This window comes from Shewanella sp. SM20 (assembly GCF_025654545.1).
Lineage (GTDB): Bacteria > Pseudomonadota > Gammaproteobacteria > Enterobacterales > Shewanellaceae > Shewanella > Shewanella oncorhynchi.
In genome coordinates this window covers 115,343-173,013 of record NZ_JAKKRK010000003.1, presented here as the reverse complement: position 1 = coordinate 173,013, position 57,671 = coordinate 115,343, and the positions used below count along the sequence as shown (strand labels likewise).

At 44.6% G+C, this 57,671-nt stretch carries 44 protein-coding genes and 1 riboswitch (2 of these 45 running past the window's edge); of the genes, 22 read left to right on the top strand and 22 right to left on the bottom strand.

Going from position 1 to position 57,671, the window contains the following annotated elements:
- Window positions 1-1,670 carry the beginning of a formate dehydrogenase subunit alpha gene (gene fdhF / locus L5M18_RS02655; protein WP_263195881.1) on the bottom strand. Its footprint begins 2,596 nt before the window's first position, so the window shows 1,670 of its 4,266 coding nt (coding positions 1-1,670); it begins with the start codon at window positions 1,668-1,670; the stop codon falls past the left edge of the window.
- Between the two features lie 549 nt (window positions 1,671-2,219).
- On the opposite strand from fdhF, the gene prfB reads away from it, so the two are divergent.
- The 6 genes from prfB to L5M18_RS02625 all read left to right on the top strand — a co-directional run bounded on the left by prfB (window position 2,220) and on the right by L5M18_RS02625 (window position 12,157).
- Window positions 2,220-3,318 (top strand): peptide chain release factor 2 gene (gene prfB, locus L5M18_RS02650; protein ID WP_168824900.1). Its coding sequence is split into 2 segments (ribosomal slippage): window positions 2,220-2,294 and window positions 2,296-3,318, totalling 1,098 coding nucleotides; the frame shifts between segments, so codons are not numbered across the junction.
- 28 nt (window positions 3,319-3,346) lie between these two features.
- Entirely contained in the window at window positions 3,347-4,849 is a 1,503-nt protein-coding gene (gene lysS / locus L5M18_RS02645; protein WP_168824901.1) for a lysine--tRNA ligase, read from the top strand.
- A gap of 693 nt (window positions 4,850-5,542) precedes the next feature.
- Entirely contained in the window at window positions 5,543-7,015 is a 1,473-nt protein-coding gene (locus L5M18_RS02640) for a carbon starvation protein A (protein ID WP_105250058.1), read from the top strand.
- 313 nt (window positions 7,016-7,328) lie between these two features.
- Complete coding sequence (katG, locus tag L5M18_RS02635) at window positions 7,329-9,494, top strand: catalase/peroxidase HPI (RefSeq protein WP_263195880.1); 2,166 nt, start codon at window positions 7,329-7,331, stop codon at window positions 9,492-9,494.
- Window positions 9,495-9,664: 170 nt separating this feature from the next.
- Complete coding sequence (locus L5M18_RS02630; protein WP_028761608.1) at window positions 9,665-10,099, top strand: PaaI family thioesterase; 435 nt, start codon at window positions 9,665-9,667, stop codon at window positions 10,097-10,099.
- A 369-nt stretch (window positions 10,100-10,468) separates the two neighbouring features.
- Window positions 10,469-12,157, top strand: coding sequence for a glucan biosynthesis protein (locus L5M18_RS02625; RefSeq protein WP_131524680.1), 1,689 nt, complete (start codon window positions 10,469-10,471; stop codon window positions 12,155-12,157).
- A 77-nt stretch (window positions 12,158-12,234) separates the two neighbouring features.
- Here L5M18_RS02625 and L5M18_RS02620 read toward each other — a convergent pair whose 3' ends face one another.
- Complete coding sequence (locus L5M18_RS02620; protein ID WP_263176837.1) at window positions 12,235-12,951, bottom strand: type 1 glutamine amidotransferase; 717 nt, start codon at window positions 12,949-12,951, stop codon at window positions 12,235-12,237.
- 84 nt (window positions 12,952-13,035) lie between these two features.
- On the opposite strand from L5M18_RS02620, the gene L5M18_RS02615 reads away from it, so the two are divergent.
- The 3 genes from L5M18_RS02615 to L5M18_RS02605 all read left to right on the top strand — a co-directional run bounded on the left by L5M18_RS02615 (window position 13,036) and on the right by L5M18_RS02605 (window position 16,552).
- On the top strand, window positions 13,036-13,851 hold the full coding sequence (locus tag L5M18_RS02615) for an AraC family transcriptional regulator (RefSeq protein WP_263195879.1): 816 nt from the start codon (window positions 13,036-13,038) through the stop codon (window positions 13,849-13,851).
- 248 nt (window positions 13,852-14,099) lie between these two features.
- Window positions 14,100-15,569, top strand: a complete 1,470-nt coding sequence (locus tag L5M18_RS02610; RefSeq protein WP_105252986.1) for an inorganic phosphate transporter — start codon at window positions 14,100-14,102, stop codon at window positions 15,567-15,569.
- A gap of 134 nt (window positions 15,570-15,703) precedes the next feature.
- The gene (locus L5M18_RS02605) at window positions 15,704-16,552 is read left to right on the top strand and encodes an isocitrate lyase/phosphoenolpyruvate mutase family protein (RefSeq protein WP_219250329.1); all 849 of its coding nucleotides are present in this window, start codon (window positions 15,704-15,706) and stop codon (window positions 16,550-16,552) included.
- Between the two features lie 337 nt (window positions 16,553-16,889).
- Here the strand turns inward: L5M18_RS02605 and L5M18_RS02600 are convergent, their stop codons facing one another.
- The gene (locus L5M18_RS02600; RefSeq protein WP_263195878.1) at window positions 16,890-17,843 is read right to left on the bottom strand and encodes a DUF72 domain-containing protein; all 954 of its coding nucleotides are present in this window, start codon (window positions 17,841-17,843) and stop codon (window positions 16,890-16,892) included.
- A 291-nt stretch (window positions 17,844-18,134) separates the two neighbouring features.
- Between L5M18_RS02600 and L5M18_RS02595 the strand changes: the two genes are divergently transcribed.
- On the top strand, window positions 18,135-19,562 hold the full coding sequence (locus L5M18_RS02595; protein WP_263195877.1) for a GGDEF domain-containing protein: 1,428 nt from the start codon (window positions 18,135-18,137) through the stop codon (window positions 19,560-19,562).
- Between the two features lie 134 nt (window positions 19,563-19,696).
- On the opposite strand, the gene L5M18_RS02590 is transcribed toward L5M18_RS02595, so the two are convergent.
- From L5M18_RS02590 to L5M18_RS02560, 7 genes are all read right to left on the bottom strand, one after another.
- Window positions 19,697-21,589, bottom strand: coding sequence for a methyl-accepting chemotaxis protein (locus L5M18_RS02590; protein ID WP_263195876.1), 1,893 nt, complete (start codon window positions 21,587-21,589; stop codon window positions 19,697-19,699).
- A 497-nt stretch (window positions 21,590-22,086) separates the two neighbouring features.
- The gene (gene pepN, locus L5M18_RS02585; protein WP_263195875.1) at window positions 22,087-24,720 is read right to left on the bottom strand and encodes an aminopeptidase N; all 2,634 of its coding nucleotides are present in this window, start codon (window positions 24,718-24,720) and stop codon (window positions 22,087-22,089) included.
- 256 nt (window positions 24,721-24,976) lie between these two features.
- Window positions 24,977-25,570, bottom strand: a complete 594-nt coding sequence (gene lpoB / locus L5M18_RS02580) for a penicillin-binding protein activator LpoB (RefSeq protein WP_173246506.1) — start codon at window positions 25,568-25,570, stop codon at window positions 24,977-24,979.
- A gap of 69 nt (window positions 25,571-25,639) precedes the next feature.
- A complete protein-coding gene (locus L5M18_RS02575) occupies window positions 25,640-27,043 on the bottom strand; it encodes a COG3014 family protein (RefSeq protein WP_263195874.1) in 1,404 nt (467 codons plus the stop codon).
- Window positions 27,043-27,600: a peptide deformylase gene (def, locus tag L5M18_RS02570; RefSeq protein WP_263195873.1), complete on the bottom strand. Its 558-nt coding sequence runs from the start codon at window positions 27,598-27,600 to the stop codon at window positions 27,043-27,045. Before def ends, L5M18_RS02575 begins: the two co-directional genes overlap by 1 nt.
- A gap of 65 nt (window positions 27,601-27,665) precedes the next feature.
- A complete protein-coding gene (locus L5M18_RS02565) occupies window positions 27,666-27,878 on the bottom strand; it encodes a SlyX family protein (RefSeq protein ID WP_006080410.1) in 213 nt (70 codons plus the stop codon).
- 9 nt (window positions 27,879-27,887) lie between these two features.
- A complete protein-coding gene (locus tag L5M18_RS02560) occupies window positions 27,888-28,838 on the bottom strand; it encodes a WD40 repeat domain-containing protein (protein WP_173246498.1) in 951 nt (316 codons plus the stop codon).
- 154 nt (window positions 28,839-28,992) lie between these two features.
- On the opposite strand from L5M18_RS02560, the gene fkpA reads away from it, so the two are divergent.
- The 6 genes from fkpA (at window position 28,993) to katB (ending at window position 36,228) form a co-directional block, all read left to right on the top strand.
- Window positions 28,993-29,760: an FKBP-type peptidyl-prolyl cis-trans isomerase gene (gene fkpA / locus L5M18_RS02555; protein WP_105250047.1), complete on the top strand. Its 768-nt coding sequence runs from the start codon at window positions 28,993-28,995 to the stop codon at window positions 29,758-29,760.
- 618 nt (window positions 29,761-30,378) lie between these two features.
- Window positions 30,379-32,991 (top strand): extracellular exonuclease ExeM, encoded by a 2,613-nt coding sequence (gene exeM, locus L5M18_RS02550; RefSeq protein ID WP_263195872.1) that lies wholly within the window; start codon window positions 30,379-30,381, stop codon window positions 32,989-32,991.
- Between the two features lie 110 nt (window positions 32,992-33,101).
- Complete coding sequence (locus tag L5M18_RS02545) at window positions 33,102-33,557, top strand: hypothetical protein (RefSeq protein ID WP_113939851.1); 456 nt, start codon at window positions 33,102-33,104, stop codon at window positions 33,555-33,557.
- Window positions 33,558-33,662: 105 nt separating this feature from the next.
- Window positions 33,663-34,100, top strand: coding sequence for a PaaI family thioesterase (locus L5M18_RS02540; RefSeq protein WP_028761594.1), 438 nt, complete (start codon window positions 33,663-33,665; stop codon window positions 34,098-34,100).
- An 82-nt stretch (window positions 34,101-34,182) separates the two neighbouring features.
- Entirely contained in the window at window positions 34,183-34,425 is a 243-nt protein-coding gene (locus tag L5M18_RS02535) for a YgjV family protein (protein WP_263195871.1), read from the top strand.
- Window positions 34,426-34,752: 327 nt separating this feature from the next.
- Entirely contained in the window at window positions 34,753-36,228 is a 1,476-nt protein-coding gene (gene katB, locus L5M18_RS02530) for a catalase KatB (protein WP_263195870.1), read from the top strand.
- A gap of 167 nt (window positions 36,229-36,395) precedes the next feature.
- Here katB and L5M18_RS02525 read toward each other — a convergent pair whose 3' ends face one another.
- Entirely contained in the window at window positions 36,396-36,950 is a 555-nt protein-coding gene (locus tag L5M18_RS02525) for a TMEM165/GDT1 family protein (RefSeq protein WP_106651452.1), read from the bottom strand.
- A 410-nt stretch (window positions 36,951-37,360) separates the two neighbouring features.
- Window positions 37,361-37,460: riboswitch (cyclic di-GMP riboswitch) on the top strand.
- A gap of 123 nt (window positions 37,461-37,583) precedes the next feature.
- Between L5M18_RS02525 and gbpA the strand changes: the two genes are divergently transcribed.
- The 3 genes from gbpA (at window position 37,584) to L5M18_RS02510 (ending at window position 43,192) form a co-directional block, all read left to right on the top strand.
- The gene (gene gbpA, locus L5M18_RS02520; protein WP_263195868.1) at window positions 37,584-39,029 is read left to right on the top strand and encodes an N-acetylglucosamine-binding protein GbpA; all 1,446 of its coding nucleotides are present in this window, start codon (window positions 37,584-37,586) and stop codon (window positions 39,027-39,029) included.
- A 561-nt stretch (window positions 39,030-39,590) separates the two neighbouring features.
- The gene (locus tag L5M18_RS02515; RefSeq protein ID WP_173248682.1) at window positions 39,591-40,766 is read left to right on the top strand and encodes an aromatic amino acid transport family protein; all 1,176 of its coding nucleotides are present in this window, start codon (window positions 39,591-39,593) and stop codon (window positions 40,764-40,766) included.
- Window positions 40,767-41,035: 269 nt separating this feature from the next.
- A complete protein-coding gene (locus L5M18_RS02510; protein ID WP_263195867.1) occupies window positions 41,036-43,192 on the top strand; it encodes a S46 family peptidase in 2,157 nt (718 codons plus the stop codon).
- Window positions 43,193-43,559: 367 nt separating this feature from the next.
- On the opposite strand, the gene L5M18_RS02505 is transcribed toward L5M18_RS02510, so the two are convergent.
- From L5M18_RS02505 to L5M18_RS02490, 4 genes are all read right to left on the bottom strand, one after another.
- Window positions 43,560-43,799 carry a hypothetical protein gene (locus tag L5M18_RS02505; RefSeq protein ID WP_263195866.1) on the bottom strand — a complete coding sequence of 80 codons (240 nt, stop codon included), beginning with the start codon at window positions 43,797-43,799 and terminating at the stop codon, window positions 43,560-43,562.
- Window positions 43,780-44,037 carry a hypothetical protein gene (locus L5M18_RS02500; protein WP_263195865.1) on the bottom strand — a complete coding sequence of 86 codons (258 nt, stop codon included), beginning with the start codon at window positions 44,035-44,037 and terminating at the stop codon, window positions 43,780-43,782. The genes L5M18_RS02505 and L5M18_RS02500 overlap by 20 nt, the downstream gene beginning before the upstream one ends.
- Window positions 44,038-44,051: 14 nt before the next feature.
- Window positions 44,052-44,933 carry an Imm49 family immunity protein gene (locus L5M18_RS02495; RefSeq protein ID WP_012588422.1) on the bottom strand — a complete coding sequence of 294 codons (882 nt, stop codon included), beginning with the start codon at window positions 44,931-44,933 and terminating at the stop codon, window positions 44,052-44,054.
- 108 nt (window positions 44,934-45,041) lie between these two features.
- Entirely contained in the window at window positions 45,042-45,770 is a 729-nt protein-coding gene (locus tag L5M18_RS02490) for a 23S rRNA pseudouridine(2604) synthase RluF (protein ID WP_263195864.1), read from the bottom strand.
- A gap of 705 nt (window positions 45,771-46,475) precedes the next feature.
- On the opposite strand from L5M18_RS02490, the gene L5M18_RS02485 reads away from it, so the two are divergent.
- Entirely contained in the window at window positions 46,476-46,607 is a 132-nt protein-coding gene (locus L5M18_RS02485; protein WP_263195863.1) for a hypothetical protein, read from the top strand.
- Window positions 46,608-46,658: 51 nt separating this feature from the next.
- On the opposite strand, the gene L5M18_RS02480 is transcribed toward L5M18_RS02485, so the two are convergent.
- Entirely contained in the window at window positions 46,659-47,990 is a 1,332-nt protein-coding gene (locus L5M18_RS02480; RefSeq protein ID WP_105250033.1) for a Na+/H+ antiporter NhaC family protein, read from the bottom strand.
- Window positions 47,991-48,713: 723 nt separating this feature from the next.
- Between L5M18_RS02480 and L5M18_RS02475 the strand changes: the two genes are divergently transcribed.
- A complete protein-coding gene (locus tag L5M18_RS02475) occupies window positions 48,714-49,559 on the top strand; it encodes an FAD:protein FMN transferase (protein ID WP_263195862.1) in 846 nt (281 codons plus the stop codon).
- Between the two features lie 281 nt (window positions 49,560-49,840).
- On the opposite strand, the gene L5M18_RS02470 is transcribed toward L5M18_RS02475, so the two are convergent.
- Both L5M18_RS02470 and L5M18_RS02465 read right to left on the bottom strand, forming a co-directional pair.
- The gene (locus tag L5M18_RS02470) at window positions 49,841-51,472 is read right to left on the bottom strand and encodes a methyl-accepting chemotaxis protein (RefSeq protein ID WP_263195861.1); all 1,632 of its coding nucleotides are present in this window, start codon (window positions 51,470-51,472) and stop codon (window positions 49,841-49,843) included.
- A gap of 153 nt (window positions 51,473-51,625) precedes the next feature.
- On the bottom strand, window positions 51,626-52,516 hold the full coding sequence (locus L5M18_RS02465; protein ID WP_263195860.1) for a DMT family transporter: 891 nt from the start codon (window positions 52,514-52,516) through the stop codon (window positions 51,626-51,628).
- A 212-nt stretch (window positions 52,517-52,728) separates the two neighbouring features.
- Between L5M18_RS02465 and L5M18_RS02460 the strand changes: the two genes are divergently transcribed.
- A complete protein-coding gene (locus L5M18_RS02460; RefSeq protein WP_263195859.1) occupies window positions 52,729-53,505 on the top strand; it encodes an AraC family transcriptional regulator in 777 nt (258 codons plus the stop codon).
- A 777-nt stretch (window positions 53,506-54,282) separates the two neighbouring features.
- On the opposite strand, the gene L5M18_RS02455 is transcribed toward L5M18_RS02460, so the two are convergent.
- The 4 genes from L5M18_RS02455 to L5M18_RS02440 all read right to left on the bottom strand — a co-directional run.
- The gene (locus L5M18_RS02455) at window positions 54,283-54,687 is read right to left on the bottom strand and encodes a GreA/GreB family elongation factor (RefSeq protein WP_028759523.1); all 405 of its coding nucleotides are present in this window, start codon (window positions 54,685-54,687) and stop codon (window positions 54,283-54,285) included.
- A gap of 623 nt (window positions 54,688-55,310) precedes the next feature.
- Window positions 55,311-55,445, bottom strand: coding sequence for a DUF2474 domain-containing protein (locus L5M18_RS02450; protein ID WP_105250029.1), 135 nt, complete (start codon window positions 55,443-55,445; stop codon window positions 55,311-55,313).
- A 104-nt stretch (window positions 55,446-55,549) separates the two neighbouring features.
- Window positions 55,550-56,557 (bottom strand): cytochrome d ubiquinol oxidase subunit II, encoded by a 1,008-nt coding sequence (gene cydB, locus L5M18_RS02445; RefSeq protein ID WP_263195858.1) that lies wholly within the window; start codon window positions 56,555-56,557, stop codon window positions 55,550-55,552.
- Between the two features lie 60 nt (window positions 56,558-56,617).
- A protein-coding gene (locus tag L5M18_RS02440) for a cytochrome ubiquinol oxidase subunit I (RefSeq protein ID WP_263195857.1) crosses the window boundary here: on the bottom strand, window positions 56,618-57,671 show its 3' portion. It continues 281 nt past the right edge of the window; the window shows 1,054 of its 1,335 coding nt (coding positions 282-1,335); its start codon lies off the right edge, out of view — the gene reads right to left on this strand; the stop codon is at window positions 56,618-56,620.

The window sequence follows — 57,671 nt, the reverse complement described above, 5'->3', positions numbered from 1 at the left end:
ACAGAGGGGTAGAGTTCGGTAGTTGGCAAGCCTTGTTTTATTGTGTTACCGACTGCTTTTGATGAATTAAATTCAGTGGCATGCAGCTCGCAACTTAGGCCTTGTTTGAGCAATTTATCTATGGCAATTGCGGCTTTATTGCCGTCGCCTATCGCGGCGACTGCGGTAGCAGGGCCTCGGCGTGCATCCCCCACCACAAAGAGTTTTTCAACCCCGGACGACATAGTGTGCTCGCAGCCAATAAAGGTATTCCAGCGGCTGAGAGCGAGTTCACCATTGCTTAAGTGGCTCGCGGGATCTTGCATAAAACTCATATCGGGAGTTTGTGATACTGCGGCTATCACAGTGTCGAAATCTTGAGTAAAGGTTTCACCAGTATCAACGGGAGCGCGTCTGCCAGAGGCATCGGCTTCGCCGAGTGCCATCTTAGCGAAGGTGACTGCATGGACTCTACCTTGCACATCGCTATGGTTTTCAAGCGGATTGGTTAAAAAATGAAACTTCACCCCTTCGACTTCGGCCTCATGTACCTCGTAAGCTTCGGCGGGCATTTCGGCGCGGGTGCGACGGTAAATTAGGGTGACATCGCAACCTTCACGCACCGCTGTGCGGGCGCAATCAATAGCGGTATTGCCACCACCAATGACCGCGACTTTCTTACCTAAAACAAGTGTCTTTTCGAGACAATGATCTTTTAAGTAATCGACACCTAAGTAGCAACCCGCGAGTGTGCTGCCGGGATAATCCATAGGCACAGCTTTTTGGGCGCCAATGGCGAGACAGACGGCATCAAAATCTTCAACTAATTGATTTAAATGTATCTCGTGACCGAGACGTGTTTCTGTGTGTATGGTTACCCCGTTATGGCACAAGAGTTCGATTTCTTTATCGAGTATCGCCTTAGGTAAACGATACTCAGGAATACCATAACGTAGCCAACCACCCGCCTGTGGCATAGATTCGAATACCTCTACGCTATGGCCTTGGTTTGATAAGTAATATCCGGCACTTAACCCAGCTGGACCCGCACCGATAATGGCAACTTTTTTGCCCGTGTCGGTTTGGCGTGGCGGCACATAACTCGTGCCGCCCTTTTCGCCATCGGCGAGATCGAGATCAGCGGCGTGGCGTTTTAATTGACGAATAGCGATGGGCTCATCGACTAGCCCACGGCGACATTGTGCCTCACAAAAAGCGGGGCAAACTCGGCCAATAGATAGCGGCAGTGGCAAGGTTTGTTTAATGACTTTAACGGCTTCAGTATGGTTGCCTTGGGCTATGTGATACAGGTAACTCTGCACATCGACGCCCGCGGGGCATGCTTGTTGGCAGGGGGCTTCGCAATCAGCAAAATGATCGCTCAAGATCTCAGTCAGCGCTTGTTTGCGTTTTTGACTTAAGAATTCAGACTGAGTTATGACTCGCATGCCGACTGTGGCGGACGTTTCACAGGCGCGTACGCAGCGCAAACTGGCGTCGGAATTCTCAATCTGGACGACACACAAATTGCAGGCTTGCTTGTCTGCATATTCGTGAATGCCTAATTGCTGCGAGGCTGCGCTGGGATCACATAAGCTGGGTATTGCTATGCCAGCAGCATGCGCCACTTGCAGTAGGTTATCGGTCGGATTAACCGACAACACTTGGTCATCAATTCGAAGTTCTATCATCCCATGGCCTTTTTATATGTAGGGTGCTTAGCTGCTATAGCGCGGGGCTGCAGGCTTAGGTTGTTTCGAGTATACCTAGACAGCTTTAGAAGACGCTTATGGGCGAGTGAAGTTTGCTGCAAAATTGCAGCTTGAATCACAAACACGCCCAGACTGTGCGCTGGTGAATGTTTGTTCTAATTTAGTCGTGATGGGGTTGGTGTTATCAGGCCTTTTTAGTTGTGTTTCCTTTGATATTATGGGGATTTTTTAGGCAGGAGAGCGCTTGTGTGTCAGCCATTGGCCTCGCGCATAGCATCATCTTGGCTAAATTCTTGGCTAAATTTAAGTAAGATCACAGTCTTAACTCATTGCTTTTTGTTAGTCTCGGCTTTAGTGCTGTGGTCTTTTAGCTTGGAAAATAATCCTTGTTATCCCATTTAATGAACAGTGCACCCCTAGGTTTACCAGTCTGGTTAGGTTAAAATGCGCGGTTGCAAATACTGTTAATCATCGCCCCTTTTAGTGGAAGATCAATTAAAGCGGCCAAATAAAGAAAGTTGAAAACTCATGTTTGAAGTTAATCCAGTAAAATTCAAAATTAAGGAGCTTGCCGAGCGCACGGAGCTTCTTAGGGGGTATCTTTGACTACGATGCCAAAAATGAGCGTCTAGAAGAAGTTACCCGTGAGCTTGAAAGTTCAGAAGTGTGGAACGACCCAGAGCGCGCCCAAGCCTTAGGCAAAGAGCGCGCCAGCCTAGAAGCTGTGGTCAAAACCATAGACGATATGGACTCAGGTCTTGAAGATGTTGAAGGCTTACTCGAGCTGGCTATTGAAGAGGAAGACGAAGATACCTTCAATGAAACCAGTAAAGAGCTGGATTATCTCGAAAGCCGCCTTGCCGATCTTGAATTCCGTCGTATGTTCTCCGGCCCGCAAGATGCGTCAAACTGTTATTTAGACATTCAGTCTGGTAGTGGTGGTACCGAAGCCCAAGATTGGGCCAACATGGTGCTGCGTATGTACCTACGTTGGGGCGAAGCCCATGGCTTTAGCCCTGAGTTGATGGAAGTGACCGATGGTGACGTGGCCGGTATTAAAGGTGCGACCATTAAGTTTACTGGCGAATATGCGTTCGGTTGGTTACGCACTGAGACTGGCGTGCACCGTTTAGTTCGTAAGTCGCCATTCGATTCATCGGGTCGTCGTCATACGTCATTCTGCTCTGTGTTCGTTTATCCAGAAATCGATGACGATATCACGATTGATATCAACCCATCGGATCTACGTATTGACACTTATCGCGCATCGGGCGCGGGTGGTCAGCACGTTAACAAAACGGAATCGGCGATTCGTATTACCCACTTACCGACGAATACCGTTGTGCAGTGCCAGAACGACCGTTCACAGCATAAAAATAAAGATGCTGCGATGAAGCAGCTGAAAGCAAAACTGTTTGAGTTAGAAATGCTCAAGCAAAATGCCGACAAGCAGGCCGCAGAAGACGCTAAGTCTGATATCGGCTGGGGCAGTCAAATTCGCTCTTATGTATTAGACGATGCCCGCATTAAAGACTTACGCACAGGCGTTGAAACCCGCAATACTCAAGCGGTACTCGATGGCGATCTGGATAAGTTTATCGAAGCCAGTTTGAAATCTGGGCTGTAATTAATTCAAGGTATAGACGAGAAATAAGATGACTGAACAAGTAATTGATGAGAACAAACTGATCGCCGAGCGCCGTGCCAAGCTAGAAAGCATCCGCCCAAACTGTAGTGCTAATGCCCATCCAAATACCTTCCGTCGCACCCATAAAGCGGCTGAACTGCAAGCACAGTATGGTCAAAGCACTAAAGAAGAACTCGAAGCCTTAGGTTTTAAGACCAGCATTGCTGGCCGCATCATGGCAAAACGTGGTCCTTTCTTAGTGATCCAAGACGTGTCTGGCCGTATTCAAGCTTACGCTGAAAAAAGCGTACAAGCTGATTTGAAAGAGCGTTTTCAAGGTCTGGATATCGGTGACATCATAGGCGTAACCGGCCAACTGCATTTGTCTGGCAAAGGCGACTTATACGTCAACATGGAACAGTACGAGCTACTGACCAAGGCACTGCGTCCATTGCCTGCGGATTATTATGGTCTAGCCGATCAAGAAATGCGTTACCGTCAACGTTACGTGGATCTCATCGTTAACGAAGATTCGCGCAATGCCTTCATCATGCGTTCTAAAGTGGTTTCTGCAATTCGTAACTTCATGATCAAAAAAGAGTTCATGGAAGTTGAAACCCCTATGATGCACGTGATCCCTGGTGGTGCTTCGGCGCGTCCTTTTATCACCCATCACAACGCCTTAGACATGCCAATGTATCTGCGTATCGCGCCAGAATTATATCTGAAGCGTTTAGTGGTCGGTGGTTTTGAGCGTGTGTTCGAAATCAACCGTAACTTCCGTAACGAAGGTCTGTCGCCACGTCATAACCCAGAATTCACTATGATGGAATTCTATATGGCTTATGCAGACTACAAAGATCTGATGGACCTCACCGAAGAAATGCTCAGCTCGATTGCTATCGAACTGCTCGGCAGTGCGCAAATGCCCTACGGCGAGCACACAGTCGATTTCGGCGGCCCATACGCACGTTTAAGCATGTTAGAAGCGATTCAGAAGTACAATCCTGATAACGCGACTATCCAAGCGATGACCTATGAGCAAGTGAAAGATGTTGAATTCATGCGCGATTTGGCGAAAAGCTTAGGTATGAAGATTGAGAAATTCTGGACTTGTGGTCAGCTGCTTGAAGAAATCTTCGGTGAAACTGCTGAATGGCAATTGATGCAACCAACGTTCATCACTGGCTACCCAGCGGATATTTCACCATTGGCACGTCGTAATGATGACAACCATTTCATCACTGACCGTTTCGAATTCTTCATCGGTGGCCGCGAAGTGGCTAACGGCTTTAGTGAGCTGAACGATGCTGAAGATCAAGACAACCGCTTTAAAGCACAGGTTGACGCGAAAGATGCAGGTGACGATGAAGCTATGTTCTACGATGCAGACTATATCACTGCACTGGAACACGGTTTGCCACCCACGGCAGGTCAAGGTATTGGTATCGACCGTTTAGTGATGTTATTCACTAATACTCATACTATCCGTGATGTGATCCTGTTCCCTGCTATGCGCCCACAGGCGTAATGCAGTCGAACAAGGTATTTCGTTGGTACATTTTGTTGTATTAGTTTAGCCACTCGACTTTTTGTAAGTCGCAATAGGTTAAGTTTACAGTGATTGATTTAGGTATGACCTGAGCATCGCTACGATGAAATACCCCCTAAAAAACCAGCCATTTGGCTGGTTTTTTGTTTTCTAAAATAGCTAAAAATAATGAGTGATAAAGTCGAACCATTAGTAACCTAAAAATGGGCTAGATGAGCATCATCAAGTGGCATGTTAGCTTTAGGTTGTGGCTATCGATCGTAGTGTAGATTGCGGGTTTAGCTTGTGAGTGTAGATAGTGTCTTTAACTTGGGGTTGTATATTGGGATGTCACGAAACACTCGTCTATGCTGCTAGCATCTCGCCGCCAGTCACATGCGATATTGTCTGTGTTCATTTCATTTTCGATAGCGATGGTTTGCAGGAATACCTAGGGCAAAGAGTTCAAGAAGAGGCAATTGGGATACATCAAAATAGTTGGTTGTATTACTGAGTGCATAAATACTTCATAGGGATTATTTTTAAACGCGTTTGTTCATCTATACCCACTCGTACGGCTGTTTCAGATAATCAACCCGACATTAGTCTAATAGTGTGTTGCTTGACCTCAGTCACTAACTCAATGAAACTCTCCATTAAATCACCTCCTACTAAAGTATGGATAATTAAATAATGTTAATTTTCTTTATTTGTATCGCACTCTTAGTGCTTGCATACAAGTTCTATAGTCCCTTTGTTGAGCGGCAAGCGGGTATAGATCCTAAAGCGATAACGCCACAGGCGAGATTCGAAGATGGTGTCGATTACGTTCCGGTTCATCCGGCTAAAGCGTTTCTGATCCAGTTCCTCAATGTCGCGGGTGTGGGGCCGATATTTGGCCCGATCCTCGGTGCACTTTACGGCCCAATAGCCTTAGTGTGGATTGTACTGGGGAATATTATTGGCGGCGCAGTACATGATTATTTTTCTGGCGTGCTCAGCATAAAAGAAGACGGTAAGAGTCTGCCAGAGATTGCGGGCCACTACTTTAATATTTACTTTAAAGGCGTGATGTTGCTGTTTACGGCTATGCTGCTGTTTTTTGTGGGCGTGGTCTTCATCATGAGCCCCGCAGGTTTGCTGAGTAATCTCGATTATTTTAAAGACACCATCTTTGGCAATAATACCTTCTGGGTGTTAGTGATTTTAGTCTATTACTTTTTAGCGACTATGTTGCCGATTGATAAAATCATCACTAAATTATATCCCGCATTTGGTTTGTTGATGATAGTCATGACAGTTTCTATCGCCGTTGCTCTAATGATCAATGCGCCGCAGTTACCTGAAATGGGGGATGTGTTTGCCTATTTCGACCACAGTCATTACAACAACGAGTTACTCGAACCAAACCCAGATGGACTACCTGTTTGGCCACTGTTATTTGTGACTATTACCTGTGGTGCGATTAGCGGTTTCCATTCAACTCAAGCGCCCATCATGGCTCGTTGCTTGACGAATGAGAAGTATGTTCGCCCTGTGTATTATGGCGCTATGGTTGCTGAAGGTATCGTTGCTTGTGTATGGGCAACGGCGGGTATTGCAGCTTTCCCTGGCGGTTATGTTGAGCTTAAGAGTTTGCTCGACCAAGGTGGCCCAGGTTTAGTAGTTAATCAAGTGGCAACTACGTATTTAGGTGTTGCGGGCGGTATTATGGCGATTGTGGCCGTGGCTATCTTCCCTATCACCTCTGGTGATACCGCATTTCGTTCGCTGCGTTTGACGATTATCGATGCCTTCCATATTCCGCAAAGTATGCGTAATCGTTTATTGGTTGCTGTGCCTATTCTGACCATTGCGTACTTTATGACGAAGATCGATTTCTCTTTGATTTGGCGTTACTTTGCTTTCTCAAATATGCTGCTATCAACCAGTGTATTGTGGTTAGCGACTAAGTATTTGTTCGATCGTGGGACCTTCCATTGGATTGTTAGCTTACCAGCAATTGGCGGCACCAGCGTTACTGTGTCTTATATTATGACTGCGGGTATTGGCTTAGGTTTACCGCAACCTTTGAGCCAGCCAGTGGGTATCGCTGTCGGGGTTATCTGTTTAGTTGCCCTGATCATTGCGCACAATAGACGTAAACCTGTGGCAGAAGTCAAATAGTCAGTTATCCCATAGTTTTACCCAATAAAAATCAAGGGCTGCATTTTGCAGCCCTTGATTTTTTATGATTGGTATCATTCTACTATCCTTTAATGGCTTATTTTAGAAAGGGTAATTTTTGCTGAATATTTTTTAATGAGCTGATTCATCGCGTTTCATCTAGAGGTAAGGTAAGGTCGTTAGACTGGTTTTTTGTTTCTCTATTGAAACGATTAGTCTGTGGTAGAGAGCGTTAAGCAGTACAAACTTGCGGCAAAAGTCATTTAGATTTTATTTACTTGAATATTTTTTGCGAACAGAAGGAGAGCACGTTATGTCTGAGAACAAATGTCCTATGCACCATTCTGCTGGTGGCACCTCGAATCGAGATTGGTGGCCTAAACAGCTCCGGCTCGATATTCTGCACCAACACTCTTCCTTATCTAATCCTTTGGGTGATGACTTCAATTATGCTGAAGCCTTTAAATCCCTCAATTTAGCTGCTGTAAAGCAAGATCTTCTCGCATTAATGACGGATTCACAGGACTGGTGGCCTGCAGATTTTGGCCACTATGGGCCGCTATTTATTCGTATGGCATGGCACAGTGCCGGCACCTATCGTACCGGTGATGGACGTGGCGGAGCGGGGAGCGGTAATCAACGTTTTGCACCGTTAAACAGCTGGCCTGATAACGTAAACCTCGATAAAGCACGCCGGCTCCTTTGGCCGATTAAACAAAAATATGGCAATAAAATCTCTTGGGCCGATTTGATGATCCTTACGGGGAATGTCGCGCTGGAATCTATGGGATTCAAAACCTTAGGTTTTGCTGGTGGGCGAGTCGATATTTGGGAACCCGAAGCTGATATTTACTGGGGTGCGGAAAATAAATGGTTAGATGATAAGCGTTACTCGGGAGAGCGAGATCTTGAAGATCCCCTCGCCGCAGTCCAAATGGGGTTGATTTATGTTAACCCTGAGGGACCCAATGGCGACCCTGATCCTTTCGCTGCCGCCGTAGATATCCGCGAAACCTTTGCCCGCATGGCGATGAATGATGAAGAAACCGTAGCCTTGATTGCCGGTGGTCATACTTTTGGTAAAACCCATGGTGCAGGTGACGCAGCATTAGTAGGACCTGAGCCAGAAGCCGCAGGTATTGAACAGCAAGGGCTAGGTTGGTTGAGTCGCTATAAAAGCGGTAAAGGTGGCGATACTATTTCCAGTGGCCTCGAAGTGACTTGGACCTCAACACCAACCCAATGGAGTAACAATTTTTTTGAAAATCTATTTGGATATGAATGGGAACTGACTAAGAGCCCTGCGGGTGCCCATCAGTGGATACCTAAAAATGGCGCGGGTAAATGGGTGATCCCCGATGCGCACGACGCCTCAAAACGTCATGTGCCGACTATGTTGACCACTGACCTTGCACTGATCTTCGATCCTGATTACGAGAAAATATCACGTCGATTCTTTGAAAATCCCGATGAGTTTGCCGATGTATTTGCAAAAGCTTGGTACAAGCTGACACACAGAGATATGGGTCCATGCACGCGTTATTTGGGTCCTGAAGTGCCTGCAGAAACGTTTCTTTGGCAAGACCCCATTCCTGCGGTTGATCATCCTCTGGTTAATGAGCAGGATGTTACTGATCTTAAACTTAAGATTATTGGTTCTGGATTAACGATTTCAGAAGTCGTTGCCACTGCTTGGGCCTCGGCATCGACCTTCCGGGGTTCTGATATGCGCGGTGGTGCGAACGGTGCTCGAATTCGACTCGCGCCGCAAAAAGATTGGCCAGTGAATCAGCCTGAGCAGCTCGCTAAGGTGCTCAAAGTGCTTGAGAGTATTCAGTCTGAGTTCAATCAAGGAGGTAAGACAATCTCCCTTGCTGACTTGATTGTCCTAGCAGGCTGCGTCGGTATTGACCAAGCGGCTAGAAATGCGGGGGTTGAAGTAACGATTCCATTTACGCCGGGTCGTATGGATGCCACGCAAGCACAAACTGATGTGGAATCTTTTGCGGTACTTGAACCTGTCGCAGATGGCTTTAGAAATTATCATCCCACTCCGTTTTCTGTTTCGGCGGAGGAGTTATTGGTCGATAGGGCACAATTGCTGACCTTAACTGCGCCGGAAATGACAGTGCTTATTGGCGGTCTGCGGGTGTTAGATACGAACTCTGATCAGTCAAAAACAGGTGTCTTGACTGCGCGTCCTGAGTTTTTGACCAATGACTTTTTTGTTAACTTGCTCGATATGGGGACGACGTGGAAACCCACTTCTAAAGCGGAGGATATGTTTGTGGGTGTTGATCGCGTCAGTGGCCAGCAAAAGTGGACTGCAAGTCGTGTTGATTTGATCTTTGGCTCTAATTCGCAGCTGCGTGCACTCGCAGAAGTGTACGCGAGTAGTGATGCACAGCTGCGATTTGTCGATGATTTTATCGACGCTTGGACTAAGGTGATGAACTTAGATAGATTCGATCTTCGCTGAGCTTATATTTATTAGTCTTTTTAGTAGTAGATTGGCCCAATTTAGGCGCAGCTGGGGTTAATGCAGACTGAGCGTTTAAGTGGATTTTCAGTTAAATGATCGCCTAATCCAAAGTGGTTAAGCGGTCATTTTTATTCATGTGCTTTGACGCTCATCAATTTAGGTGGAATATGAATATTCAGCAAATGTCGGGTTTAGCCATTTTACAGGCGATGGCAAGGGGTGAATTACCCGCACCTTCTATCTCTCTCACTATGCCAATGTCGCTGGTTCAAGCCGACGAAGGAACGGTGACATTCCATGCGACTGCCGATGATAAGCACCTCAACCCATTGGGCGGTGTTCATGGTGGTTTTGCCGCGACTGTATTGGATTCGGTTACAGGTTGCGCCGTGCATACATTGCTTGAAGCGGGTGTCGGTTACGGCACTATCGACTTGAATATTAAAATGATTCGACCTGTGCCTAAACATCAAGTGTTAGTGGCTGAGGGCAAGGTGATCAATTTATCTAAGTCTTTAGGTATTTCGGAAGGTACGCTAAAAACACAGGATGGAAAACTGCTCGCCACTGCTACGGCGACTTGTATGATTTTAAGGCCATAAACCGATTTTGCGGGCTGGCGTATTATCTCTTAGAGTTAACACGCTGAGCAGATAGTTAACCTATGCCGAAGGTGCACTTTATCTTCAGGTATTAAGTCGACGGTCTTCTTGCTGGCAGTGAGGTTTTTATGGGCGTAAATTCAGTTAATAACGGAATTTTTTAATCATATTTTCATAAATAGGCCTCAAGATTGAAAATAGCTAGCATGCCATATTCCATTCGACAGAAAGTATGCTAGATTCTGGCGAATTGTTGCTGATCGCTGTATTGTTACCTCTGTCATCAACAGTTCTCCACAGGGCCATCGCTGCAATTGAGTCAGATTTGCAGGGAAGTGTCAGGAAGTTACACCAATTCAGAGTCTGCTTATGCAACCCAATTTATTTCCCGAACAAAGAAACGTTTATCAAGAATCGAGGGTGACACTACCCTCGATTGAAGCCCAATCTTCCTCTCGTCGCGGCCGTTTGCAGCGTATGGTTGGCGGCGTATTGTTAACCTGTAGCGTATTGTTGAGTCTTTCAGCATGTGCGGCAGGTAAGCAGGCGTCACCACAAGAAGGTGAAGAGTTTAGTTACGCTTGGCTTAAGGGTTATGCCCGTACTATGGCTGCACAACCCTATGAGAGTCATAAAGGCGAATTACCTAAAAGCCTTCAGGGCATGAGTTGGGATGATTACCAACAATTCCACTTCAAGAAGAAAGCCGCACTATGGCGCGATCAAGATTCGGAGTTTCGTGCCGAACTGTTCCATCTTGGGCTGTTTTTTGATACCCCTATTCATATTTATGAGCTAAATGAGGGGAAGGCTAAGTTAATCGAGTATTCACCTTCAATGTTCGATTACGGCAAGTCAAAGGTCAAAGGTAGTCAGTTGCCTAAGGATCTTGGTTTTGCGGGTTTCCGTATGCAGTTTAATACCGATTGGCAGCGTGACATTGTTGCCTTCCTTGGCGCTAGTTATTTCCGCGCAGTGGGTCAAGAAATGCAGTACGGTTTGTCGGCTCGTGGCTTAGCGGTTGATACTGCACTGCCAAAACCCGAAGAGTTTCCAATGTTCACCAATTTCTGGTTAGAAAAACCTAAACCAGGATCGAATATCACCACTGTGTATGCCTTGTTAGACTCTCCGAGTGTGACGGGGGCTTACCGTTTCGATATCGAGCCGGGTGAACGTTTAAAAATGAAAGTGGATGTGGCTGTTTATCCACGTAAAGCGATTGAACGTTTAGGCGTTGCGCCACTGACCAGTATGTTTATGGTGGGTGAGAACGATCGCCGCACCGGTTATGACTGGCGTCCAGAAATCCATGATACCGATGGTTTAGCCATGCACACGGGGAATGGTGAATGGATTTGGCGTCCGCTAGGTAACCCTGAAAACCTGCGATTCAACGCCTATAGCGATGAAAATCCAAAAGGTTTTGGCTTACTGCAACGTGATCGTAACTTTGATCATTATCAGGACGACGGCGTGTTTTATGATAAACGCCCAAGCCTATGGATTGAACCAACCAGCAGTTGGGGTAAAGGTTCAGTGCAGTTGGTTGAAATTCCAACACTGGATGAAACCTTTGATAACATAGTGGCTTTCTGGAATCCTGCTGAGCCGATTGTTCCTGGTCAAGAGCTGCTGTACAGCTACAATATGTACTGGGGTGGCATTCCACCGGTTCAATCACCCCGTGCTCGGGTTGTCGATACCTTCACCGGGATTGGCGGCGTAGTTGGCCAGAAACGCAAATACTACAGTAAGCGTTTTGTGGTTGATTTCGCGGGCGGAACTTTACCTATGATAGGTAAAGACACCCAAGTTAAAGCCGTGATCACAGCATCTGAAGGCAAAGTGGAAATTGAATCTGCCCGTCCTCTAGCCTCGATTAATGGTTACCGCGCTATGTTTGACGTAGTGCCCCCGGGAGATGGTACTGAGCCGATTAACCTGAGAGTCTATTTGGAGGTCGATGGTCAGCCATTGTCTGAGACTTGGATGTATCAGTGGAATCCGCCTGCAAAGGATGATCGTGAATTGCACAATGCAGGTCATCTGCAATAAGCGATTCGTGATTCATTAATCTAAAACGCCAGCTAACTTAGCTGGCGTTTTTGTTTTGGCTTGAGCCACTTTTTACTTTATACGGCTTGATAGGTTAGGACTAGATTATCTAAAAAATGCCCCAGTAACTGATTCATCCTAGCCGTTGATTGCCCCAGTATGAATTCAGGGCTTTGAATATATGGCATTTTCTGTATGCTAGAAAAAGCATTTTCTTGAGCAATTAATGGCGCTAATTGGCTACTAATAAATTCAAGATGGCATTGAAATCCAAAAACTAAATTTGTGTAACGTACAATTTGCCGCGGGCAGGCTGCACTTGTGGCGAGCACTTCGCAATCGGGAGTGAGGCCAGGCATGTCGTTATGCCAGTGGCCGACCACTTCAGTGGTCGAAAATGTCTTAAGGTTAATATCACTTTTTCCTGCCGCAGTCAGTTCAATAGGAAAGTAACCAATCTCGGCATGTGGACTCTTTTGATAACGGGCACCTAATGACTCACCGATTAACTGTGCCCCAAGACAAACCCCCACAACGGCTTTATTTTTTTGGATAGCTTGTCTGATAAACCTTTGTTCTGCTTGGCTATCAAAATATGGACAATCGTTTTTGCATGTCGCGGGAGACTGAGGGCCACCGAGGATAATTAATAGATCAAAACCATCACTATTGTCGGGTAAAGCTTCATCTAGATAGATTCTGCTAAAGCTCATACTGTAGTTTTTGCTTGCAGCCCAATCGCTAAAATAGCCTGGACCTTCATAGCTTTCATGGATAATGCAATGAATGCGCATCGAGTTTTCCTGTGTCTTTTATGGGATAACGCTATGCTACAATCCTTTTTATTTGGCTGAATAACGTCATATGGACAAGTAATAATGCTAAGTCGCCAACTCGATTCGATTAACGCCATTATTGAGCAAGCGCCTAATATGCCTTCTTTTGTCAAAACGATTGAGATGCAGAAGGGTTATGTGGATGTTTTACACCAGCACTGTTGGCATCAGCTTATTTTTCCGCTTCAAGGCCTGTTACAGACAGAGGCAAATGAGGCACTTTTTTTGGTTCCCCATACCACAGCGCTTTTTGTGCCTGCAGGTATCATGCATGAGTCTGTTGCGATTACAGATACCTGCTTTATTGGTGTCTATTTGAATCCTATGTATGGTCGAGATTATGGTGCCATGGTTAAGCCTGTCGCTATGAGTGCTTTTATAAGGGAGTTAGTGTTAACGCTCAGAAAACAATGTGCTTTTAATACCCCAACGAATGTTGAGCCAATGGTTCAGGCGCCAATACTGCGTTTGCTTGAGGTGTTATATGATCAAATTAATAGTGCGGAAGGACAGACTTTCAAGTTACTGATACCGCAAGATAGGCGCCTAAAATTGATTTTTGAGCATTTAACCCAAACGCCAGCTTTAGATTTCTCTTTAGTGAAATGGGGTGAGATGGTTGGGGCATCGGAACGAACATTGTCGAGGCTATTTGTGAGGGAGTTTGGTTCTTCATTCGTATTATGGCGTCAACATTTGCGGCTGATCTATTCGCTGTCGTTATTGGCCACTGACCTATCAATACAGAATGTGGCCCACCAAATTGGTTATCAAAATGATTCATCCTATATCAAAGCCTTCAAGGAGCGTTTTGGGATGACGCCACAGCGATTTCGGTTAGGCGATCATGGGATATAACCCTGTTACGGCGTATGGTTATGAACACTATTTTTAGTTGGCTTATTTAATATTGAATCAATATATTGCACCTTTTCGCGGCACAAATATTCATTTGGCCGAATAAAATCAAGCCAGTGTTAATTGCAAGCATGCTACTGAGTTATTGGGGGCTAATTCACTTTTTGACAATCTAAACAATTTTTCACTGTAAAAGACCCCAAACTTGGGCGTAACCTGTGGGCGTTCTCGCCATGGGTAAGTATTTTATGTTTGAAATGTTCACAACGTTAGGCTTTGCGTGGTCGGTGGGTTTAGTCCTTGCCGTACTTTTTGTACTGGCATACGAATTTATTAATGGCTTCCACGACACGGCAAATGCGGTGGCGACGGTGATCTATACCAAGGCAATGCCGGCAAATCTGGCGGTCGTTACCTCCGCATTATTTAATTTTGCGGGTGTGCTGTTAGGGGGGTTAGGGGTGGCCTATGCGATAGTGCATTTATTACCCGTAGACTCCTTGCTCGGTATGGACTCAATCCAAGGCTTGTTGATGGTGTTTTCCCTGCTATTTTCGGCAATTATCTGGAACTTAGGTACTTGGTATTTTGGTATTCCGGCATCGAGTTCCCATACCTTGATTGGTTCGATAATGGGCGTGGGTGGCGCGTTCGCTTGGATAAATCATCAGCCTATCCTACAGGGCATTAATGTCTCTAAAGCAACGCAGATCATGCTGTCCTTGATTATTTCGCCGACCTTAGGGTTTGTGATGGCAGGGATTTTTTTGCTCATCATGAAATACGTTTGGCAGAAACATAAAATTCACCGTACCCCAGATGAGCAGATGCAGATTAATGGTAAAAAACACCCTCCATTTTGGGCAAGGGCGAGTTTAATTATCTCCGCTATGGGGGTGAGTTTCGCCCATGGTTCTAACGATGGACAGAAGGGGATAGGTTTAGTGATGCTAGTGCTGATTTGTATGGCACCGGCTTATTTTGCCTTGGACATGGGCAGTCAACCCTATGATTTAGAAAGAACTCAAGATGCTAATCGTCGCATTATGGCGATTTATGACCGTAACCAAGCCGTTATCGCGGATGTTATCGACTTTAAAGCCTTGGTCAACGTTCCCGAATATATGCTGGCCCATTGCTCATCTGCCAATGTATTACCGGCGATGTCGTTACTTGACCGTCGCTTAGCAAAAGTCTCGACTTACAAAGATATGGATGTAGAAGAGCGACGCGAGGTGCGACGTTTATTGTTGTGCATCGATGATACTGCTCGCCAAGTGGCTAAATTGGATCTTCCTGCTAAGGATTTGAGTTCATTGGCTAAATGGCGAAAAGATCTCACTAGAACTACTGAGTATGCGCCCATTTGGGTGATTATTGCCATTGCTACTGCGCTGGGTTGCGGCACGTTGGTGGGGTGGCGGCGGATTGTATATACCGTGGGGGAAAAAATTGGTTCATCGAGTATGACTTACAGCCAAGGTATTGCTGCGCAGGTCACCGCTGCCGTCTCTATTGGGATTGCCAGTATGACAGGGATGCCGGTATCGACGACTCATATTTTGTCTTCCGCTGTTGCGGGTACTATGGTGGCTAATCGTTCAGGGCTTCAGATCCAAACCATTAAGCAAATCATGCTCGCTTGGCTGCTGACACTACCTATTACTATGTTGCTCTCCGCGAGTGTGTTTATCCTCGCCAATGCACTTTGGGGTTAGCCAAGAATACTCAAGTTGAATGCTCACATAGCCAAGCCTTGAGGGCTTGGCTTTTCGGTTCAGTGCCGTTTCCCGCGATAATTACCTAAGCCATCTTGTTAGAGTTGAGCCTTCAACACCAACAAGGACATAAGATGGCTGAGCAATCTAGAATATTTTTCAAAGCACTACATCAACAATCAGAGCCGCTGATATTAACTAACGCTTGGGATGCCGCCAGTGCGGCCATCATCCAAGCATCGGGCGCCCGTGCGATTGCGACCAGTAGCGCGGCATTGGCTTGGTCGCTCGGTTATCCCGATGGCCAAGCGTTACCTAAAGTGGCTTTATTGGACGTAGTGAACAATATCCTACGGCTGAGCCGAGTGCCCGTGACGATAGATATTGAATCTGGTTATAGCCAAGATCCCTATGAGGTTGCTGCTTTTGTTGCGCAGCTCGCTGAGCTTGGCGTAGCAGGAATTAATATTGAGGATGGCAGTGCAAGTGTTGCTGAGATGGTGGCAAAAATTAAAGCTATTCGCGCCCATCCTCGTTGCCAAGGATTATTTATTAATGCGCGAACTGATGTGTATTTACTGGGTTTAGCCAGTGGTGAGGCCGCTGTTGTTATGACTATCGATAGGTTAACTCAATATCAGGCTGCGGGTGCGGATGGCGGTTTTATCCCTGGCGCGAATCAGGTCGAGACCGCTAAGCGCTTGTTTGCCGCTGTGGATATGCCACTGAATTTTATGCTATTGAATGAGCAGATGGATATCGGCGAGTTATTTGCCGCAGGTGTGCAGCGTTTTTCTACTGGCCCAGCTTCATTTTTACAGGCCTATAGCACTTTGCTTAATCCAATTTTGTTAAATTCAATTAAGGCAAAACCGTTTCAGCGAGAGTCAAATGATGCGGTTATTGCCGTTGATAAGGATTCAATACCTAAAGCCATTTCCCTTGGTTTTGAGCAAATGAATAACTTATTTATCCCGAGTTAAAGCTGTTTTTCATCTATACCCAAGCTACCTGAATATACGAGTTTCAGAGCGCCCAGGGTGCTTCAATTCAAGGCGCATTAATGACAGAATGTCGGCCACCTTTTGAATTGATGCAACACGGAAGTGGAGTGCCCTGGGCGCTCCGTCCCGGCGGGTTTTAACGCACTTTATGCTGCGTTGGTTATTTTTAACTTAGCCCGCTAGGCCTGCAAATAACCGCCTTGCCTAAAGTGCGTTAAATTCCCGCTGAATCCTGCATCTTCAGGTTGTTTGGGTATATACCCACGGCGAGTTTGCCGTGGGTTTCTTCTTACGTCCGTTTTACTTAGCGCCCGTTTTACCAAGAAAGTCCCATCTGCGTGCTTGTCTCCTCAGGTTTCTTATCAAGCAGGCGTAGCTCGGCGAGTTGAATGTGCGCTGCAATTTGGCTGCGCAATTTTTGATAGAGACGGATGGCCAGTTCGGGCGCGGCTTCATTGTCGGGAGTATGAATAAACAGATAGGGTTCACGACCTTCTGCGAGCCACAGCGGGAGTTGGGTGAGCCAATTATCAAAAAAGGCATCGTTATCCTTAGGTAAAGCAGTAACGCCTTGCTGTGCGAGTTGTGTTACGGCATCGTCTGGTTGGCCGACAAAGCGCACCACTGGATTATTGGCGGTGGCAATCGCATGCACTGGCACTCGAGGTTTTTTCTTGTGAGCGTCGATAATCGCGACATTGTAGGGCGGCAGTGCAAACAAGGGCCTGCTGTCCATGATGATGCGATTCACTTTTTTTTCGATGAGTAATCGATTAAGCGCACGCTCGGCATCTCCTTTAGCAAAAAACGCAGGATGCCTGACTTCGACGCCATAGGTTAACCCTTGGGGGATTTGATCTAGAAATTGCGCTAACGCAGGCAAGCTTTCTGGGCCGAAATGGGCGGGCAGTTGAATTTTCCAGATCCCTGTTTTATCGATTAATGGTGCCATTATCTGGAAAAAATCTTTCAATTCTTGGCTGCAGTGTTGCAATAATCTTTGGTGAGTGATGGTTTGCGGTAGTTTGAAGGTAAAACGAAAGCTATCGGGCGTGGCACTGTGCCAATTCATTACCGTTTGCTGTGCAGGCGTTGCGTAGAAGCTGGTGTTCCCTTCGACAGTATTGAATATTGTCGCGTAACGGGCGAGTCGCTCCGCTTGTTTAGTTCCGTGACCATACACACTTTCTTGCCAATTCGAGTGCGACCACATGGCAAGCCCAAGGCGAAAATGGTTGGGTTGATGTAACGGAGAGCACAATCGGTCCAAAAATAAATTCCTTTAATGCGATTTGCGCGTACCAAAGCTGCGCCCTGATGTTGACCAACATTTTAGGGCATTGTGCCGATATCTGTCGTCCAGAGTCAAATAGTGCCACCGATGGCCTTAAGTATTGTGTTTGATTTTGTTTGAATTTAATTCTGTAAAAGTCTGACTTAACTTAGCCAACTCTGGAATGACATTGAAAATTAACCTACTCTAATAGTGCGTTATTATTATTTTTATGCTTATGATCAAACTTAGGACTTAGCCAAAGACGGACGTTTATTGGAGAATTACGTGAATAATGATGGCTACACTTCCTTAAGCAATTTTATCGACCTTCTCTTGGATGCTATTTGTGTCGTCGATAAAGCGGGGAGGTTTGAATTTGTGAGTGCTGGGGCAGAACGTATTTTTGGCTATACCCCAGAAGAAATGATGGGTATGCAGATGCTAGATCTTGTCATTCCAGAGGATAGGGAACGCACTCTCGCAACGGCCAATGAAATTATGGCAGGTCGCTTTAAAGTCGATTTTGAAAACCGTTATGTGCGTAAAGATGGTGTTATTGTCGATATTCTTTGGTCTGCACGTTGGTCCGATGCTTATCAACAGCGTGTCGCAGTCGCTAGAGATATTTCTAAGAGCAAAAATGCCGAACGTAGACAAGCAGCCTTATATGAGATTTCAGAGGCTGTGCATGTCGCTGAGGACTTGCTAGCCCTGTATCGTCGAATTCATGAAATTATTGCTAAATTATTGCCTGCAGCAAACTTTGCTATTGCATTGTACGATCAAGATTTAAATGAATTAAGTTTTCCTTATAAAGCCGCTACTGGCGAAGATTCGCTTATCGATATCGCAAGTTTCAGTGTGTTCACTGACCAAGTGATCCGCAGTGCTGAGTCTTTACTCCTGTGTCCCGTGACCTTAACTGATTATCCCCAAGCGATTCGTGAAGATTTGGGTAATGGCTGTTTAAGTTGGCTGGGGGTGCCGCTGAAGCTACAGAAAGGTGTTATCGGCGCTTTGATTATGCATAGCTTGCCCACTTCGGCTTCATATACACACCAAGACCGTGAGTTATTGGAGTTTGTTTCTACGCAAATAGCTTTTGCGATTGAGCGTCGACAAATGCTCGCGCGATTAGAGCATATTGCACTTTATGATCAGTTAACCTTGTTACCCAATCGTGAGCTTTTTTACGATAGATTTCAAAAGGCGTTATCTCGAGCCCATAGGGAATCAAGTTATTTCTCTTTGCTTTATTTAGACTTAGATAAATTTAAGTGGGTTAACGATACTTTTGGTCATAGCGTGGGCGATTTATTACTGCAAGTGACGGCGCAGCGAATAGTCAGTTGTGTGAGGGGCTCAGATACCGTTGCGCGTTTTGGGGGGGATGAGTTTGTCATCTTACTTGAACGAGTCGATTCAGCACATAATACCCTGCTGGCCGCACAAAAAATATTGCAAGTATTCGAGCAACCCTTCGAGCTTGCCGAACAGCAGATCCATATTCTGCCGAGTATCGGTATTGCTCTGTATCCAGAGCACGGTGAAGATGAGAAACAGCTTATTTCCTGTGCCGATACTGCTATGTATAAAGCTAAAAAGAATGGCGGAAATCGAATTGAAATGGGTTACCAAGGATTAAGAAACTTACATGCTGAGCTTCGGCCTGAGGCCAATATTCCTGAAAATAAAGCGATGAAGATCATTTAAGCTTGTTTTAGGTAAGCCATTGTAAGTCTTTGAAGAAATAATATGTAAAGAAATGCCCGCAAATGTCACTGACACTTGCGGGCATTATTGTATGGAACTGTTGATGTAATCTTTATATAAAATAAGGCTTTTGATTACAGTTTGAAGCGATTAACTTCCTGCTGCAATGATGCGGCTAAATGGGCGAGCTCTTGAGCTTGGACCATAGACGTTTGTGCCTCAATCGAGAGATTCTCTGACACTTCACGAATCGACTCTGTATTACGGTTGATTTCGCTGGTGACTGAGGTTTGCTCCTCGGCTGCTGTGGCAATTTGGCTCGCCATATCTGAAATATCATTAATGGCTTTGCTGATTTGCAACAGACTTTCGCTGGCTGAATTAGCATCGGCCACACTGGTTTCTGCCATTTCATGACTTTGAGTCATAGACTTAACGGCTTTGCCTGCGGTTTGTTGTAGGGTTTCGATCATCGCTTGAATTTCTTGTGTCGATGAATGCGTACGTTGTGACAGTACACGCACCTCATCAGCAACTACAGCGAAGCCACGACCTTGTTCTCCTGCACGTGCCGCCTCAATGGCTGCATTGAGTGCAAGTAAGTTGGTTTGCTCTGCGATGCCACTAATGGTCAACAAAATGCTGTTGATCTTTTGTGAGTGCTCGTTCAGTTCACCGATAATTCGCCCTGCAGTTTCGACTTCACTGGCTAAATTACGGATAGATTGCTGGCTTTGCATTACCTGTTTATGGCCATGGTTTGAAAGTCCGACCGCATTTTGAGCGGTCTGCGCTGTATGCTCCGCATTACTGGCAATTTCCTCGGTGGCGCTGGCCATTTCGGTCACCGCAGTGGCAACCATAGTCACTTCATCTTGCTGTACTTCAATGCGCTGACTGTTATCCGTTGCCGACGCACTACTTCCTTTGGCTTGATATTCCAATTGACCCGCAATCTTGTGCATGCGGGAAATCATACCGTGTAGACGTTCTACAAAGCGGTTAAAACCCGAAGCTAACATACCAATTTCATCATGGCTGTTGGCAGTATGAATGCGCACAGTGAGATCGCCATCGCCCTCGGCAATATCATTGAGTGCTTGGGCAACGCGTTCGAGATCTTTAAATTGGATTTTAAAGATGGCGATTAAAATCAAGCCAAAGAGTACTAATAGGGCGACACCTACGGCCGACATCCACCAGGCAAGATCGGTTGCCTGTGACATGATTTCTTGTTTATCCATTACGAAAATCAGCGCCCAGTCCGTTGAGGGAATAGCCGCGACATAGACTAATTTAGTGGCGCCATCTAGGGTGCGTTCTTCCATCGTATTGGCATTGGTGCGCTGTGATAACCAGCTATTGCTAAAATTACTATCGATTTTAGTGAGTTGTTGAGTATTTAGTTGGCTATTGGGATGACTAATAATGAGCCCTGCATTATCGACCATTAAGGTATAACCTTTGCCCGGCACTTCGAGACGCTGCACTGCATCTGTTAACTGATCTATGGTTAAGTTTGCAGCCGCTACGCCTATGAGCTGGCCTGAGCCCATCACAGGTTCAGCTATAGTTACGACTTGTTTTTTCAATGTGGCGCTGACGTAGGGCGCCGTCATGATCATTTTACCCGCCGTTTTAGCATCCATATACCAAGGGCGAACGCGGGGATCATAATTTGCGGTATTCAGAGATGGATCTTGGCGATACATGTTGCCTTGCTCGTCACCATAGTAGGTAAGGGCGAAATCAACCGCAGTATGCGCTTGGAGTAAATGGGGGGTGACGTTGGTACTAGGATCGGCTTCAATGGTTTGCTTTAGGCTCGTAATGGCCATTTTTCTGTCTTGCATCCACTGACCTATGCCGGATGAAAAGGTAATCGCTAGTTGGTCAATTTCATGTTGAGTGTTTTCTAACGCATTATTTCTAATGAAATAACTAGAGATACTTACGAGTACAGCAATAGTGATCAGTACAGCGGAAAGACTGCTGAACAGCAGCCGTGTTTTGAGTGTCGATCGCATAATCTATATCCTTTATATTCCGTTAGCTCTCTAACGTTGTTTTAGTATAGCGGCAGTACGGGGCAAAACATTAAATCATTGAAGAATTATAGTAATAAATTTAGAAGTGACGCCCATAATTTATGAATTTAATAATTACATGATTTTTATATCAATAACGATTGCGTCAGTGGTTGTTTATTTGATGAGCTGATGGAACTTAGTAGACTAAACTGAAGAGATGAATAATATTTTACAGGTGATAAATAACATTGGTTATCGTCAGTAAGCCGTTAAAACACATAAGCTCAAGCTAACAATTTAATTAAATATGTCACTGGTTGTGAGTGTGATTAATTCATTATTCAGAATGCTGGCTTGTTTATATCAAAGGTTAGTGAGCATAATTTCGCGCGGGTAGCATCTTGTGTGCTGGTTCAAGTTTAAGACTCATCTGTAACAGAACATAAAAAAGGGACTCCTAGGAGCCCCTTGTTAATTTTAAAATGACCTTAATATTAGTGAGTCATCTTATTTTTGATCAGCACACAACGCTGCTCTATTTGACGGGTTTCCAGTAGATTACGGCGGGTAAGGTTAGATAGCCCAGTTTGGCGATCAAGTACTTTGTCCAATGCCGCTATGCTAGTGTAATTACAATCGGTTGGGATGAGGAAATGGCTATAATTACGCATAAATACTGGCCCTTTTTTGTCCATATCCATTAAGCTCGTCAGACGCTCTTCCGCTGTAGCTGCGCTTAATAGTTTTTGCTCAGCAGGATAAAGATTTTGCATAATAATCCGCTGTTTGGAGAAAGGCAGGCTGTCTAGATGGACTTTACTTAACCAACGACGTTTTGCGGCCGCTTCAGGGCGGATCACTTGTGCCGCAAGTGCCGCTTTTTCACCAGAGTCTGAATTATCCTTGGCAGCTTCTTTGGTTAAGCGCTGCAGCGCGTTAGGAAAATCATAGCGATTAAGCTGGGTGATGATTGCCCATCGTAAATCTTGATCTAAGGTTAATCCCTTGATTTTTGTTTCACCGTCAATGAGTTGCGCTAAATGACGCAGTGAATCTCTGTCGCTTGCTAAACTGACATAGGCATTGAACCAGATCCGTTGGAAGTCATTATCGCCTTTATTTTCCATTGCTTTTCTCAGACTCATTTGGCTTAAGCCTTTAATTGCATTTTCAGCGTAGTTTTGCTGAATAGGGGCGATCTGAGCGAGATATTCCTTCGAGCGCAACATGCTATCGATGATCTGACCAACAATCGTGTAGTCCGTCTCAGCTGGCGCGTTAACAAACACTGTGCTTAGGTATTGATCTAAGCTCAATTTACCTTCGCGGACGCTGTCCCACAGACTTTGCCACAGCATAGATCGCAGTAGTGGATCGGAAATATTACTCAGTTGTTGTTTTGCGGTATTAAATGACTTGTCATCAAGCTCGACTTTCACAAAGCCCCAATCATCAAAGTTTGGATAGACTAGGTCTGGGCAGCGCTCACCAATCAGTTGTTTAACTTCGGTACGCTCGCCTTTGTAAGTCACTGGCACTGTAATGTCATTTCGCAGATCAAAGCGACCTTGGGTAAATAGAGCCACTTGGACTTTTTGTTCACGTAATGTGGGTAGTTCTGCGCTTGCAGGGAGCTGTCGTAGGCTAAATTCGCTGATTCGGTTGCCCTCACAACGATATTCCGCCTTGATGGTGTTAACGCCCGCGCTGTAGAGCCATTCTTGAGTCCATGCACTTAAATCGCGGCCAGCGGCTTTCCCTAGGCTATTGATAAAATCGTCTAACTCAGCGTTTTGATAACTGTATTGTTTTAAATAGTTACTGACGCCACGACGAAACACCATGTCGCCGAGTAAATGGCGTAATTGTTTTAGCGTTGATGCGCCTTTTTGGTAAGTGATAGCATCGATATTGTCGAAGGCGTTCTGAGTCGTTGCTACGGGTACTTCAATGGGGTGCGTGGTGACTAAGCTGTCTTGCTCATAGGCTTTTTGCTTGCCTTTAGCGTAGAAGGTACGCCAAGCATTGGTGAACTCTGTGGCTTCTTGAGTCGCAAGTGTGCCCATAAATGAAGCAAAACTTTCATTTAACCACAAGCCATTCCACCATTTCATGGTGACGAGATCGCCAAACCACTGGTGCGCCATTTCGTGCATGATCACGCCCGCAAGATTTTGCTTCTGATCCGCTGTCATAGCCGCTTTATGAAGGAAGAGATCTTCGGAAAAGGTCACTGCGCCTGCGTTTTCCATCGCGCCATAAAGGAAGTCGGGCACTAGAATTTGATCGTATTTCTTAAAGGGATAAGGAATACCAAAGTAATTATCGAAAAAAGTTAACCCTTGTTTTGTATAGGTAAACCAATCTTGCTCCGTGACTTGATTAGCAACGGATTGACGGGCGAACAGGCGCATAGGATAGCGGCCTGAGTTGTCTTGCCACATGTGATAAGGGCCCGCGTGCATCGAAAAGTTATATGGGCTTAGCTTAGGTGTTTGTGGGAAAGTCCAACGATTGTAAGCACCTGCTGGGGTGATTTGGCTTTCACGCATCGAGCTAATGACTTGCCAGTCTTTGGGCGCTGTTACCGTAATTTGATAGTTAGCCTTGAGATCCGGTTGGTCGAATACTGCGAACATCTGCTGAGCTGCAGCGGGTTCAAAATGAGAGTAGAGGTAGACCTTGCCATCGATTGGATCTTTAAAACGGTGTAAACCTTCACCATTGGTGCTGTGGGAACGGCTAAATTGCACTTCAATGGTATTTTCGCCTGAGGTGAGCAAACGCGTATTTAAGCTGATGTAAGCGCCATTGTAATTGGGGTATATGGCGGTACCGTTGATGATAAAGCGTTTTATCTGCGCCTTGTTTAAATCTAAGCTCAGTTGTTTTGGCACTTCACTTAATTGAAATGTCACTTTGGAGGTGGCGGAAAACTCGGCATCCCCTGTGAGCTGAAAATCCAAGTCATAGTGAATATCGGAGATGACCTGCGAGCGAAGCGCAGCCTGATATTGGCTAATATAAGCGCTAGCATCACGTGGACCCGTATTGAGTGTACTTTGGGTTGCGCACGACATTAATGTGCCACAGGTAAGGGCAACGAGACTGGCTTTAAACAAGTTCACAACTTAAATCCTTCAACGATTTGTTTTGTTTTCTGCTTGGATGTTTGCATTCAATATCGTGTGTGTAGGTTTGCCTTTGTGGCAAATTATCCCTCGCGCCAGCGCCAATTTTGAGCATCATCATCGCAGTGTATTTTGGCCGAGTACACTACCTTATTTACCTTGGATTACCAATGTTAAAAATGTAAAAAAAAGCCAGCGTTAACGCTGGCTTCTTGAGATTACTGTTTGGCAGAATTAAGTGCCAATAGGACAATTACATGCCTAAGAAAGACTTAGACTTCATCTTACGGATTTCTTTTTCATCAGACCATTCGATAAGGCCTGTTTCTAAATCCATTAAACGCATTGTCATCTTATAGTAGACGTCTTTAGTGCTACCGTCTTGCTTCACTATGCTAGATAAATTGCCATATAACATGTATTGAGCGCCAATTTGACGACCAAACTTGATGGCGGTTGATGGGTCAACCATGCCAGTGTTGTTTTGGTAATCCAGTTGTTTACGGACTGAATCTACTTTAGTCATGTCGATAAAACGGAACTTGCCTGAGCGCAATAATTTGTTACTGATAGAGTCAGTGACAGACTCAGTGTCGATATGTTCTGAGGTTTTGTTTTTGATGCTATCAACAAATAAAATCGGGCGGTCATTGGCTGTTATTGCCACGATAGGAGGGAAAGTCATCATGCTATCCACCATCTTGGCTGCAATAGCTTGTAGATCCGTCGAGCCAAAGTTCTCATTGACGGTTTCAACTTCTGTGGCATCGCCATATTCGACTTTAGATTGACATGCAGCTAGACCCATAACGGCAGCCAGTACAAAAATCAGTTTAAATTGTTTCATAGTCAGTTCCATTTTGTGATTGTATAAACTTAATGACACACGTCTTATTCAAATACCACAACCGCTAGGCTAAATGATTATTGAATAAATTCGGGTGTAATTACCAGTATCAATTGCCCAGACTAAGGTGGTTTTGCCTGCTGCAACATCAATTTTAGCCGGTGGCGCTTTGTCTAACTGCAAAGTGTATTCACCTGCACTCAAATAACGCCGCCCGATCTGTGCTTGTTTAGGGAGCGTCAGCCAACTACGACGATCCGCTTGTTCTGTTACTACGTTAAAAATCTGCATCGCTATACTGCCAATATCGGCAGCATTGTTCCCTGGTTTACCACTCTTCTCAATCTGATAGGCCATCTCAGATTTAGCATAGACCCTAGCGACTTGACGAACTAGCGTCGCGGGCAGATCTTCCTTGAGTGCTGTGATGGCTAAGGCATCGATATTGGCAATAGGTTCAGTTTTCAGCACTGTACCTAAACCTTGCACTTGCGTCTCTGGCACAAAAGTATTGTTTGGCATGTAGGTAGCGAGTGACACTGTCTGCCAGTTACCATGGATAGTAAAAGGTACAGTGAGAGCTTGTTTTGCTGGCACAAAGCCGCGCTCGACCATCAAAATTACTTGGCCATCTTTGGTGTTGGGCAATTTAGCATCGCCCCAACGGCGCTTAAACTCATCATACTGTGGCATGCCGAGTTGCTTGGCGAGGCGGACCAGATCTTGCTGTAAATAGGTGTTATCTGGAGTGATTTGTGCTGCTTTACGATAATCGATATAGGCATCGTTCGGCTCACCCAGCACTTCGTGCAGTACGCCAGTCGTATAATAACTGTAAGCGTTTAAGAAAGAACTGGTGACTGTGCCCGCGGCTTGTCCTAGTTTATTAACCTCGGCATCTATGGTGCCGTTTGCCATGGCTTGAACTGACTTTTGTGATTTTTGATAGCGTTCTTGCTCGCTGCTCTGTAGTTCGTTACTGCGACGAACTTCGACGAGAGCCCCCTGATAGTCGCCACTAAACAAATAGTTAAGAGCTTGGTATTGGTGCAGCATAATGCGTTCATACCCAGGGCCCCGGTACGGAATCGCATTGTCGTTTAACACTAAGCTGCTGGCTGTTGCGCCAATGTCACTAACGCTGACTTTGGCCTTATCATCAAAGGCGGTATAAGCATCTACTGCTTGCTGATAATATTTTTTACTGGCAGCAAAATCGCCGGAGACTTGAGCAATTCGTCCCGCTTCTTGGGCATAGAGTAAGCCGTCATTGCCATTGATATTACTGGCAAGTTTGTCGATATCGGCCATGGGAGTCGCACTATTAAGCTCTTGTTTGAGTGGTTCGATCTGCGCAGGATAATTAATGAAAATACTGTTATAAGCGCAGCCCGATAAGTTTAAAACCAATCCCATTGCCAAGGTTGGTGCAATAAATGCGCGAGAAAAAGGTGTAACGAAGGACAGTTTCATTATTGCGCTTCACCTTTTTTGATGGATTGGGCTGAAATCGCCTGAGTCTGTTCTGGCATAAGTGAACGCTCGAGTAATGTGATCCCTTGAAGGTGATCAAATTCATGTTGAAAAATCCGTGCAATAAAGCCCGTTAATTCGGTTTGTTGCCACTCGCCTTGTAAATTTTGATAGCGTACTTCAATGGCTTGATGTCTTTGTATCGTAAATCTTTGCCCCGGTACAGATAAGCAGCCTTCTTCTCCGCTGACCAACTCGCTTGATGCATTTATGATTTGCGGATTAACCACGACCGCAGGCGCCATATTAGGCGCGTCGGGATAACGCTCATTAGGGCGAGAAGCCATAATAAATAAGGCTAAAGGGCTGTGAACTTGGGGGGCTGCAATACCAACGCCATTGGCAGCGTCCATGCTGGCAGACATTTGCTCGGCAAGATGCACGAGCTCTGCATCGAAATGGTGCACTGTGATTGCAGTCTGCCTTAGAATGGGTTCACCCACTAACGCTATGGGTAATAGAGTTGGGGTTTCTTTTGGCATTAAATGTTTAAACATCGCATTCCCTGGATATTTTGCAGTAACTGTTTTTTTAATCAAAGTTAACATCTAAAGCGTCAGTGTTAATAATGTGGTGGTGGCGTTTCTTCAGCCTGAGTCGCCATATTACTCGGTTCCATGTCCTGCAACTTACCAATTAACATGTGAATTTGGTGTTGCTGGTGAGCCACCAGTCGATTTAATTTGATGACCTCTTGGTTTAATTCTTCGACTGTGAGCTCTTGAAAAGCCAATTTGGTTTCTAGATCTTCAATCTGTGCTTGTACGCCTTGCATGGCTAACCTCTATTTCTGCCAAGTTTCAACTAAGCCTTGGCTACTGATACTAACGACTTTATTGGTATCTCGAATTGCCACAGAGTATACAACGGCTCCTCGATTTTGGCTGTTTTTAGTGAGTGCAACCTGCCATTTTTCAATTTGTTTACCCGAGTCACGTTGCCAGAGTATAACTTCCCGTGCTGGCGTACCTGTTAATAGCTGGCTGTCTTGTTTGATAAACCTCACCGCTGAAAAGTTCATTTGGCGACGTGTAATATCCAGCTTATTTAACAGCTTACCGCTTGTGTTATCCCAGATCTTTGCTTCATCTGTGCTACCATTGGTAAAACTTAAACTACCACTGTCGTTGAGTGCCACTTTGGTTATACGGCTGCCGAGTGTCCACGTATGAAGCGGTTGGCCAGTTTGTGCCTGCCAGAGAATCGCCTGCATATCATTTGACCCCGTTAATGCTAATCGGCCATCAGCAGAGAGGGCAACACTATTGACGCGCTCTTTATGTCCAAGAAATTTGATTAAGGCAGATTTTTCGGCATTAAGCGACATGACTGAACCATCATTTAAACCAATAAGTAGTGCGCCATTATCGGCTACCGCGACACTTTCACCGGATGAAGGTAAGGACCACCAACCTAAAGGCTTACCGTCGGCTATTTTCCACATAGCAACTGAATCTCGGCTTAACGATGCTGCAAATATCCCGTTGGGAGAAATCGCCGTACCTGTGACGCCAGTATTAATATCGCCATGTATCCATTGGTATTTGAGGGTGTGGGTGCTGAGATCCCAACATTGAACTCCACTACTTTGAGTGGCAACTAAGGCGAATTGCCCATTACTTGATAGGCTCGCGCTATAGCTGGGCTCTGTTGTGAGAACACTGATATCTTCTGCTTTGGGGTGGCAAGCGATTAGAAAAACTGTGCAAATTACCAGCAGTAGATTTTTCTTCATGAACTTGCTCCCTAAGTTGTTGTCTTTAGACTTGATCAAGTGACATTAATCACTGTTAACCCATAAAGAATCTAGTTGGTATAACCGAGATAACTAGTATAAAGTTGTCACGCTTAGGTTATTGTAACCGCTTGAGGATGCTGAGGAAGCTTTAATGAAATCGATTTATAAATTATCGTTAGTTGCATTGGCTATTATTGGCCTATCTGCTTGTAATCAAGAAGAAAAAGCAGCTACGAGTACAAATGTTGAATTAACGACTGAAGCTCAAAAAGAAGCTTACAGTGTAGGCGCTTCAATCGGTCGTTATATGTCTGGCCATATCAAAGAGCAAGAAGAATTAGGCCTGCCAGTTGATCGCACTCTGATCGTCACTGGTTTCACTAATGGTCTGAATGACCAATTAAGTTTAACCGAAGAAGAAATGCAAACCATTCTTCAAGGTCTAGATAAAAAGTTAAACGATAAACGTCAGGAACAAGCAACAGCGATTTCTGCGAAAAATATCGAAGATGGTAAAAAATTCCTTGAAGAAAACAAGGTTAAGCCTGGTGTAGTGACAACTGAGTCTGGCTTACAATATGAAGTATTAACTCCAGGCACGGGTGAAAAGCCTGCCGCAGAAGACACTGTAGAAGTGGATTATGTCGGTACTTTACTTGATGGTACTGAGTTTGATAGTTCTTATAAACGCGGCGAAGCGGCTAAGTTCCCTTTGAATCGCGTTATTCCAGGTTGGACTGAAGGCGTGCAATTAATGCCTGTTGGCGCTAAGTACAAGTTTGTGATCCCATCAGAATTAGCCTATGGCGTACGTGATACTGGTACTATTCCACCAAACTCTACGTTGATTTTCGAAGTTGAGTTGAAATCAATCGAGAAAGCTTCTGCGGCGCCAGTAGCTGAACCTGCTAAAAAGTAATTGATTAGCTGCGACGTGTAATACGCCGCAATTGAAAATACCGCTCCTAAATGAGCGGTATTTTTTTGTCTGTAAAATTCGCATTATTGTTTTAATATTTAGCTCACTATCTTACAGCCGTTGGTTCTCAGACTGGCTCTGTGTTTCATTTTTATACTCATCATCAACATTAATCTGCTGCAATAACCAAGGGTATAAATCATCCACTTTAGCAGTTTGACTGTTATGTTTATTTCAAAATAATGAATGCTAAATTAAGTTTTAATTATATCCATTACCTTTTAAGGACCCGTGTTCCTTATATATTATTGGGTATTGCATACCGAATAATATCATCAAAATATCACATTAAAATATTGATTATTATTTGAGCGGGACACTAGATGCTTTGAGCTTATGTGTATTGCTCTTACTGTTTGTTTTTACATGGCTAATACTTTTGATTTACCATCCTGTTCTGTTAGGTGAACAGTGAGGTGTCTATAATTAGTTACTCATCAATGTGTTACATTGGCAATGTGCGATCTTGCCCTCTTTTTTTACGCATTCAACTCTGAAATAATCCGCTCGCACGTTAATAGAAGTTAGCGGCAATATTATAATAATGGGGTTGATGATATGGATAATGTTAATAAATTAACGGCTATTTCTTTAGCTGTTGCAGCGGCTTTGCCTATGATGGCAAGCGCAGATATGATGATCACCGAATATGTTGAAGGTAGCTCAAATAATAAAGCGATTGAACTGTATAACAGCGGCGATACGGCAATTGATCTCGCGGGTTATAAACTGGTTCGTTATAAAGATGGTGCTACTGTTGCGTCGGATATGGTGGCTTTAGGTGGTCAAACTATTGCAGCAAAATCGACAAAAGTTATTTTAAATACTAGCGGTACTATTACTGTTGCTCAAGGGGTTGATAGTTACTCTGGTAGTTTAAGTTTTAATGGCGGTGATGCGGTTGCCTTAATGAAAGATGATGCAGTCATCGATATTATTGGTGATGTGCCGACGCCAACGGGTTGGGGATTAGACGTTACCTTAAAACGTAAATTAGATGCGTTAGTGGCGAATACAGTATTTAATGCCGCCCAGTGGGAACAATTACCTAAAGATACCTTCTCTGGTTTAGGTTCTCTAGAAACGCCTGCTGAGCCAGAAGTGCCGCTCTTTAGCTGTACTGGCGCTAAAATTGTGCCTATTTATCAAGTACAAGGTGCGGGCGAGTCGAGCCCATTTGTACCAGCAGGGGCATTCGAATCTGAAGCCGAAGTGACTGTGCGTGGCGTAGTGACTGCCCGTGGTGAAAGCTTGTTTAAAGGTTTTTACTTACAAGAAGTTAAGGGTGATAACTCACCGTATACCTCTGATGGTGTATTTGTATTCTTAGGTGAAGCTGCACCTGAAGCGATTCAACCAGGGGTTGAAGTGTGTGTGCAGGGTAAAGTGAAAGAATACTTTGGCCTAACTCAAATTGATATTAAAGCCGATAAGAAATTTGATGTTGGCGCTAAGGGTGAAGTCCCTGTTGCCGCACCTTTCTATGTGGCCGATGGCGAAACCTTAGCGCAAGCATTAGAGCGCTATGAAGGCATGAATGTGGCCTTAGATGCGGGCAGCGATCTTAAAATCAGCCGCACCTTCAGCTTCGACTATGCGGGTAGTCGCAATAACATGCTAGTGTCATATCAAGCACCTTTGATGAAGCCGACACAGCTGTATCCAGCGCTTTCTGCTGAAGCAACGGCATTAGTTAAATCTAACCGCGAAAACCAACTCTTTATCGAATCCGATTACAAGCCTGCCAATGGTGTTATTCCATACTTCCCTGATTTCAATGTGGAAACGGGTTACATCCGTGTTGGCGATCAACTGACTAACCTGCAAGGTGTGATTGGTTACAGCTACGGCGCTTATCGTTTAGTGGCGACTAATACTATTACAGCGGGTGATTTTATCCGTGGTGACGATAGAACCGAAGCCCCAAGTGTTGCAACTAAGGGAGATCTGCGCGTGGCTAGCTTTAACGTGCTGAACTTCTTTAACGATGTTGATGGTGGCGATACCAATCCATCAGGCAGTAACCGTGGCGCCCTAACGCTGGAAGAAATGGTGCTACAACGTACTAAAATCGTTAGCGCTATTACCGCCATGAACGCCGATATCGTCGGTTTGATGGAAATTGCTAACAACGGTTTTGGTGAGAAGAGTGCGATTAAGGATTTAGTCGATGCACTAAATGACAAGCAGACGCCTGAAAACGCCTATAGCTTTGTTGAAATCACCGATGCTGATAAGTATGACGGCAAGTACTTTGGCACAGATGCGATTACTGTCGGCATGTTATACCGTGGTGGTAAAGTGGCTTTAGCAGGGGCTGCACAAGTTATCGGTACTCCAGAACAGCACGCCAGTGCTGGCAGCGTGACTCGCACAAAAGATGGCAAAACTGAGACTAACCCTGGCAATGATGCTTATCAACGTCACAGCTTAGCGCAAACCTTTAAAATCCATGATGAGTCTCTGACCGTAGTCGTTAACCATTTGAAATCTAAAGGCTCAGGCTGTTTAGAAGATTGGGCTAACTTCGAAGAGTCAGTTGATCCTGCCGATCAACAGGGCAAGTGTAATGCTTTCCGCGTATCTGCAGCCAAAGTCTTGGGTGAAACGCTAAAAGACGTGAAAGGCGACTTACTGATCATCGGTGATATGAATGCCTATGGTATGGAGGATCCTATCCGTGTACTAACCGACTTCGATGCGAGCAAGTCAGAGCGTGACATCCTGACCGCTTCGTGGACGACGCTCGACGGCAAAGTGTTTGAGCGCCAAGGCAGCAAGATTGAAAAAGGTTATGGCTTTATCAACTTGAACACGAAAGCCCACGGTGCAAGCACTTTCTCTTATAGCTATAACGGCGAGTTAGGTAACTTAGATCATGCTTTAGCCAATGCTAGCCTAGCCAAACGTTTAGTGGATATTGAAGATTGGCATATCAACTCAGTGGAATCTAGCCTGTTTGAATACGGTAAGAAGTTCTCTGGTGATCTGGCTAAATCTGAAAATGCTTTTTCTGCATCGGATCATGATCCTGTGATTGTTGCTTTAAGTTATCCTGCGCCAGTAGTGCCGCCAAAACCTGAGCCAAAGCCTAAAGATGATGGCGGTGCTTTAGGTTATTTAGGTTTAGCACTGATGTCCTTGTTTGGTTTGCAGCGTCGTCGCCGTTAACCTGTACATGTGGTTAACTCACAAGTGCAATTTGTGAGCTAGACTGAAACAAAGGGATGGTTAACCATCCCTTTTTTATCTTTTTTTTTCAGTTTTTATTAGGAGTGAGTATGGATACCACCTCAAATCCGCTGAAAACCATGAATATCAAGGCGCCACTGTGGTTTTACTTTGTCGCAACGCTCAGTTTGTTGTGGAATATCATGGGGCTGATGGCTTTTGTGATGCAAATGACTATGACGCCAGATGCACTCGCACAGATGAGCCCAGATCAAATTAAACTCTATGAAACGACGCCAATTTGGGTTGATGCTGTGTTTGGCTTTGCCGTGGTTTCAGGGGTTCTAGGATGCCTATTATTGTTATTCAGAAAATTAATTGCTTATAAAGTGCTGGTCGCCTCGCTTATCGCTATTTTGTTGCAAATGACCTATGTATTTTGCATTCAGCAAGCGGCTGTGGTGCTAGGAGCCGACGCGTTAATTATGCCAAGTGTAGTCGTGGTATGGGGATTATTTCTTGTCTGGTTTAGTCAGCTAAGTACCACTAAATCTTGGTTAGTTTGAGCCTTATTTTTGCCGATATTGATGTGACCAGCTGAGAGTAAACTAGTTGAACTTCATCCACTTCACAGTAAACTGCTGATTGGTTTTATTGACTAGGAAGTTGCAATGAGTATTTGGTTTAGAGCTGTAACGTTAGAGGATTGCGCGCGTTTAGACGCCGGTATGGGTGGCAAAGGCACCTTGATGCAGACTTTAGGAATTGAGATCAGTGAGATTGGCGACGATTACATGAAGGCCACTATGCCAGCCAGTCCGGCGGTGCATAACCCTTTGGGCATAGTGCATGGTGGCGCGAATGTCGCGCTTGCTGAAACCGTTGCCAGCTATGCGGCAAATTTCGCGGTGGATTTTGAGCAGTACTATTGTGTCGGTCAAGAAATTAACGCTAACCACTTACGGGCTTCCCGTAATGGGGTATTAACCGCTACGGCTAAGCCTATCCACTTAGGGAAGCGCAGCTCTGTATGGGAGATTTTAATCCACAACAGCGCGGGTGAACTGACTTGTATTTCACGGATGACGGCGGCTGTCGTTAAACGCTAAATGCAATGAGCCAGCTTATTACCTGTGGTGTGAATGGCGTATCAATCGTTTGATTTAAATAATATATAGATAAGGATTGAATATGGATAACTCTACAATTTGGGAATGGGTTGGTTATTTAGCTTCAGTGGTCGTTGCAATATCACTGATGATGTCAAACATTAAGAAACTGCGCTGGTGGAATCTCATTGGTGCGGCTTTATTTGTGGCCTACGGTGTGGCAATTGGGGCTTATCCTGTTGCCTTAGTTAACTTTTTTATCGTGCTGATTGACACTTATTATTTGGTTAAGCTTTATCGTGAAGCCGACTTATCCAGCAGTTAATGGCAGTGTATCAGCTTAACTCCGCTTTCTCGCACCGCACTTCGCTCCATTGTCCTGAGCAGCTATTTGGTTTTTCAACAGTATCCTAAGTGATGTGAGCGGACCATTGGCTGTGAGTCCGTGTAATTCATTAATTGTCTTGCCAAACTCATTCTTAATCTTTTTTTTAGATTATACAAATCTAGTTTAATCGTTTTATTCTCAAGTGGTAATTCTCTATTCTTGCTCTATCGACAACACGTCGCCAGCCAAGGAGATAAACCATGGCCACCATTTACGATTTAATTGAAACCTGGTTAACCAGCAATCAAGACTAAGGAGCAGGGCATGAGTCAACAACATCAAACAAGTCAGTACTTAACGAGCCAAAACGGCGCCCCAGTGGCCGACGATCAAAACTCACTGTCGGCGGGTGAACGTGGTCCTCTGCTATTACAAGATTGGCATTTAATTGAAAAGTTAGCCCATTTCAACCGTGAGCGTATTCCTGAGCGTATCGTACATGCCAAAGGTACTGGGGTTTACGGCACATTTACGCTGACTAAAGATTTAAGCGATTACACCATTGCTGACCATTTCAATGGTGTTGGTAAGCAAACCGAAACCTTTATTCGTTTCTCAACCGTAGGTGGAGAAATGGGTTCTGCCGATGCAGAGCGCGATCCACGTGGCTTTGGTTTACGTTTTTATACTGCCCGTGGTAATCACGATATTGTGGGTAACAATACGCCGACCTTTTTCTTGCGAGATGGAATTAAGTTTCCAGACTTTATCCATACGCAAAAGCGTAATCCTAAGACCAATTTAAAAGATCCGCAGGCTATGTGGGACTTTTGGTCATTGAATCCTGAAGCTATGCATCAAGTAACCATTTTGATGTCGGATCGTGGTATTCCGGCAAACTACCGTCAAATGCACGGTTATGGTTCACACACTTTCTCGCTGTGGAATGCCAAGGGCGAGCGTTTCTGGGTGAAGTTCCACTTTAAATCGCAGCAAGGCGTGGTCAACTTAACCAATGAACAGGCTGATAAATTAAAAGGGATTGATCCCGATTCATCGCAGCGCGATATGGTGGTTGCGATTACTGATGGTAACTTCCCGCGTTGGACGGTTAATGTGCAGATTATGCCTGAGGCAGATGCCAATACTTACCATATCAATCCATTTGATTTAACTAAGGTTTGGCCGCATAGCGACTATCCATTAATTGAGATTGGTGTATTAGAGCTGAATCGTCTGCCACAAAACTACTTTGCTGAAGTTGAGCAAGTGGCATTAGCACCTAGTAATTTGGTCCCAGGCGTCGGGGCTTCACCAGACAAGATGTTACAAGCACGTTTATTTGCCTACGCCGATGCGCAGCGTTACCGCATTGGTGCTAACTACAACCAATTGCCAGTGAATTGCCCGCATGCCGCTAAGGCAAATCACCATCAACGTGCAGGTGCGATGGCGGGCACACAATGCCCTTACCATGGCAGCCAAACTGGTGCTGATGCTTCGGCAAACTATGGCCCGAACAGCACTGCTGATGCCTTGGTTGAGCCAGTAAACTTTAGCGAACCACCATTGCGTTTAGAAGGTGAAGCGGCGCGTTATAGTCGTTATAACCAAGACGATTATACCCAAGCGGGTAATTTGTATCGCATCTTCTCTGAAGCTGAGAAAGCGCGCCTAGTGGCAACAATTTCGGGTTCATTAAGTCAAGCGAGTTTAGATGTGCAGCAACGTATGGTGGCGCATTTTACTCAAGCCGATGCGGATTACGGACAACGTATTAAACTGGCATTAGGGTTATAAATTGCATTTCTAAGTCGACACTTTTTATTCTATTAAAGCCGTTGTAAGTAGAAAGGCCAGTGATGTTTATCACTGGCCTTTTTGTTTCCATACTTGAATATGATCAATGATCAATGATCAATGATCAATGATCAATGATCAATGATCAATGATCAATGATCAATGATCTAGAACAGTAGTGTTGCTACGCCTAAGAGTGCGAACAATACGGCGCAGCCACGGTGTATCCACAACATAGGTAATTTTTCGGCGCTGAAGTGGCCTGCGATTACTACGGGTACGTTAGCAAGCAGCATGCCTAAGGTTGTGCCTGCAACCACCATAGTTAATGAATCGTATTTTGCGGCTAATACCACAGTTGCGATTTGTGTTTTATCCCCCATTTCGGCGATAAAAAACAGGATAAAGGTGGCGAGAAAGGGGCCCATTTTATAGAAACGGCTCTCTTCTGCATCGACTTTATCGGGGATTAACACCCAAAGAGCGATTGCAAAGAAGGACGCAGCCACTAAATAACGTGCCAGATCTGGGCTTACCCAGTTAATCGCCCATTGGCCAATCCAAGCTGCGGCAAAATGGTTAAATAATGTCGACAGCAAAATACCTAAAATAATGGCGGTTTTATTTTTAAATCTTGCGGCGAGGATTAGTGCAAGTAATTGAGTTTTATCACCAATTTCGGCGATAGCAACCGTAAAGGTTGAGGCAAGTAGGGCTTCCAAGTGTGATCCTTTAGGGGTGGTTATGACATAAGCACAATAAACCGTCCACCCCTAGGTGCAGTCATTGTGCTCAGGTCTTGCTGGGCAAATCTATGATTTGCTGTGAACACCATGGCATGTTGCCAAGTATGTTGATGTTCACCCTAGATGACGATGGCTCGAAATCCAGTTAGCTACTCCCCCGAAGCGAGGTGGGCATTATACCTAGGTAAGATTTAGTTTCAAGCACGAGTTTATAACAGTAGGTACTGATAAATGTTTGACGGGTGTCAGAAAAATACCGATTCACATTCTGTAACCTAATGAATATAAATGAATTATTTTTTGACAACGTTGTCTTTTGTTGCTAATTTAGCCAAGTCATTTCTACTTGGTTACATACTGTTAACTCGTAGTGACTCAATGATAACGACTGTATTTGGCAAACTAATTGAAAAGTTAGGACGCAAAGCTTCCGGTCTAAGGTTGTAAATGGATTTTTTAGTGAACTAAGATAGCGGAGTTGCCGCAGAATTCGATTTCTGTGAAAGATAAACGACTGCTGTTTAATGCTGTTGTTTGCCCAAATACCACTTTTATATCTAAGCCTATCATTATGTTTAGGATGATAGGCAATCAATGGAGTGCATTAAAGTGGCAAATCCTACTGTTTTTTCCCCTATTTCTAAATTGAGTTTATTGGCCGCGGCAGTAATGGCGACGAATGCGTTTGTGAGTATCTCTGCGCAGGCGCACGGTTATGTTGTGGCACCTGAATCGCGTTCATATGCCTGTAAAACAGGTAAAAATGCCAATTGTGGTGCGGTGCAATGGGAGCCACAAAGTGTTGAGGGGCCATCGGGTTTTCCTGAATCAGGTCCTGCTGATGGCAAACTGGCGAGTGCTGGCAATGGTGCTTTTTCACCTTTGGATGAACAAAGCCCGAGCCGTTGGGCAAAGACGGATATTAAAGCGGGCTGGAATAAATTCAGTTGGCAGTTCACAGCAAATCATGTCACCCGTAATTGGCGTTACTATTTAACTCGCCAAGATTGGAACCCAAACCAAGCTTTGAGCCGAACGAGCTTTGACTTAGCTCCCTTTTGCGTAGTTGATGGTGGCATGGAACAGCCGCCTAAGTTAGTGACCCATGACTGTTACGTGCCAGAAGGTCGCAGTGGTTATCAAGTGATCTTGGCCGTGTGGGAAGTGGGAGATACGACGAATAGTTTCTACAATGCTATCGATGTGAACTTGGGCTCGGGTCCTGTTGTGCCGAGTGAATGGCAAGATGTGGGGGATATCAATCCGTCACTCAATCTAAAAGCAGGCGATAAAGTGATGACCCGGGTGTTTGACGCCAATGGTGAGCAAACGGCTAAGCAAACAGTCATTACCATTAGCGATGCGACTCAAGGTGATAAACAAAATTGGCCTTTCCTATTAGCAAGTGCGATTAATGCTCAGCAGTCCCAGTTAAAAGCGGGACAAAAAAATGCATCGGGTGTGATTGAGCCTGTGTATGGCAAAAATGACATTTTTACAGCGAAAAACTCAGGTATTGAGCGTGTCGAAGTCGGATTTGATTTAGCTCCTGCTCCGGGCAACAGCTTAGAAGTCACTTCACTTGCTGACGATTATCAAATTATCGATGGTGCGGCGAAGGTCAGCTTTGATGTAACCAGTAACGCTGAGATGCTAGTGTCAGCGTATTTGTTTAGCCATGATGGCACCGCGTCAGGTTTTGTGAGCCAAACTGTTAACAATACCAGCGCGAGCTTAGTGTTAGACGTCGTTGAGCCTAAAGCTGGGCATTATCATTTGCAGGTAAAAGCTGAGCCTAAACAAGGTGATGTTATTCAGCAGAACTTTGATCTCTTCTTAAAGGATCAAGCTCCTGCACCAGAAGCTGATTTTGTATTCCCAGCAGGCGTGAAAGGTTACGTTGCAGGTACTACAGTGTTACAGCCTAAAAATGGCAAAGTGTATCAATGTAAGCCATTCCCTTATAGCGGCTATTGCGTGCAGTGGTCGGCTTCTGCCACAGGATTTGAGCCAGGTGTTGGCGCTTCTTGGGCTATGGCGTGGACTGAGCTGTAAATTAACTTTTTGAGCTAACCTAGCTTCAAAAAGGTATCATTGGGCTTAAACATATCCGTGTGTTTAAGCCCTTTTTGTCTGCATCGGATGGAAAAAGACCGGCTTTATTTTGATTCGAGCCTAATACAAGATTACAGGTATTCTCAACAAAGGTAGCGATTTTGTTGGCTTGTATATTTTCGTTTATCACAGCACTATTAAGTTGTTACCGTACCGTTTGCTACCCTTCTTTGTTCACAACTGGCTTGCCCACTGGGTTTGGCTCTGTTAATGTCCCAAACTATCTATTTAATCGATGCTTATATCGGTACATTAATTTGGGCTATCACAATTGAAAGTCATGCCATTTTTCAATAATCGATTTAGTTAGCCTCAATGGCTACTGGGTTGAAACATTCAAAAGCTATTGGGGCCAATTGATCTGCTAGGTCGAGATCTGATTGGATGCTTTAAGTGATGTGTCGCTTATTTCGATTTAAGACGCAAGGCTTTATCGGTTCAAATCTTACTCAAATAAAATAATAATTAATTATTGAACAGGACTATTGTGTGAATTCAAAAATGTTAGGCTCGATCGCCATCGTTGCCGGGACGGCCATTGGCGCAGGTATGTTAGCGTTACCTTTAGCCACAGCGGCTTTAGGTATTATCCCTGCTTTAGTGTTACTCGTCGTTATTTGGGGCGTGTCCGCCTATACCTCATTACTTATGCTCGAAATTAACTTACGCACTGGCGTGGGGGATAACGTGCATGCTATTACGGGTAAGTTACTGGGTAAAAAAGGTCAAATAATTCAAGGTGCTTCTTTCCTGAGTTTATTATTTGCCTTGACCGCGGCTTATCTCACCGGTGGGTCATCGCTATTAGTGCTTAAAGCGAAGAACATGTTCGATATCGTGCTCGATAATCAAGTCGCAGTGTTGTTATTTACACTCGTGCTCGGTGGCTTTGCGGCGCTAGGTGTTGCTTGGGTCGATAAAGTTTCACGTTTCCTATTTTCGTTAATGATTCTATTGCTCGTGGTGGTGGTATTATTTTTATTGCCCGAAGTCAGTATTGCTAGCATGGCAACGGGTGCGATTGCCGAGTCGATGACCAGCAATTGGATGGCGGCAATTCCCGTGGTGTTTACTTCGTTTGGTTTCCACGTCTGTATCGCCACCTTAGTGCGTTATCTTGATGGCGATGCGGTATCACTGCGTAAGGTGTTGTTAATCGGCTCGACTATCCCACTTGCTTGTTATGTTCTGTGGTTATTGGTGACTTTAGGCACAGTAGGCGGATATGAGGTGAATAGTTTTGAAGGTTCACTACCTTCACTCGTCACGGCATTACAGGATATTGCTCATACGCCTTGGATCAGCAAATGTATTTCATTATTCGCTGATTTAGCCTTAGTGACCTCATTCCTCGGTGTGACCTTAAGTTTATATGACTTTATCGCCGAATTAACTCGCGCCAAAGAAACGTTTGCCGGCCGTATTCAAACTTGGTTACTGACCTTTATTCCGCCTGTTTTGTGTGCCTTGTATTTGCCTGAAGGCTTTGTGGCGGTACTGGGATTTGCAGCCGTACCATTGGTCGTGATGATCATCTTCTTGCCAATTGTTATGGCACTGCGTCAACGTCAGTCGCAGCTTGGGGGTTATCAAGTGTCTGGCGGATCTGTTGCGTTAGTTATTGCAGGCTTGTTAGGTGCCGTGATTGTGGGTGCCCAACTATTTGTTGGGATCTAATTCATTGCGATAGATGAGGGCTTTTTAGCGAATACATCTGGGTAACTTTGATTAAATGTATTTGCTTTGTAAGCGAGTTTTTCAGAGTCTGTTATAGAGAGTGTCGCATGTGATAAAGTCAGGCCCCGGCCTGACTTTTTGCTTTTTAGGTTTTAAAGCGAGTGATGCTGGGTTTTAGCACAGTTATTTAAAATTAAAACAACGCTATTAAAACGAGAAAATGGCCCAGCTTGCGCGTGGCTTCATTCACATAAAACGGACTTAACACAATGAAAAAATGGTTACTCACAGTTGCCGTGGCCGCTAGTTTTGGCGCACAGGCTGACGAAGGTATGTGGCAGCCCCATCAACTGCCTGCAATGGCTGATGAGCTAAAAGCAAAAGGCCTTGAAATTGATGCAAAATCGATTTCTAAACTCACCGAATTCCCGATGAATGCCGTGATAAGCCTTGGCGGTTGCACTGCATCATTTGTATCGCCAAAGGGCCTAGTCGTGACTAACCATCACTGTGCCTATGGGGCAATTCAATACAATTCCACTCCTGAGAAAAATCTGCTGCAGGATGGTTTTTTAGCTAAGACCTTCGCCGATGAATTACCTGCGACCCCTGGCTCACGTGTCTATGTGACTGAAGATGTCACTAATGTCACTGAGCGAGTTAAAAACGGGCTTGAAGGTAAAGTGGGTAGCGCCTTCTATCAAGGCGTTGAAAGCCAAGAGAAAGCCTTAGTTGCTGAATGTGAAAAAGAAGATGGTTACCGTTGCCAAGTGTATAGCTTTCACGGTGGTCTCGAATATTATCTGGTTAAGCAATTGGAAATCCGTGATGTGCGTTTAGTCTATAACCCAGCCGCGAGCGTGGGTAAATACGGCGGCGATGTAGACAACTGGATGTGGCCACGTCACACAGGCGATTTTTCTTTCTACCGTGCTTATGTATCTAAAGCAGGTAAACCAGCAGAATTTAGTGCTGACAACGTGCCTTATGAGCCAAAAAGTTTCTTAAAAGTATCGGCTAAAGGCGTGAGTGAGGGTGATTTTGTGATGGTTGCAGGCTACCCAGGTCGCACCAACAGATACCGCACAGCCACTGAAGTTCAAAATGAGTTTGAGTGGGCTTATCCCGAAGGCAAAATGCTGCGTGAACGCTTTATAGAGATCATTAAAGAAACCGCGGCAGAGGGCAGCGACGAGCGGATTAAGTACGAGAGTCAAATCGCAGGTCTGGCCAATTACGCGAAAAACTTCACTTCGATGATCGAGTTTTACGGCAAATCGACCATGTTGGCCGACCGTAAAGCCCTCGAAGCTAAGCTTGCTGCGTGGATAGCCAAAGACAGCAGTCGTGAAGCGAAATACGGTAAAACCTTAGCGGAATTAGATGCCTTGATTGCCAAAGGCAAAACGCATCAAGAGCGTGACATGATCTTAAGCTACATAGGCAGCACGACTATGTTGCCGACGGCGCGCAGCTTATATCGCCTCGCGAACGAGAAACAACTGCCAGATATGCAGCGTGAACCGGGCTTCCAAGATCGTGATATGACACGTCTAAAAGCCAGCATGGAGCGTATTGACCGTCGTTATGCGCCAAGCGTTGATAAAGCGGTATTGCTCGACATGCTAAAACGCTACGCCGCACTGCCAGAAGATCAGCGCCTACCCGCATTGGATAAAGCCTTTGGTATCGATAAAAAGTTTAGTGAAGCTAAGCTTTCGAAAACCTTAGATAAAATGTACGCCAAAACTGAGTTAGGTAAGAAAGATGTTCGTCTGGCGTGGATGGACAAATCCGTTGCCGATTTTAAAGCCTCTAAAGATCCTTTCATTCAATTCGCTGTCGCTATGTATGACACAGATATGGCCGAAGAAAAGAAAGAAAAAGAATTAGCGGGTGAACTAATGAAGGTGCGTCCGCAATATATGGATGCCATTATTGCCTATAACCTAGAGCAAGGTAAGCCAGTGTATGCCGATGCTAACTCAAGCTTACGTGTCACAGTTGGCCATGTGAAAGGTTATTCGCCAAAAGACGGTTTAGTGGCCGTGCCATTCACTCGCCTTGAAGGCATAGTGCAAAAGGACACGGGTGTTGACCCATTCGATGCACCGAAGAAAGAGTTAGAGCTGATTAAGCAGAAGCAATATGGTGATTTCTATATGAAATCAATAGATTCTGTACCAGTAAACTTTTTATCAACTTTAGATACTACTGGCGGAAATTCTGGCTCACCGACCTTAAACGGCCGTGCTGAACTCGTCGGCCTATTGTTCGACGGTGTGTATGAAAGTATTATCGGCGGTTGGGCATTTGATAATGAAATTAACCGTTCTATTCATGTCGACAGCCGTTATATGCTGTGGGTCATGAAGTATTTAGATCATGCCGACAATTTATTAGCCGAGATGGAAATCGTTAAGTAATCCATTGCCGCACCAGCAATGGTCCGGCCTAGCGTTATTCGGATTACTGGCATTCAAGCGCTCTTTGAATGCAGCGATAACAAGACAATAAAATAGCGATAAACTCACTGGGTTTATCGCTATTTTTTTGTGGGTGTAATGGCTTGCTGATGGCTGTTGAGATAGCTGCGCTATGGTATTAGCTCACCGACTCGCAGAAAGTCCATCCGTGGAAACCCGTCCATGGGGCGGACGGTCGCCTCACAAATCAGCATGGCTAGCCTATCAGCATTGGTGTGATTATTAGCTTAAAAGATGAGAGCAGAGATTTAACTATGGCAAGTTCTCTAACCTTTCTTTAAGAGATCAATTTATGTCTATATCATTATTATTGAACAGTTAACGGAATAATATTGAGCTTTTTTGTCTCCATATCAATAAATGCAACCGCTAGCGAAATAGAGCCATCTTTTACGTGGCTTTCAATTTTATCCGCAATAGCTAATTGTGTACCAGATAAGCGCAGTGAATACACAACCATATTTAACCAAGGCTTAGAGAATTGCAGAAAAGAACCCATTGACAGCTTATCAAGCTGAATATCACCGTCAGAACCAATAGTTTTCATACCCAATATTAACCAAAAACTGTCCGTTTTTCTCACCTGCTGCAAGCATCTCATTATTATATTCACCTCCAAATCGTCCTGCTAATATCTCAAGGTCTTGCTGTTTTGCAACTGTGACAAATATATCACTACGACGACGAGCATCGGCAGAATATTCATTCATCTGATAACTGATATCAGGCATATCACCATCGGCATTTACTGGTGAATTATTTTTAAAAATATCAAATATGCTCATATAAACTCTCAATATTAGGCAAAGGGTGATGAACCTACAGTAACATCGACTCGTTTATCCACTTCACTCACTGGCGAAAAAGGCGCCATTTGATTCGTAAAAGGCTGAAATAGATCAAAATCAGCTAAAAAATCATATTCATCACGATATGTGGTAAGGGGGGATATTGGCAGCCATTCCATAGGTAAATAGGGACTGTCCAACTGTACCTGATACCCTGCACGCCAAGCCATTTTGGCGTAAATAAAGCCAAACAACGACATTAAATGCTCGGTTAATCCCAGTGCGCCATCAAAATTGCGAACTTTAGCTTTCGGGCCCGTAAGACTGTTTAATACCTGTTCCATGGCAGGTACATCCCCTTTTGCCAGCGCAAGATAAAACTCTTGGTCAATTTGATACTTTGCCATTTTCTGACCCGGTGGGTTGGCTAAAATATATTCAGCACGCTCCCCCAACAAATCCCATTTACCTTGCAGCGCTAAAATCGCTTGGAACGCATGATATTCAGGGCAACCCACACGGTTGCGCACTGCTTTCCCGCCTGTTACTCGGTAAAGAGGAGAGATAAACTGGCTGTGCCAGCTTATTAAAGGCTCATGATCACTTATCAGTGCCATAAAGTGACAAAATGCACCTTGCCACTCGCTGCTAGCCCTCTGAGTATAGAGCCTATCTAACTTAGCCGACGTATAAGCATGTTGGCGAAGTTGCTCTAAATCCCCATCCTTAAACCAAGACAACAAGGATTTAGCATAATAGTGAGACTTTAATGCTAATAAGCAACCTTGCCGTGATCCAGTATTCGTCAGAATAAACTCTAGCGCATCATCAATACGCGTATCGACAGTCCAATTAAGTCTATCTATTCCCGTTTCAAAACATATTTTTGACATTATGCTCCGTCTCTTAATAACTATTGTTTCGTTCTAGCGTTATCCTAACAAGTAAAAGGGTTAAACGATTGTCTGCTATTAGCGCAATTTTAAATCCAAACCATCTATTTATTTCATCGCCAGCACTGCTTTTAGCTCTGCAATTTCTGATTCTGTTAATGGCCGCATTTGCCCTTCTTGTAATTCACCCAATGCTAATTTGCGTAAATTCAGTGTCATTATGGCGACGCGCTCAAGATCGATAACGCGATATCCGAGTGCCTTGGACATCCTACGAATTTGTCGATTTAGTCCCTGAGTCAGCACGATTTCAAAGCTGTCCGAACTGAGGCGGCGAACTTGGCAGGGCAGGGCTTGCACATCTTTATAATTCACTCCATTGGCCATTTGCTCAACAAAATCATCTGCGAATGGCCTATCGAGGTGCACATGGTAGGTTTTGCTGTGGGCAAAACTGGGGTGCATCAGTTTATGGGTCAGCTCACCATCGTTAGTTAACAGCAACAGGCCGCGGGAATCCTTATCGAGCCTGCCTACGGGATAGAGTCTTGGTGCTTTGGGAAGTAGGTGTATGAGGCTCGCTTCATCTTGATCAAGTAGACGGCAATCCGTGCCCACTGCTTTGTTAAATACCCAATAGGTGAGCGTTTCGGTTTTAGTGATGGGTTTGCCATCAAACTCAATACGGTCAAGGCAGTTTAATGACTCGTCCAAACAGATGGGATCTGCGTGGCGGGCGATACCGCCATTGAGTGTGATGCGCCCTGCCTCAATCAAACGGCAGGCTTCACGGCGTGAGCCTATGCCACACTGGGCGAGGTATTTTGCTAAGCGCATGGATTACCCTAAAGTATTTGGCGTTCTTGGGCGCGATGATACAGTATTTTTGATAGGCGCCGCATTGCAAAGGCTAGGCTTAAACACCAAATAATACTCAAGTTAGTTTGGAGCCACATATTGGCTGAAACAGTACAAAAGTGTGTTTGGGGCACACAGGGAGGGAAATCCAATATGGTCCAATCTAATTGCAGGGTTAAACTCACTGCACTACAAAAGCTGATCAGGCTCAAATAGAACAGTGGCTTTGGGCAAATAAACCGAGGCACTATCCCCGCTATAATCACAAGGCTGTGTAAGATGAGGGTGCTTAATAGATAACTCGTTGAAACTATTCTGTGTATGCTCAAAAAATTAATGGGGAATATTCCCATCAAAATCACAGAGACTCCTACCCAAGCACCTGTAAGTGCGATGCATTGGCTAAACGTATCTAGTTTTAGTAAGTAGAGCCCGGTCATTGAAATGAGTATGCAGAGCCCCGCAGCTAATAAGCTTAAATTAAACACATAAGCGAGGGGGGAGTTGATATAGTTACCTAAAAAATCAGCTCGTATTTGTAAGACTTGAACTCCAACGTTTTGATATTCAGCATAAATAGCAATTAAAACTCCAGAAGCACTAATAAAGGCTGCGCCTACAATCAACCATGTAATAAGACGATGTAGATCGTAATAACTTGGTTCTTGGTGATAAAGAGGATTCATGGAGACTAAAAATATGCTGATGGGATATGACCACATTGAATGCGGTAACTTGCCTGAATTGTTTAATGAAGGCAAGCGAGTTAATGCTTTTTCGCCAAAAGAGGGCTTTAAAATGACAAGGAACGCCTAGTGCGTCCCTTGTCATAAACGTTAGATTCTACTCATGCGACTCAAATATCATTTAGTGTCGTTTGCGGAAAATTACAATCGCAACAGCCACTACGGCTAAAATCATACAGTACCAAGCGTGTGATACCGCTGCTAATGGCGTGATGCTAAAGGTCGAAGCAATTAAGAGTGCCTGTGCACCATACGGGATCAAACCTTGGATAATACAGGCGAAAATATCGAGTATGCTGGCGGCACGTTTTGGACTCACGCCATGTTTCTCTGCTAAGTCTTTTGCAATATCACCCGTCACCACGATAGAAACTGTGTTGTTAGCCACACAAGAGTTAGTCACTGCGACTATACCTGCCATGCCTAGCTCAGCAGCGCGGCATGAAGCTTCACCTTGCGCCTTGGAGAAACGAGTGATCAGCTTTTCAATCTGTTTACTCACAAAGGCGAGACCACCTTGCTGCTGCATGAGTGCGGCTAAACCACCCACTAGCATAGATAGAATGAAAATCTCCTGCATATTGCTAAAGCCAGCATAAATATCTTTACCGAATTGGATCACGCCGTAATCCATAGTAAACAGGCCGGTTGCGCCCGCTAATAAGATACCTAAGGTCAAGACCACAAATACGTTCAGACCTGCTACAGCTAAGATCAAAATGGTCAGATAAGGAATGACCTTAATAAGATCGATATTCTGCGTTGCTAATTCTGCTTGGCCTTGTCCGGCAAATACAAAGGCGATTAAAGTTAGCAGTGATGCGGGAATAGCGAAAATCAAATTTTCACGAAATTTATCTTTCATATCACAGCCTTGGGTGCGCGTAGCTGCAATAGTGGTATCGGAAATAATCGACAAGTTGTCACCAAATAGAGCGCCAGACATCACGGCTCCCGCCATCAGTGCATAGTCGATTTGCGCTTGGTCGGCTACGCCTAGAGCGATTGGAGCGACAGCCGCGATTGTCCCCATAGAGGTTCCCATGGCCGTTGCGATAAAAGCGGCAATCACGAAGAAACCAGGTAGTAACAGGTTCGATGGGATTAACGATAAACCAAGAGCAACAGTAGCATCGACGCCGCCAGTGGCTTTAGCGACTGCAGCGAAGGCGCCTGCAAGTAAGTAAATTAAACACATAGCAATAATATTGCTGTGACCAATACCGCCAATAAAGGTATCAATCGATTGATTTAATTTCTGTTTTGATAAAATCAACGCCAGAATGATTGCAGGTAAAATAGCGATAACGCTGGGTAATTGATAGAAGGCAAAGTCGACACCTTGGCTTTGGAAATACACACCCGCGCCAATGAAAAGACCAAGGAAAACAAATAATGGCAACAGGGCAATAAAAGATGCCGGGCTGTGCTGTGCTGCTGTTGGATTGCTCAAATGTTATCTCTCTTTCGCTTAGGGTTTTTCCGCAGGATCCTTGGCAGTCAAACTCGCTTAAATTCAGTGTTGCCGCGGCATCGTATCCTAGCAACTTGAGGCAAAGCATATTTGATCCCTGATAACCTGTCAATTTAGACGTCTAGATGTTTTTACTTCCGTTGTGATCGCTAGGTTATTAATAGGTTGTATAAGATGAAAATTAGTCTTTATTTTAATTACTAATCAATATTTTACCTGTTTTCATTTAGATTGAGTTAGAGGGTTTATATCTGATTTAGAGTGTATTTCAACTGAATGGAATAGCGTAAAATTTAAGCGGATGACTGGTGTGATGGAGTAAGCTGGCTATTTATCGCTCCATTTAGTGTGAGTTGTTGGTGGGTAAGCCAGCATAAATAACGTAAATTATGAGTGGCATTAATCAATAGGGCTCATTTGGGGACGTATTGACTTAATTCGCTTGTGCAGCGTTGTGATAGCCATGATACGTCAAATAACTTTAATAAAACCTTAATAAGCAATCTATTGTTTTTAAATGTAAAACAGTTTCAAGCATCTAAAATCCCCATAAAAACTAATGGCAACAATTTGTATTGAAGTAGAGACTTTAATAGAATCCGCACAAATTATGTTAATTACTCTTAGTGCTTTGTTTAAATTTAACTGGATGAAGCGTTTATTGCTGATCCCTCAGATCTTCCTACCACAGTGGGTATTATCATGATACGTCGCGCTAAGCCATTACTCGGAACGCTGGTGGAAATCGCTGCCGAGTCACTGCCAAATCAAAGCGGTGAGGTACAACTTAAAGATAAAGCATTGGAAGCGGCTATTAGCGCGGCTTTTTCGCGTGTGACCCATATTGGGCGGTTGCTGAGCTTCCATCAACAGGACAGCGAGTTAAATCAGTTAAATCGGCAGCCTGGAATTTGGGTAACGTTAAGCCAAGATAGTTTACGAGTGCTCAAGTTGGCTAAGGGGCTGGGTAAGGCGAGCAACAACTTATTCAATTGTACCGTTGGCGGCGAAATGATGTCTCGCGGCGCTTTGCCTGCTTACCTTGGTATGCCATTGTTATTGCAAGGTGACTGGCAAGATATTGAAATAAAAGGTAATCAAGCGCGATTAGCTAGACCGCTAATTTTAACCTTAGATGGTATAGCTAAAGGTTATGCGGTTGATATGGCAGTGAGTGAGCTGCGTCGCGCTGGCGTGAGCGGAGGTTGGGTCAATGCGGGTGGCGATTTAAAAGTTTTTGGCAGTGCATCTTTAAATGTAGTGTGCCGCGGTCCATTAGGAGCGAGCCAAAAGCTCTGCGTTAGCAATATGGCGCTCGCCAGCTCACGGGTCTCACAAACCTTAAGTCATGATTATCCTGCACTATTACTGCCAACTGGCAATGTTGCCGATACGAACGTCGATGTTGAAAGCGAGCGTATTGTTAGTGTGAGATCCTCTTTTGCTTGGCGCGCCGATGCGTTAACGAAAGTCGCAGGCTATCTTAATCCCGACTTGGCCGCTGAAAAAATTGCTCATTTGGGTGGGCAATTAGTCAGTTTTGATTGATGTATCTTTTGGTTGTTTTACAGCTTTTGCAGATGATTGAATTAGAAATTCAATCATTACTGTGAGTTAACATTAAGCTGTTAGTACTGTTATTCGCACTTTAACGGGTGAATCGATACAACTTGGGTTTCGTTACCGTTATTTGCAACTTGCATACGGTTGTGGGCTTTTATTGTCTTCAAGCTTTGCTTGGTATTATTTCCATTAAAAAGAGTGCCTACATTGGGCACTCTTTTCGTTTCAATAGCTTATCGCTAACCATGTGTCGTTAGTCATTTATCTTAAGCGACTTTAAATCGCGCAACTTCTTTTTGTAGGTTGCTGCAAATGGCTTTAGTGTTGACGACTATTTGCTGCGTTTCTTGGATCACTAAGTTGCAGTATCTTGTTTTATCGGATAATTCGGTCAAGTTACGATTAATTTCTTCGGTCACATGGGTTTGCTCTTCGGTCGCAGTCGCCGTTTGAGTGGACATCTCACTGACCTTAGAGGTGGAGTTTAAAATCTCATCTAATGCATTTTGGGTCTGGCTGGCGAGGGTCACGGTTGATGTGGTCAGGCTAGCTCCCGATTCAATGCTTTTAACCGCATCATTTACTCCGCGTTGCAACTCTTCAATCATGCGCTGAATATCTTGGGTTGAGGTTTCGGTACGACTCGCTAGTGTACGTACTTCATCGGCAACTACGGCAAAGCCACGGCCCTGTTCGCCAGCGCGCGCCGCTTCAATGGCCGCGTTAAGGGCAAGGAGGTTAGTTTGCTCAGCGATTGAGCGGATCACATCAAGCACTGAGGCAATATTGGCAGAATTGACTGAAAGTTTTTCAATAACAGTCACGGCATTTTTAACTGATTCAGACAGTTGCTGAATATGATTAACGGACTGGGCGAGGATATTCTTACCCTCTACTGTTTGGTCATTCACCTTAGTGATTTCGGTGGCAGTATGAAGAGCGTTACTGGCGACTTCTCTTACGGCTGCACTCATTTCATTTACTGCTGTGACAATGGTATCGACAAACTGCTCTTGTTCATGGCTGATGTTGATTGTGGTGGCTGACTTAGTTGCAAGGCTTTCAACGGTTTGGCTCACATCTTTAGTTTGACCAATAATCGAGATGACCATTTGCTGTAGCTGCTCTACAAATAAGTTAAATGCATGGGCGAGCTCGCCGATTTCATCCTGACGTGTGATAGGGATCCTTTGGGTTAAGTTACCGTCACCATCGACAATGTCATTGATCCTGCTAGTGATATCTTCAATTGCATTGACTATGATTTTAGGTCCGAAGTAGGCAATCAACAGCGCCACAATGGCGACTAAGCTCGCTATCGTTAAGGATATTTGGGTTTGGGTGGTTGCCTGTTCCGTTGCTTGTAAATCTAGCTCTTTTACTCTGTTATCGGCGGCTTCGCCCGCGGCATTGTAGATATCTCTTAATGCCTTAAATTCTTGCTTGGATTTGGTTTCGTGGAGTTGTTTCGCGCGTTCAAAATCATTACTTTTAACGGCATTAATGACCTCTGATGAGGCTTGATACCAGAGCGAAAACTGCGCCTCAAAGCCATTGGTTGATTGCAGTACTTGCAGGTGATCTGTAAGGATTTTTTTAAATTCTCCCATTCTGTCACGGGCTTGATCGACATTCTCTTGCCAGTTATCAATCTCACTCTTGCGATTATCGGCAGATAATTCTTCCCTGAGTAACACTTCTTCACTTAGCTGCGCTTGATAAAGGTCGCGATCTGCATTGAGAATTGCCGAAATTGCGGGATTAAATAACTGACTAAATTCCTGCATCTGTTTCACAGTAGCACGGCTTTGCATAGCATCGGTGACTGCCATGACAATGAGCGCTGTCGCCATAATGGCAAACATCAGTGAAAACTTAACGCGAATACTGTTAAACATAGGACGATCTCCATTAATAACTTAATAAATAGCTTAGCAGTTATTTATAGAATTGCCTTTGCGTGCAGCAGATTGCGATGGGATTTTGTACGCATTGAAATAAGCGAAACCGCCTTGGTCACAATTACCAAGGCGTTGACGCATTACTTTGGATTATTCAGGACAAGCTAGGGTAGGGATGACTTTAGGCTTAGGTTTTATCTGCACTAGCATGACGCCAATAATGACCATAGAACCGCCAATATAATGATAAATGGCTAAGGTTTCATCTAGGATGATGGCCGCCAGTATCGCCGCAATAATAGGCATTAAATTAAAGAATACGCTGGTGCGATCGGCGCCGAGTTTGCTTATGCCATTGATCCAAGCCCACGGCGCTAAAAGTGAGGCAGCGATAGCAGCGTAAAGTATCAGTGGTGCCGATTGGGCACTGATCGCTATGCTGGGACTCGTATACAGCAGTGGCGTCAGCATGAATACGGCTATGAGTCCTTGAATATAAACAGACTCCCAAGTCGGCAGTGGCAGTTGCCAGCGTTTCAGTAATACACCATAGAGTGCATACACAAAGGCGCTAAAGAGCAACAGTAAATCACCTTGAGTCACGCCGATGGCAAGGTTCATCATATCGCCGTGACTGAGCATAAAAATCAATCCAAATAGCGAGATTAAGGTGCCACCAAAGGCTAACGGTGATAATTTTTGCTTGAGTAATGGCACGGCTAAAAACAGACTGATCATAGGCACGAGAGAGGTGATTAATGCCATATTTGTTGCCGTGGTGGTTGCCGCCGCAAAATAGGCCAGACTTTGGTTAAGCACCATACCTAACAAAGCCAAAGTAGCGAACTTAGGTAACAAAGGTAGTATCACTTGGCGTTTTTGCCAGACGCGACTTGCGACAAAGGGGGTTAACAATAACATAGCGAAAAACCAACGGTAAAATGCTATGGCTTCAGGATCGATAATCCCAAATGAGAGCTTGTTGACTATCGAATTGCCTGCCCAAATTAATACGGCCAACAGGGGGAACAAATACAGCATGGTCTTGCCTTTAGGTACTGGCTAAAGTGACTGACCATAGCTTATGGCTTATCACTTAAGCATCCAGATAATAGATTAGTGGCTATTATCCATGGTCGGTTATGATATAAATATCGCTTATCAGACAAGGTCAGTTCCTCTACGGACAAGCGTAATCTGGGTTAGCGATTTCGTTTGAGTTTTTGGACCACTATAGCTTTGAGGGCATCAAAATGCGCACGGTTTACCATCCGCTCACGGCAGAGCAAGAGCCTGCTGCAGATATCTTCTTCAACTATGAAGCTTTCCTGCCAAATACGGTAACGCCAAAACATCAACATGTTTGGGGGCAACTGCAGTTAATCAGCGGTGGAATTATGGAGTTACATGCTGCAGGGCAACGGTTTTTATCGCCGTCACAATATGCGATTTGGGTTCCTGCGGGGATAGAACATGAAAGTTATACTCGGCGCAGTATTCATTATTGCTCGATGAATATAGTTGCCGACCGGGCTGCGGCTTTTCCCATAGAGACCTGTCTTTTAGCCGTGACATCCATTGCCCAATCGATCGTTAACGATCTGCGGGAACGGCAAGTCACTGTGGCAGAAACTGCGGCGGATAAGCGACTGGTTGAGGTTTTGCTCGATCAGCTGACCTTGGGTAAAGCTCTACCGCAATTTCTGCCCACCGTTTCAGATAAACTGTTACAGCCGTTGTTGCTGGCACTTGAAGCCGACCCTGCGAGTTCGAAAACCTTTAAATCTTGGGCGAGTGAATTACATACCACAGAGCGTACCTTAGCTCGTCGCTGCCAAGAGGTTCTGGGGATGAGTTTTACTGAGCTAAGACAAAGGCATAAGTTTATCTATTCATTACATCTATTACGTCAGGGACTTGCGATCAAAGAAGTGGCATTGACGCTCGGCTATAACCAAACTTCGCCTTATATCGTGATGTTTAAAAAATATGCTCAGTGCTCACCTGAGCAGTATCGCCGCCGATTGTGATTGAGTGGCTGATGGAGCAAGGCTTAATAAAGGCGAGATAATGAGATCCTATGCGAAAGTTGCGCTAGATGATGCACTAAAAATATTGGGGGAAACTGTGAAATAAGATAGGGTGCTAAAGTATTAACACCCTATTTTCGGCCTATTTAAAGAGAGGATTTAAGGTTTTTTACAGAGTTAGATAAGTTAGTCGGAAGCCTTTTGGCGGTTCCGTTTATCTTGACGCTTCTCTTTTAAGGTTTTCATTGGCGGTTTTTTGTTTTTTTCTTTACTCATAGATATAAACTCCAAAGTGAAGGTTACTATCCGAACCCGCGCCGCAAATCGGTTTCGATAGTTGGGCTCAATTTTTTATTTCAGGCTTTAATTGAGACGGTTTATTTATAAAGAGTATAAAAATAAATTTAACGATTGAGGCGCCGTGCTAAACCTCTTAACCCCTTTGCTGTTTACTCTAAAGCGCTGCCATGACTTATACGTAAATAGTTGCAAAGAGTCGTTAATTGTAGTGTTAAACTTATCTAAAGTGTCTCTTTAATAAATATCGCGGCCAGTTAATGACTTCAAAATAACATTCCCTCTTATTATATTTTGTTGAAAATGCCGCTATAAGCCGCCGCTAATAGCGAGTTCAAAGCATGTTGCCACTGAATTGAACATGCTTTATTTTAAAATGCTTACAGCCTAATAATCATATCTTTAAAATTTTATGAAATGTTGTCAAGTAGCAATACTCAATAGCTATTTATTACAAAAAGTATGCCCAAATGATTTTTTCTATACAGACTTTTTAGGTTGTTTTTTCGTTAAACTGACATCTTTAATCATAAACAGAACTGGTTTGCCTAAAATGCTCACCTCTGCCAGTTCGCCCTTTGATAACCCAAGTAAGCTGACGCCTAAATCTGATATGACAGAGAAACGTCCTGCACTGGGTTTATGCCTTGGGGGATACACGAGTTCAATTTGGTACTCTTGTTGATCCTGCAGATTAACTAAGTGAATTTCTCGTCCCACAGTCACTTTATCACTCGTCGTATCATGTTTTAGCTGCTCAAGCTTACTAATCACGCCTGCCAAAGCTGTTGGGCGTAGAGAGGCATTAAAACTGTTTTGTAAATAATAGGTTTCAGTTTTTAGAATAAAATTCTGGAAAAGACCACTAAAAAAAGAATATGCCATTGCCGCCTCTGAAATAACAAAGTTAAAATATAAGCATAGAAATTAAAATGAGTATTACTCTGTGCTTATTTCACAAGAAGTTATAATTCTGCCGAGCGCGAGTGACGCTCGGCTTAGACTGGGAATTTGAGCGAGAGGCGGATTGAGCTTACTGAACTAGATGTGTTAGCTAACACATGGGAAAATAGTGATGAAAATGCAGTGCTAAACATAGTGTTACATCTCCAGTCAAAAGTTGATATTCGATTGATTATTTATTTTTTGTATATCGATTTAGTATATCGGTCTTGCCATTAACTAAATCTTGCCATTAACTAAATAAGTAATTGCTTGGCTGATACCATAGGTCAAGTAAAAATATAAAGCAAGCCTAACTAAGCTAATCTTGCTGAATATACTGATAACAGCAAAGCTAGATTTAACATAGTTTTAACTTTGCTATATTGAGGCTAGTCTTCGTCAATTTAATGCTAGCACTCGTAAAGTAAACTGAGCACTTGTTAATTTGGCTTAACTGAAAGCCAAATTAATTCAACCATTGAATGTTCTAGTGCATTGTCGCTAGATGCTATGGGCACTAACTGAATTAAGCCTTAATATAAGCTTCTAAAGTCAATATTTACTTAGGTTGTTAAGCCCGCACCTTTTAAAAGTATTTTGATACACATAGAGACGAGGAACAGACAGCTTACGCTTGTACACCAAATCAGCACTAACCAGCCGAGTCGATAGGCGAGGGATTTCGTTTGGGTCGTCATGTTGATCTCCTGCATATGTAAAGTCATCTAAGGTGAATCAGCGACCTAAGCCAAGTTAGCTTAGGTCGCGTTTTGGGAAGCCTCTTCTTTTATCTGAGTCATGGCTAGTGATAGCCTGCATCCTTGGTCACTTTGCCGCGGAACACGTAGTAGCTCCAAAAGGTATAAACCAAAATCAGCGGGATGATCATCAGGGCGCCGACGAGCATAAAGCTCAGGCTGCTGTCGGGGGCTGCTGCCTGCCAAAGGCTGATGTTGGGTGGAATAATGTGTGGCCAGATGCTGATCCCTAAGCCACTAAATCCTAAGAAAATCAGCCCTAGAGTGAGTAGGAATGGCTGATAGTTATCATCACGATTTAGGGATTTTATCAAGGCCCAACTGCAGGCTAATACCAGTATTGGCACAGGGGCAAAGTAAAACAAATTCGGTAAACTAAACCAGCGCAGGGCAATATTGGATTGCACAAAAGGCGTCCATAAACTGACTAAACCTATGGTCATCAACAGGCATAAGGTCAGTGCTCTGCCGAGTTGTTGCATGGTCGTTTTAAGCTCGCCTTGGCATTTTTTTACTAACCAAGTTGCGCCGAGCAGAGCATAGGCCAGCATAAGGCCAAATCCACAGAAAAGTGAGAAGGGCGTTAACCAATCGAAACTACCGCCGCTAAATTGTTGGTTACTCACCGAAATGCCGGAGATAAACGCCCCCAGCACTACGCCCTGTGAAAAGGTGGCCGTGATAGAACCGAACATAAACGCTTTATCCCAGAATGGTTTAGCTTCTGCGCCCGACTTAAATCTAAACTCAAATGCCACGCCGCGAAAAATCAATGCCAGCAGCATGATGAGCAGCGGTATGGTTAGTGCTTCGAGCACTATGGCATAGGCGAGGGGAAAGGCACCGAGCAGACTGGCGCCGCCAAGCACTAACCAAGTTTCGTTTCCATCCCAAACGGGGGCGACGGTATTGACCATAATATCCCTGTCGTCCTCGTCGTGAATGAAGGGAAACAGTATGCCGATGCCGAGATCAAAGCCATCCATCACGATATACATTAAGGTGGCAAAAATGATGATCCCGAACCAAATCAAGGGTAGATCGAATTCCATGGTGAGCCCTTAAATATGTTTAAGATTGAATAAGTAAAACTAGATTCATTTACTTTAAAATTAATGGCTTGTTGCCGCGCTATCTGGCCCTTTGCGGATGAGTCGCATCATATATCGATAACCAACGCCAAAGATGCCGCAGTAACTGACGATGAAAATCCCTAGGCTGATACTCAGGTGGGTAACGCTGTGGGAAGACACGGCATCCTGAGTGCGCATGAACCCTTGGATCACCCAAGGTTGACGGCCAAGTTCGGTAGTGAACCAGCCTGCCAGTGTGGCGAGCAATCCGGCGGGGCCGAGCACGAGTACAAATCGCAGAAAGTGTTTGTTGCTGTAGAGGCTGCCTTTGCGCCTGAGATAAGCACTCCACAGTCCAGCAAAAATCATCAATAAGCCTAAGCCAACCATGAGCCTAAAACTCCAGAACACTAACAACACATTGGGTCTGTCCTCGGCGGGATACTCAGTCAAGGCTGGCACTTGTTTGCTTAAATCATGCTTTAAGATCAGGCTCGCCAGCCCTGGGATTTCGAGACTGAAGTGGTTTTTCTCTGCGTCCATATCAGGAATCGCAAACAAGATAAGCGGTGTGGGTTTGTCACCCTCATTACGCCAATGGCCTTCCATCGCCGCGACTTTTACAGGTTGATATTCAAGGGTATTTAAGCCGTGAAAATCACCAATTACAGCTTGCAGCGGCGCGACAATTAACGCCATCCACATCGCCATAGACAACATCTTGCGGATCGCGGGCGTGTCGTTACCTTTGAGTAAGTGCCAAGCCGCCGATGCGCCCACAAAGAAAGCCGATGAAATAAAGGCCGCCACTGTCATATGGGCTAAACGATAGGGAAATGAAGGGTTAAACACTATCTGAAACCAATCCACTGGAATAACGCGATTGTTCACGATTTCAAAACCTTGGGGCGTCTGCATCCAGCTGTTTGAAGCTAAGATCCAGAAGGTCGAGATAATAGTGCCCGTGGCGACCATACAAGTGGCGAAGAAATGCAGGTTTTTACCTACCTTCTGCTGACCAAATAGCATGACCCCCAGAAAACCCGCTTCGAGGAAGAAGGCGGTGAGGACTTCATAGGTGAGTAGCGGCCCA

What these genes read in the sequence shown, in the direction of transcription:
- L5M18_RS02610 (WP_105252986.1), top strand. Translation starts at nt 14,100, where the DNA reads ATGTTTGAAATGTTCACAACGTTAGGCTTTGCGTGGTCGGTGGGTTTA.
- katG (WP_263195880.1), top strand. Translation starts at nt 7,329, where the DNA reads ATGTCTGAGAACAAATGTCCTATGCACCATTCTGCTGGTGGCACCTCG.
- L5M18_RS02475 (WP_263195862.1), top strand. Translation starts at nt 48,714, where the DNA reads ATGATACGTCGCGCTAAGCCATTACTCGGAACGCTGGTGGAAATCGCT.
- L5M18_RS02510 (WP_263195867.1), top strand. Translation starts at nt 41,036, where the DNA reads ATGAAAAAATGGTTACTCACAGTTGCCGTGGCCGCTAGTTTTGGCGCA.
- cydB (WP_263195858.1), bottom strand. Translation starts at nt 56,557, where the DNA reads ATGGAATTCGATCTACCCTTGATTTGGTTCGGGATCATCATTTTTGCC.
- L5M18_RS02540 (WP_028761594.1), top strand. Translation starts at nt 33,663, where the DNA reads ATGAGTATTTGGTTTAGAGCTGTAACGTTAGAGGATTGCGCGCGTTTA.
- katB (WP_263195870.1), top strand. Translation starts at nt 34,753, where the DNA reads ATGAGTCAACAACATCAAACAAGTCAGTACTTAACGAGCCAAAACGGC.
- L5M18_RS02450 (WP_105250029.1), bottom strand. Translation starts at nt 55,445, where the DNA reads ATGACGACCCAAACGAAATCCCTCGCCTATCGACTCGGCTGGTTAGTG.
- L5M18_RS02560 (WP_173246498.1), bottom strand. Translation starts at nt 28,838, where the DNA reads ATGAAGAAAAATCTACTGCTGGTAATTTGCACAGTTTTTCTAATCGCT.
- L5M18_RS02575 (WP_263195874.1), bottom strand. Translation starts at nt 27,043, where the DNA reads ATGAAACTGTCCTTCGTTACACCTTTTTCTCGCGCATTTATTGCACCA.
- L5M18_RS02490 (WP_263195864.1), bottom strand. Translation starts at nt 45,770, where the DNA reads ATGCGCTTAGCAAAATACCTCGCCCAGTGTGGCATAGGCTCACGCCGT.
- L5M18_RS02545 (WP_113939851.1), top strand. Translation starts at nt 33,102, where the DNA reads ATGGATACCACCTCAAATCCGCTGAAAACCATGAATATCAAGGCGCCA.
- lysS (WP_168824901.1), top strand. Translation starts at nt 3,347, where the DNA reads ATGACTGAACAAGTAATTGATGAGAACAAACTGATCGCCGAGCGCCGT.
- L5M18_RS02515 (WP_173248682.1), top strand. Translation starts at nt 39,591, where the DNA reads ATGTTAGGCTCGATCGCCATCGTTGCCGGGACGGCCATTGGCGCAGGT.
- def (WP_263195873.1), bottom strand. Translation starts at nt 27,600, where the DNA reads ATGTTTAAACATTTAATGCCAAAAGAAACCCCAACTCTATTACCCATA.
- L5M18_RS02630 (WP_028761608.1), top strand. Translation starts at nt 9,665, where the DNA reads ATGAATATTCAGCAAATGTCGGGTTTAGCCATTTTACAGGCGATGGCA.
- exeM (WP_263195872.1), top strand. Translation starts at nt 30,379, where the DNA reads ATGGATAATGTTAATAAATTAACGGCTATTTCTTTAGCTGTTGCAGCG.
- L5M18_RS02620 (WP_263176837.1), bottom strand. Translation starts at nt 12,951, where the DNA reads ATGCGCATTCATTGCATTATCCATGAAAGCTATGAAGGTCCAGGCTAT.
- L5M18_RS02465 (WP_263195860.1), bottom strand. Translation starts at nt 52,516, where the DNA reads ATGCTGTATTTGTTCCCCCTGTTGGCCGTATTAATTTGGGCAGGCAAT.
- lpoB (WP_173246506.1), bottom strand. Translation starts at nt 25,570, where the DNA reads ATGAAACAATTTAAACTGATTTTTGTACTGGCTGCCGTTATGGGTCTA.
- L5M18_RS02460 (WP_263195859.1), top strand. Translation starts at nt 52,729, where the DNA reads ATGCGCACGGTTTACCATCCGCTCACGGCAGAGCAAGAGCCTGCTGCA.
- L5M18_RS02495 (WP_012588422.1), bottom strand. Translation starts at nt 44,933, where the DNA reads ATGTCAAAAATATGTTTTGAAACGGGAATAGATAGACTTAATTGGACT.
- L5M18_RS02565 (WP_006080410.1), bottom strand. Translation starts at nt 27,878, where the DNA reads ATGCAAGGCGTACAAGCACAGATTGAAGATCTAGAAACCAAATTGGCT.
- L5M18_RS02625 (WP_131524680.1), top strand. Translation starts at nt 10,469, where the DNA reads ATGCAACCCAATTTATTTCCCGAACAAAGAAACGTTTATCAAGAATCG.
- L5M18_RS02470 (WP_263195861.1), bottom strand. Translation starts at nt 51,472, where the DNA reads ATGTTTAACAGTATTCGCGTTAAGTTTTCACTGATGTTTGCCATTATG.
- L5M18_RS02505 (WP_263195866.1), bottom strand. Translation starts at nt 43,799, where the DNA reads ATGAAAACTATTGGTTCTGACGGTGATATTCAGCTTGATAAGCTGTCA.
- L5M18_RS02485 (WP_263195863.1), top strand. Translation starts at nt 46,476, where the DNA reads ATGGAGACTAAAAATATGCTGATGGGATATGACCACATTGAATGCGGT.
- L5M18_RS02455 (WP_028759523.1), bottom strand. Translation starts at nt 54,687, where the DNA reads ATGGCATATTCTTTTTTTAGTGGTCTTTTCCAGAATTTTATTCTAAAA.
- L5M18_RS02535 (WP_263195871.1), top strand. Translation starts at nt 34,183, where the DNA reads ATGGATAACTCTACAATTTGGGAATGGGTTGGTTATTTAGCTTCAGTG.
- L5M18_RS02500 (WP_263195865.1), bottom strand. Translation starts at nt 44,037, where the DNA reads ATGAGCATATTTGATATTTTTAAAAATAATTCACCAGTAAATGCCGAT.
- L5M18_RS02640 (WP_105250058.1), top strand. Translation starts at nt 5,543, where the DNA reads ATGTTAATTTTCTTTATTTGTATCGCACTCTTAGTGCTTGCATACAAG.
- fkpA (WP_105250047.1), top strand. Translation starts at nt 28,993, where the DNA reads ATGAAATCGATTTATAAATTATCGTTAGTTGCATTGGCTATTATTGGC.
- L5M18_RS02590 (WP_263195876.1), bottom strand. Translation starts at nt 21,589, where the DNA reads ATGCGATCGACACTCAAAACACGGCTGCTGTTCAGCAGTCTTTCCGCT.
- L5M18_RS02615 (WP_263195879.1), top strand. Translation starts at nt 13,036, where the DNA reads ATGCTAAGTCGCCAACTCGATTCGATTAACGCCATTATTGAGCAAGCG.
- L5M18_RS02605 (WP_219250329.1), top strand. Translation starts at nt 15,704, where the DNA reads ATGGCTGAGCAATCTAGAATATTTTTCAAAGCACTACATCAACAATCA.